The organism is Flintibacter muris (genome assembly GCF_943192995.1).
Classification (GTDB): Bacteria; Bacillota; Clostridia; order Oscillospirales; family Oscillospiraceae; genus Lawsonibacter; species Lawsonibacter muris.
Genome location: NZ_CALPCP010000026.1, coordinates 1 through 49,360, shown reverse-complemented (window position 1 = coordinate 49,360; position 49,360 = coordinate 1). Strand labels below are relative to the sequence as shown.

The 49,360-nt window shown below is 58.3% G+C and carries 38 protein-coding genes; 20 read left to right on the top strand and 18 right to left on the bottom strand.

Features of this window, described 5'->3' with window-relative positions; all coding sequences use genetic code 11:
- Nucleotides 1-5,094, top strand: a 5,094-nt coding sequence (locus tag NFS22_RS16655; protein ID WP_251318831.1) for a hypothetical protein, incomplete at its 5' end; no start/stop codon positions are given.
- 58 nt (nt 5,095-5,152) lie between these two features.
- Here NFS22_RS16655 and NFS22_RS16650 read toward each other — a convergent pair.
- From NFS22_RS16650 to NFS22_RS16640, 3 genes are all read right to left on the bottom strand, one after another.
- Nucleotides 5,153-5,683, bottom strand: a complete 531-nt coding sequence (locus NFS22_RS16650; protein WP_251318830.1) for a hypothetical protein — start codon at nt 5,681-5,683, stop codon at nt 5,153-5,155.
- Nucleotides 5,684-6,456: 773 nt separating this feature from the next.
- On the bottom strand, nt 6,457-7,899 hold the full coding sequence (proS, locus tag NFS22_RS16645) for a proline--tRNA ligase (RefSeq protein WP_251318829.1): 1,443 nt from the start codon (nt 7,897-7,899) through the stop codon (nt 6,457-6,459).
- Between the two features lie 124 nt (nt 7,900-8,023).
- A complete protein-coding gene (locus NFS22_RS16640; RefSeq protein WP_251318828.1) occupies nt 8,024-8,710 on the bottom strand; it encodes a hypothetical protein in 687 nt (228 codons plus the stop codon).
- Nucleotides 8,711-9,051: 341 nt separating this feature from the next.
- Between NFS22_RS16640 and NFS22_RS16635 the strand changes: the two genes are divergently transcribed.
- The 7 genes from NFS22_RS16635 to NFS22_RS16605 all read left to right on the top strand — a co-directional run bounded on the left by NFS22_RS16635 (nt 9,052) and on the right by NFS22_RS16605 (nt 16,708).
- A complete protein-coding gene (locus NFS22_RS16635) occupies nt 9,052-9,561 on the top strand; it encodes a transcription repressor NadR (RefSeq protein ID WP_251318827.1) in 510 nt (169 codons plus the stop codon).
- 77 nt (nt 9,562-9,638) lie between these two features.
- Entirely contained in the window at nt 9,639-10,862 is a 1,224-nt protein-coding gene (gene hemW / locus NFS22_RS16630) for a radical SAM family heme chaperone HemW (RefSeq protein ID WP_251318826.1), read from the top strand.
- Between the two features lie 256 nt (nt 10,863-11,118).
- On the top strand, nt 11,119-12,414 hold the full coding sequence (locus NFS22_RS16625) for a UDP-N-acetylglucosamine 1-carboxyvinyltransferase (protein ID WP_251318825.1): 1,296 nt from the start codon (nt 11,119-11,121) through the stop codon (nt 12,412-12,414).
- A 70-nt stretch (nt 12,415-12,484) separates the two neighbouring features.
- Nucleotides 12,485-13,297 (top strand): MBL fold metallo-hydrolase, encoded by an 813-nt coding sequence (locus tag NFS22_RS16620; protein WP_251318834.1) that lies wholly within the window; start codon nt 12,485-12,487, stop codon nt 13,295-13,297.
- On the top strand, nt 13,291-13,773 hold the full coding sequence (gene rlmH, locus NFS22_RS16615) for a 23S rRNA (pseudouridine(1915)-N(3))-methyltransferase RlmH (RefSeq protein WP_251318824.1): 483 nt from the start codon (nt 13,291-13,293) through the stop codon (nt 13,771-13,773). Before NFS22_RS16620 ends, rlmH begins: the two co-directional genes overlap by 7 nt.
- 298 nt (nt 13,774-14,071) lie before the next feature.
- Nucleotides 14,072-15,127, top strand: coding sequence for a type II toxin-antitoxin system RelB/DinJ family antitoxin (locus tag NFS22_RS23875; protein ID WP_338147990.1), 1,056 nt, complete (start codon nt 14,072-14,074; stop codon nt 15,125-15,127).
- A 72-nt stretch (nt 15,128-15,199) separates the two neighbouring features.
- Nucleotides 15,200-16,708, top strand: a complete 1,509-nt coding sequence (locus NFS22_RS16605; RefSeq protein ID WP_251318823.1) for a flotillin family protein — start codon at nt 15,200-15,202, stop codon at nt 16,706-16,708.
- Nucleotides 16,709-16,893: 185 nt separating this feature from the next.
- On the opposite strand, the gene NFS22_RS16600 is transcribed toward NFS22_RS16605, so the two are convergent.
- Nucleotides 16,894-18,543 (bottom strand): sigma-54 interaction domain-containing protein, encoded by a 1,650-nt coding sequence (locus NFS22_RS16600; protein ID WP_251318822.1) that lies wholly within the window; start codon nt 18,541-18,543, stop codon nt 16,894-16,896.
- 312 nt (nt 18,544-18,855) lie between these two features.
- Here NFS22_RS16600 and NFS22_RS16595 point away from each other — a divergent pair, with 312 nt between their 5' ends.
- From NFS22_RS16595 to NFS22_RS16580, 4 genes are all read left to right on the top strand, one after another.
- Nucleotides 18,856-20,433, top strand: coding sequence for a BCCT family transporter (locus NFS22_RS16595; RefSeq protein ID WP_251318821.1), 1,578 nt, complete (start codon nt 18,856-18,858; stop codon nt 20,431-20,433).
- A 14-nt stretch (nt 20,434-20,447) separates the two neighbouring features.
- Nucleotides 20,448-21,980: an HAL/PAL/TAL family ammonia-lyase gene (locus tag NFS22_RS16590; RefSeq protein ID WP_338147989.1), complete on the top strand. Its 1,533-nt coding sequence runs from the start codon at nt 20,448-20,450 to the stop codon at nt 21,978-21,980.
- A 1-nt stretch (nt 21,981) separates the two neighbouring features.
- A complete protein-coding gene (locus tag NFS22_RS16585; RefSeq protein WP_251318820.1) occupies nt 21,982-22,236 on the top strand; it encodes a hypothetical protein in 255 nt (84 codons plus the stop codon).
- Between the two features lie 362 nt (nt 22,237-22,598).
- Nucleotides 22,599-27,491 (top strand): S-layer homology domain-containing protein, encoded by a 4,893-nt coding sequence (locus NFS22_RS16580; protein WP_251318819.1) that lies wholly within the window; start codon nt 22,599-22,601, stop codon nt 27,489-27,491.
- Between the two features lie 56 nt (nt 27,492-27,547).
- Here the strand turns inward: NFS22_RS16580 and NFS22_RS16575 are convergent, their stop codons facing one another.
- The 7 genes from NFS22_RS16575 to NFS22_RS16545 form a co-directional block, all read right to left on the bottom strand.
- Complete coding sequence (locus tag NFS22_RS16575; RefSeq protein ID WP_251318818.1) at nt 27,548-28,030, bottom strand: hypothetical protein; 483 nt, start codon at nt 28,028-28,030, stop codon at nt 27,548-27,550.
- Between the two features lie 436 nt (nt 28,031-28,466).
- A complete protein-coding gene (locus tag NFS22_RS16570; protein WP_251318817.1) occupies nt 28,467-29,408 on the bottom strand; it encodes a transketolase family protein in 942 nt (313 codons plus the stop codon).
- A 1-nt stretch (nt 29,409) separates the two neighbouring features.
- Complete coding sequence (locus tag NFS22_RS16565; RefSeq protein WP_251318816.1) at nt 29,410-30,255, bottom strand: transketolase; 846 nt, start codon at nt 30,253-30,255, stop codon at nt 29,410-29,412.
- Nucleotides 30,256-30,451: 196 nt separating this feature from the next.
- Nucleotides 30,452-31,681, bottom strand: coding sequence for a sensor histidine kinase (locus NFS22_RS16560; RefSeq protein WP_251318815.1), 1,230 nt, complete (start codon nt 31,679-31,681; stop codon nt 30,452-30,454).
- On the bottom strand, nt 31,678-32,352 hold the full coding sequence (locus tag NFS22_RS16555; RefSeq protein ID WP_251318814.1) for a response regulator transcription factor: 675 nt from the start codon (nt 32,350-32,352) through the stop codon (nt 31,678-31,680). Before NFS22_RS16555 ends, NFS22_RS16560 begins: the two co-directional genes overlap by 4 nt.
- 190 nt (nt 32,353-32,542) lie before the next feature.
- The gene (locus NFS22_RS16550; protein ID WP_251318813.1) at nt 32,543-33,208 is read right to left on the bottom strand and encodes a DUF4956 domain-containing protein; all 666 of its coding nucleotides are present in this window, start codon (nt 33,206-33,208) and stop codon (nt 32,543-32,545) included.
- Nucleotides 33,201-33,941, bottom strand: a complete 741-nt coding sequence (locus tag NFS22_RS16545) for a polyphosphate polymerase domain-containing protein (protein ID WP_251318812.1) — start codon at nt 33,939-33,941, stop codon at nt 33,201-33,203. The genes NFS22_RS16550 and NFS22_RS16545 overlap by 8 nt, the downstream gene beginning before the upstream one ends.
- Before the next feature lie 319 nt (nt 33,942-34,260).
- Here NFS22_RS16545 and NFS22_RS16540 point away from each other — a divergent pair, with 319 nt between their 5' ends.
- A complete protein-coding gene (locus tag NFS22_RS16540; protein ID WP_251318811.1) occupies nt 34,261-36,237 on the top strand; it encodes a carbohydrate-binding domain-containing protein in 1,977 nt (658 codons plus the stop codon).
- An 82-nt stretch (nt 36,238-36,319) separates the two neighbouring features.
- On the opposite strand, the gene cysS is transcribed toward NFS22_RS16540, so the two are convergent.
- The 6 genes from cysS to NFS22_RS16510 all read right to left on the bottom strand — a co-directional run bounded on the left by cysS (nt 36,320) and on the right by NFS22_RS16510 (nt 41,316).
- Nucleotides 36,320-37,765, bottom strand: a complete 1,446-nt coding sequence (gene cysS, locus NFS22_RS16535; RefSeq protein WP_251318810.1) for a cysteine--tRNA ligase — start codon at nt 37,763-37,765, stop codon at nt 36,320-36,322.
- A gap of 30 nt (nt 37,766-37,795) precedes the next feature.
- Nucleotides 37,796-38,458 (bottom strand): SMI1/KNR4 family protein, encoded by a 663-nt coding sequence (locus NFS22_RS16530; protein ID WP_251318809.1) that lies wholly within the window; start codon nt 38,456-38,458, stop codon nt 37,796-37,798.
- Nucleotides 38,459-38,508: 50 nt separating this feature from the next.
- Nucleotides 38,509-38,718 (bottom strand): helix-turn-helix domain-containing protein, encoded by a 210-nt coding sequence (locus NFS22_RS16525; protein ID WP_251318808.1) that lies wholly within the window; start codon nt 38,716-38,718, stop codon nt 38,509-38,511.
- A gap of 238 nt (nt 38,719-38,956) precedes the next feature.
- Entirely contained in the window at nt 38,957-39,607 is a 651-nt protein-coding gene (cysE, locus tag NFS22_RS16520; RefSeq protein ID WP_251318832.1) for a serine O-acetyltransferase, read from the bottom strand.
- Between the two features lie 302 nt (nt 39,608-39,909).
- Nucleotides 39,910-40,086: a response regulator transcription factor gene (locus NFS22_RS16515; protein WP_251318807.1), complete on the bottom strand. Its 177-nt coding sequence runs from the start codon at nt 40,084-40,086 to the stop codon at nt 39,910-39,912.
- A gap of 549 nt (nt 40,087-40,635) precedes the next feature.
- On the bottom strand, nt 40,636-41,316 hold the full coding sequence (locus tag NFS22_RS16510; protein ID WP_251318806.1) for a FadR/GntR family transcriptional regulator: 681 nt from the start codon (nt 41,314-41,316) through the stop codon (nt 40,636-40,638).
- Nucleotides 41,317-41,426: 110 nt separating this feature from the next.
- On the opposite strand from NFS22_RS16510, the gene ilvD reads away from it, so the two are divergent.
- The 6 genes from ilvD to NFS22_RS16480 all read left to right on the top strand — a co-directional run bounded on the left by ilvD (nt 41,427) and on the right by NFS22_RS16480 (nt 47,070).
- The gene (gene ilvD / locus NFS22_RS16505) at nt 41,427-43,088 is read left to right on the top strand and encodes a dihydroxy-acid dehydratase (RefSeq protein WP_251318805.1); all 1,662 of its coding nucleotides are present in this window, start codon (nt 41,427-41,429) and stop codon (nt 43,086-43,088) included.
- Nucleotides 43,089-43,287: 199 nt separating this feature from the next.
- Nucleotides 43,288-43,491, top strand: coding sequence for a helix-turn-helix transcriptional regulator (locus NFS22_RS16500; RefSeq protein WP_251318804.1), 204 nt, complete (start codon nt 43,288-43,290; stop codon nt 43,489-43,491).
- Entirely contained in the window at nt 43,488-43,904 is a 417-nt protein-coding gene (locus tag NFS22_RS16495; RefSeq protein ID WP_251318803.1) for a hypothetical protein, read from the top strand. The genes NFS22_RS16500 and NFS22_RS16495 overlap by 4 nt, the downstream gene beginning before the upstream one ends.
- Before the next feature lie 14 nt (nt 43,905-43,918).
- Nucleotides 43,919-44,383, top strand: a complete 465-nt coding sequence (locus tag NFS22_RS16490) for a hypothetical protein (protein WP_251318802.1) — start codon at nt 43,919-43,921, stop codon at nt 44,381-44,383.
- Nucleotides 44,380-45,270 (top strand): RluA family pseudouridine synthase, encoded by an 891-nt coding sequence (locus tag NFS22_RS16485; RefSeq protein ID WP_251318801.1) that lies wholly within the window; start codon nt 44,380-44,382, stop codon nt 45,268-45,270. The genes NFS22_RS16490 and NFS22_RS16485 overlap by 4 nt, the downstream gene beginning before the upstream one ends.
- 84 nt (nt 45,271-45,354) lie before the next feature.
- The gene (locus NFS22_RS16480; RefSeq protein WP_251318800.1) at nt 45,355-47,070 is read left to right on the top strand and encodes a phospho-sugar mutase; all 1,716 of its coding nucleotides are present in this window, start codon (nt 45,355-45,357) and stop codon (nt 47,068-47,070) included.
- Nucleotides 47,071-47,148: 78 nt separating this feature from the next.
- On the opposite strand, the gene NFS22_RS16475 is transcribed toward NFS22_RS16480, so the two are convergent.
- Nucleotides 47,149-48,090: a D-2-hydroxyacid dehydrogenase gene (locus NFS22_RS16475; protein WP_251318799.1), complete on the bottom strand. Its 942-nt coding sequence runs from the start codon at nt 48,088-48,090 to the stop codon at nt 47,149-47,151.
- 175 nt (nt 48,091-48,265) lie between these two features.
- Here NFS22_RS16475 and NFS22_RS16470 point away from each other — a divergent pair, with 175 nt between their 5' ends.
- Nucleotides 48,266-49,198, top strand: coding sequence for a LysR family transcriptional regulator (locus tag NFS22_RS16470; RefSeq protein WP_251318798.1), 933 nt, complete (start codon nt 48,266-48,268; stop codon nt 49,196-49,198).
- Nucleotides 49,199-49,360 lie beyond the last annotated feature (162 nt).

Sequence of the window (49,360 nt, the reverse complement as noted above, 5' to 3'; positions counted from 1 at the left end):
GCCTCCATGCTGATGCGTGCCCTGGGCTACTTCAAGTACCAGAGCGACTACGCCAACGGCTTTGAGGTCTCCACCGTTCTCCAGGGCAACAACATCGGCATCTTTGACGGTGTTGGTTCCAGCGCTACCGAGCCCATGACCCGTAATCAGGTGGCTCAGATGGTGCTGAACGCCCTGCAGAGCGGCATGGTGCAGCCTGACGGCAACACCACCAATTTTGTGGATGCCAACGGCAACCTGATTGGCACTGTGGGTAGAGTCAACTATGTCTATGTCACCAGCAACCAGACATTTGCCCAGGCCATCAGCTCCGTCAACGCCACTTCCATGGGCTCCGCCAACAACGCCCCCATCGTGGAGCTGGGCGAGCAGCTGTATGACGGCAAGCTGAAGCTGAATGAAAACGCTCTGGACGCCTTTGGCCGTCCCTCCCGCAAGTGGGAGTTCAACGGCAAGGAGATCGGCACCTATGTGAAGAAGGAGCTGATCCGCGCGGAGTACACCGCCAAGGTCACCGGCCGCGCCCTGCATGACCTGCTGGGCACTGCCACCCTGCGCGACTACGACCTGGACGTGTATATTGACGGTGTGGAAGATCCCACCATCAACCCTGCCCTGTTCAACGCCACCGCTCTGGTCCGCACCAACGATGTGAAGGTTGGCGAGACCGGCAACGGCGTGCTGACCCAGGTCTTTGTGGACCCGGATGACGGCCCCGGCCGCATCACCATCGCCATCATCAACACCTACCTGGCTATCGCCGACGAGGACTTTGATGAACGCACCGATGATGTGAACATCACTGTTTACGGCATTGTTGAGGTCGGCTCCACCAAGGAGTATATCAAGAGCGCCAACAACAAGAACAACACCAGTGTTGGCGAGAGCGACGACTTCAAGCTGGAGCTGGAGGACTTCCCCCGGATCGCTGAGGTCAAGGACGGCGACTCCTTCCTGGTGACCGTGGCTCAGGGCGAGGTCCAGACCATGGCCGATCCTGAGATCCTGGCCGGTTCTAAGATCACCACCTTCCAGCGCGGCGGCTATGTGGTCACCGGCGGCACCCAGTATGACTTTGCCTCCGCCGCTGAGTATGACTGCGACACCCTGTATATGTACACCGAGCAGGGCGGCGGCCTGGTCAACCTGAAGGACATCACCTACAACATCTATCTGGACAAGTACGGCTACGCCATCGGTGTTGTGGAGGTTGAGCGGGTGAACAATTACCTGTTCATCACCGGCGTTGACACCAACACCAACAACCGCTACGCGGCTCAGGCTGACGCCACCGCCATCTTCCTGGATGGCACCATGGCCGACATCAAGGTGGACATGACCGATCTGGACACTGCCACCGAGAATGCCCTGACAACTGGCGAGCACGCTGTCCGCGGTTACTCCCAGGTTAACAAGTGGTTTACCTACACCGTGGACGAAAAGGACGTGTACGAGGTAGTCGTTGTGAAGAACGGCGACGACATGACCAGCAATGACCGCGCCGGCCAGTATGTCACCCGCGACAAGGCTGACGACGCCGCCAACGGCGTGGACGAGATTGGCCCCAAGAGCATCGCCCTGCGCGGCGCTTCCACTAACAACACCTCCTGGTACAGCGTCTACGGCAACGACGAATCTATCTACATTACCGCTGAGCTGAAGAAGATCAACGACGCCAGCGACGCGCCTGTGGGCGTTATCGGCGGCGTGGACAGCGTTGTCACCGACGTGGACAAGGCCAGCGTGGACATCTGGACCCGCGCCAAGGCTCAGACCGAGACCAAGCTGACTGTGGGCACCACCAAGCCTGGCAACAGCGCTACCGATACGGATCCCGGCGACTGGGTCACTTATGGCGCCTACACCCTGTACGACAAGGACGCCTACATCATCGGCTGCGTGGTCGTGGGTGAGGACTCCGGCGCTGTGACCAACCTGGTTTACACCCACAAGGATGCTATCGAGAGCGAGACCGACAACAACGCCGCTGAGACCCGTTCCGGCGTGAAGGGCACCTACACCTGGACCCGCAAGGTCATCTCCAACGGCGAAGAGGTCCTGCTGACTGAGGTGGGCTCCGGCCTGTCCAAGCTGAAGCAGATGCAGCCCAACACCTGGTATGAGGTGAAGTACAACGCCAAGGGCGAGGTCAAGTCCGTCGCTGAGGCCTGGACCACCAAGGGTCTGGTTGAGGCTGACAAGAAGAACATCGACCGCTATGTCACCGATATCGAGCTGCTGGATCAGGCCATGAACGAGAACACCACCGTCCTTTACGAGATCGGCCAGTACAACGAAGGCGTGGCCGCGAACGTGGGTAAGGACAACGTGGCTCCCACCATGCTGAAGATCAATCCTCATGTTGAGAACCACACCTTCTACGTGAAGGATGACACCAGCGCCGGTCTGCACCAGGGCTTCCGCGTTGCTGACAACGTGAAGACCGTCTTCATCCAGACCAACAATAACGACACTACCACTACCTATCACAACGGTTACGCCCGTCTGGAGAAGGTTGTCAACCAGCTCCACGAGAAGGACGAGAAGAACAACTTCCCCGGCGAGTCCAATGTGTACCACTACGAGGTCAGCGCCGTGATGGAGAATCACAAGGCCGTTGTCATCGTCATCCGTGACCTGAACGGCGCCGGCGCCAACGTGACCAATCCCACTGGCGCCAAGACCGTCACCTTCAACCGCGCTGACTACGATCCCAGCACCACCGAGTTCTATGTGAACGACAGCAAGGTTGAGAACTTCACCGGCGGCCTCACCGCCTCCTTCCGCGTGCCTGAGGGCAGCACTCTGACCATCATCCGCAAGAGTGACAACAACAAGTTCCCCGCTGACGTGCGCAACGGGTATGTCTACGCCAACGCCGCGGGCACTGTGGTGGGCTTCGTGAACCTGGCCGGAAACTCTCTGACCATCTACAACGTGGACCGCGACTTCACCCTGACCGGCCTGCTGGCCAAGACCCGCACCGCTACCCCCGTCAAGGGTGACGACGCCCCCAGCAACATCAGCGTTGACACCCCCAAGTCCATCCCCGCTAACAACCAGGTCTCCTTCACCCTCACTGACGGCACCAGGACCCGCGCCGCTGACCCCGTCACCTTCGTGAAGGGCAACAAGTATGACGTCACCTACTCCTTCGACGGCGGCACTACCAAGACCACCGGCACCTTCACCTGCACCGAGGACGGCAAGCTGGTTGTCACCGTCACCGTGCCCACCGGCACTGAGAATGTGACCGTCACCCTGGGTGCCGTGGTGAACAACGGCGGTTCCGTTACTCCTCCCGCCGGCTCCGTCAAGGTGACTGTGACCAAGACCGGCGACGCTGTGAATGACGTCACCGTGACTGCCCCCGCTACCCTGGAGAAGGGCAAGTCCGCCAAGGTCACTGTTACCACCAAGAACGACGCTACCTACACCATCAGCATTGATGGCGAGGAGCAGACCGTGACCGCCAACGGTGAGTACACCATCACCGCCGCCGAGGCCGACATCACCATCAGCGTTGTGACCAAGGCTGGCAGCACTGTGGAGCCTCCTGTTTCCACCGATCTGCCCCCCGCTGCCTACAACGTGTCTGCTGGAACCTTCACTCCCCAGCATTATGTTGGAGATACAGCCCCCACCCTGGAGACCATTGCAGCTTATCTTGCCAAGGAGCTTGGCGGTGAGGCGAAGGTAACCAGCACTACTGGTGGTGGGCAGATTACGGTCGCCAAGAATGGCACCAACCTTGTTCTGAGCGGCCAGACCGCTGCGGAGATGATCCGGGTGTTCTATAACGACACTCAGGTTGGAGCTGTGCAGAAGAGCACTGGCGGAACTGTTTCCACCACTATCGCTAAGGACTCTGTCCTGGTCTCTGGTAATAACAAAAATGTTCAGGGTTCTACAGCGGTTAAGGTTGTCACTGCCAATACCATTCCTGTTTCCAGCAGCAATGAGGACGTGTATCTGTATGACGGGATTGAAGTCGCGATCACAAGCGCCAGTGTTACGATCGGCGTTCAGAATCTGGCCGGAGACGGCTCTACTGGAGCCCTTACTGGTAGTCAGGCCGTCCGTGCAGGCGCTACCCTCTATGTAACAGGAACTGCCACAACTCCCTCCAAGGCGGGCTATCGCCAGCTCACCATCAAGGATCACGATGATCTGGCCACTGCTCCTGTGCTGGCCACCGCTAAGGCGGGGTCTTATGGTCCCCTCACAGTTGGCGATGCTATCAAGGGCAAGGATGGAAAGATCACCCTGGAAGAGAAGTCTGCACTCTACAAGGTCACCCTGGGCGGCAAGACTGAATATGCGGCTAGTAGCACTGCTGTGAAGTTTGCTGGCCTACCCATGGATGCCGAGTACACTGGTATCTATGGCGGTGATGCGGCAACGACTAAGACCTTTGATACCCTGAATTACACTGTTTCCGCTGGCGATGCCGACAAGACCGGTGAGTTCGACATTACATTTGTCCGGGGCTATCAGTTCAATGTGGCCGCCGCTACTGCTGCCGCTGCAGTTGTGACTGATGATCCGGATGCACCGAAGGCTATCACTGCTGGTCAGTACATTCCTGCCGGTGCGAAGGTTGAGCTCACCGCCAAGAATAAGTATGCTCTGCTTAAGAGTGATGTTCTTGGACTTACCTTTAAGGAAGTCGATGGGGACGGAAAGTGTGTTTACACCTTTACCATGCCCGCCGCTGACGTGGCCGCCGATGATGTTGAGGAAGGGCTCAAGGTTGCTGTGACAGTTGCCACCAACGGCGCTAACGGCCTGGCTGCATCTGCTGGTACTGGTACCGCGACGGTTGCTATTGCTGTAACTGGTGTTGACCCCGTGGCAAAAGCTTCCGACATCAAGTTTGCGTGGAAGAATGATGCCGATGGTACTTTCGACAGCACCAAGCCCGAGCACCTGGCAGATTTTGCTGCACCTACAGAGGAAACCGTCACTGGCGGCAAGAGCTTCACTTATACTCTGAGCGCTGATAACACTGCGGTTGCTGCGGGTAGCTACTACCTTGAGATCACCGTTGGTGAGGTGTCTCAGGTTGTTGAGGTAGAGGCTACCGATTCGTAACCGACTCCTTTGATTGACCAAATTTTCCCCGGGCCCGCAAGGGCCCGGGGCCTTTTCATCAGGATAGGTCGAAAAGTGCGATCACGTAGTAGGTACGGTTTGCCGCGTTGCAGATGGCGTTGGTCTTGTCAAACTGGCCTGATAAAAATGTAAAGGTGACCGAGTTACCCGACCAGGCGGCGGCGATATTGGCGGACGAGCCGCCCGCGCCGTGGGACAGAACGCTGGAGTTTCCCTGAACTGTGAACATCTGTGCGCCGTACCCGGTGACGAAAACCGCCGCCGGCCTGCGGGAAAAGGTGATGGTGTTGGATTCCCCGCCGGTACCGGTGTAGGTGGACAGGGAAATTTGACAGTTGCCCTTCCGGTTCAGGGTGCTGGCCTGCCCGGATACCGTGGCCGACAGGCTGTTCAGCGCCGCCGCAGACGCCTTTCCGCTCACCGCAGCGCTGAGGCTGTCCACCCTCTGATCCACCCCCTTGATCGCACCGTCGATCTTGACGTTGTCCTCGTTGAAGTCAGTGCGCCGCACAGCGTCATCTTCCTCCCACTGGCAAAGCCGGTAGTTGGCTGTGTGTTTGCTGGACATAGAAAATTCCTCCTTAACATGTAAAAGTAATTGAGCCCGAAAAAAGGCTCCTTTCGCAAAGGAGCTGTCAGCCGCAGGCTGACTGAGGATTGTGTTCGCCAAAGGCGAACATACGAAGTAAACAAGATTTATGCAATTCTCATTTGCTGCGCACATTTCGTCTGCGACGAAATACAATCCTCCGTCACGGCTCCGCCGTGCCACCTCCTTTGCGAAAGGAGGCTTTTCGCTGCAGCAGGACGGTGGGCCCTCTATAAAACACAGAAAATGCCCCAAAGTGGGACGTTTGCATACATTTAATGGAAATGATGGCGCACTGCGCCCTTTTTTCTGGCTGCGGTCACAGGCGGTCTTTGGCGTATGGGTAAAATCGTCCGCAAATGTTAACAAAAAGTTCATTTGTTTGTCATGATTTAGCCGCATTCATCTTTTATGATGATACCGTAGTCAAGTGAATGAAATGTATCTCCTTTCTCTCTCCTTTACAAACACACAAGCAGAGCGCCCCGGCCAAAAGCCGGGGCGTTTTGCTTGGTCTGTGGAAAAGAATCCTCAAAAAGTGAGGCGGCACAGCGAAGCCGTGACGCAGGGAGTACAAAAGGTGGAGTTTACAAAAAGTTCACGGCGGCGTCATGAAATCGCCGTATTTGTATTTTATGATAACACCGTAGCAAGGCTACAACATGTATCTCCCATTTCTCCCTCTCCTTTTACAACACACACAGGCAGAACGCCCCGGCCATTGGCTGGGGCGTTCTGTCATTTGTTTTGGATCAGTAGGCCACGCCCCAGAGGATGGAGTGTTTGGCGCTCTTGCCGCAGCAGACACACACGTCGGACACCTGATCCTGCTCCAGGGGCATACAGCGGGAGGTGACCCCGGCCTTCTCCTTCATGGCCAGCTCGCAGTCCAGCTCGCCGCACCACATGGTTTTGGCAAATCCGCCCTCGGTCTCCATAAACTCCTTGACCTCCTCCAGGGTCATACACACCCGGGTGTGGTCCTCCAGATTCTGCTTGGCCCGGTTGTACAGGCCCGCGTGGACCTCGTCCAGCAGGCGCTTGATGGTGTCCTCCAGCTGCTCCAGAGGGACAAAGACCTTCTCCCCGGAATCCCGGCGGCAGACACAGCACTGGTTCTTTTCCATGTCCTTGGGGCCGATCTCCACCCGGAGGGGGACCCCCTTCATCTCATATTCGGAGGCTTTCCAGCCCATGGACTGGTCGGAGCTGTCCATCTTCGCCCGGACGCCCGCCTTTTTCAGCCGCTCCAGCAGGGCGGAGGCGGCGTCCAGCACGCCCTCCTTGTGCTGGGCCACGGGGATGACCATGGCCTGGATGGGGGCGATGCGGGGGGGCAGCACCAGGCCGTTGTTGTCGCCGTGGGTCATGATGATGCCGCCGATCATCCGGGTGGACACCCCCCAGCTGGTCTGGTGGGGGTGGTGGAGCTGGTTGTCCTTGCCGGTGAAGGTGATGTCAAAGGCACGGGCGAAGCCGTCACCGAAGTAGTGGCTGGTGCCCGACTGGAGGGCCTTGTGGTCGTGCATCATGCACTCCACGGTGTAGGTCTCCTCCGCGCCGTTGAACTTCTCCTTGTCGGTCTTCCGGCCCTTGACCACCGGCATGGCCAGCACGTTCTCCAGAAAGTCAGCGTAGACGTTGAGCATCTGCATAGTCTCTTCCCGGGCCTCCTCAGGGGTGGCGTGCATGGTGTGGCCCTCCTGCCACAAAAACTCCCGGTGGCGCAGGAAGGGGCGGGAGGTCTTCTCCCACCGCAGTACGGAACACCACTGGTTATACAGCTTGGGCAGGTCCCGGTGGGAGTGGATAATATTTTTATAGTGCTCGCAGAACAGGGTCTCAGAGGTGGGACGAATGCAGTATTTCTCCTCCAGCTTCTCACTGCCACCCAGGGTGACCCAGGCGCACTCGGGGGCGAAGCCCTCCACGTGGTCCTTCTCCTTCTGGAGCAGGGACTCGGGGATGAGCATGGGCAGGTACACGTTCTCGTGGCCCAGCTCCTTGAATCTCTTGTCCAGCTCGTGCTGGATGTTCTCCCAGATGGCGTAGCCATAGGGGCGGTAGATGAACATGCCCTTGATGGAGGAGTAGTCAATAAGCTCCGCCTTTTTGCACACGTCGGTGTACCACTGGGCGAAGTCTACCTCCATATCGGTGATCTGTTCCACCTGTTTTTTGTTTTCCTTGGCCATATCGTCTCAGTCCTTTATATAAAATGGTGTATCTTTCAAGCCCCTCTATTCTATAAATTTACAGGGAGAAAGTCAAGAGAAAACAGCGCGTTCCCGCCTGAAAGGGGCGGGAACGCGTCTGGTTTTATTCGGCGTAGTAGCCGCCGTAGTCCAGCATGACCTCGTCTACCTTCTGCATCCCGGCTTCCACCAGGGAGTAGTAGCCTTCGTCATCCTTTTTCAGCTGGAGCATGATGACCTGATCCTTGCCATAGGTAACGCCGTCCAGCCGGTCCTCCAGCATGTCCAGAATCAGCGGCCCGTAGATGGCGTCCACCGCCTCATACTCCTCCTCGGTCTCAGCCGTGTCAAAGCCGGCCTGTTCCAGGGCGTCAAAGAAGTCCTCATCCTTCAAAAGGTCATACAGGGCCAGGGGGGAGACGGTGACCTCCACCACGAAATCCCCGTCCTTGGTCTTGCTGCCTGTGCCCACGGTGTACTTGGATTTGGCATAGATCTTCTCCATCACCTCTTCCGCCTGCGCCACAATTTCGTCGGTGGGGTAATCGATCTCCAAATAGTCCAGCAGATAGTACGCAACCTCATCCGATACGTTGCTCTCGTGCATCTGTTTGGCATCCGCCTCGGTCATGTCCTCCACCAGGTCAATGTACGCTTTGTCATAGGTGCCCAGATAGGCGGCGTCCAAATGGCCCTTGACGTAGGTTTCGGCGTCCTTTTCCGTCAAACCGCTGCCGCAGGCGGTCAGGCCCGCCAGCAGACAGCCGGCCAGGGCTCCGGCGGCCAGCCGCTTCCACACTGTCTTATTCATCCTGTTCAATCTCCTTTTCAAAATTCTTTTATAGCAAGCTTCAAACTTGCTGATACCGGAGCAGGGCCTGCCTGTGACAGGCGGCCACAGGCCGTTCCCGCATATGACAGCAAGTCTGATGGCTGCTACAGCTTGCCCGTTCCAAGAGGAAAGGGCTGACAATACAAATAATACACAATGGACGGAAAAAGTCAAGCTTGCTCTCAGCACCGTGGTGTGTTAAACTATAGCAAACATCAAAATTACTGGCACCGGCGCTGTAGGGGCGGCCTGCGGCCGCCCCTACAAATGGCCGCAATTCTGATGATCGCTATAAACAGCAAAGGCAGGGAGGGGATTGGATGGACAGTGAGGCGCGCAGAAAGGCGCTGGCAGAGCGGCTGAGGCAAGCGGAGGGGCCGCTGAGCGCCGCCGCTCTGGCCCGGGAGCTGTCGGTGAGCCGACAAATCATTGTGGGCGACGTGGCCCTGCTCCGGGCGGGAGGTCTGGACATCACCGCCACCCCTCGGGGCTATCTCCTGCCCCGGCCCCCCGCCGGGGTGAAGTGCACCTTTGCCTGCCGCCACCGGGCGGAGCAGATGGGGGAGGAGCTCAACGCCATTGTGGACCAGGGGTGTACCGTGCTGGACGTGATTGTGGAGCACCCCATCTACGGCCAGCTTACCGGGCCTCTGCGGCTGTCCAACCGGTATGATGTGGCCCAGTTTGTCGCCCGCTGTGAGGAGGAGTCTGCCGCCCCCCTGTCTCAGCTCACCGAGGGGGTCCACCTGCATACCGTTCTCTGTCCCGACCAAGGGGCCGCAGACCGGGTGTGGGAGGTGCTGGAAAAACTGGACCTTTTGTACCGTTAAAGGTAGTTTTTTGTCAAAAAATCCCTCTGTGCAGACGGAGGGATTTTTGCTATAATATGGGAGAGGGGGACTGAGGCATGTTCGGGAAACCAAAAGCCGCCGGCGGCAAGCTGGGAATCTACATTCATATTCCATTCTGCCGCAGCAAGTGCGACTACTGCGATTTCTATTCCCTGGCCGGGCAGGAGGATAAGATGGACAGCTATCAGAAGGCTCTGCTGGCCCATCTGAAAGAGACCGCCTTTGCCGCCCGGGACTGTTCGATAGACACCATTTACTTTGGCGGCGGCACCCCAAGCTGCTATGGAGAAAAGCGCCTGCGGGGGCTGCTGGCCGCCATCAAAAAGTACTATCAGGTAAGTAAAGACGGGGAAATTACCCTGGAGGCCAACCCGGACAGCGTAGACTTCAAGTCTTTGAAGCTCCTGCGCAGGGCAGGCTTCAACCGGATATCCATCGGCCTTCAGTCCGCCCGCCAGCGGGAGCTTGACGCTGTCCACCGCCCCCACACGGTGGAGCAGGGGGACGAGGCCGTGGCTGCCGCCCGGAAGGCCGGCTTTGCCAACCTGTCCCTGGACCTGATCTACGGCCTGCCCGGCCAGACCATATCCAGCTGGCAGGACACCGTAGAGCATGCGCTGGCCTTGGAGCCGGACCATCTGTCCTGCTACGGCTTAAAGGTGGAGGAGGGCACCCCCCTGGCCGCCCGGGTGGCCCAAGGGGAGCGGCTGCTCAACGACGACGCCCAGGCCACCCTCTACCTGTGGACGGTCAGTCGGCTGGCCAAGGCGGGCTACGGCCAGTATGAGATCTCCAACTTTGCCAAGCCAGGCTTTGCGTCCCGGCACAACCTGCGCTACTGGCTGACCCAGCCCTATATCGGCTTTGGCCCCGGGGCCCACTCCGACTTCGGGGGCCGGCGGTACTCCTGGCTCCGGGACCTGGACGGCTACATCAAAGGGGTGCTGGAGGGGGGCAAACTGCTGGACACCGAGGACCTGATCCCCCAGGAGGAGAGGGGCAGTGAATATCTGATGCTCCGCCTGCGCACCGCCAAAGGCATTGAGGAGTGGGAGTACCGGGGAACCTACTTTATGGACTTTGGCCCCATCGAGGAGCGGCTGCGGCTGTTTGAGGGACAGGGCTGGGCGGAAAAGACGGCGGAGGGCCGCTGGCACTTTACTCCCAAGGGCTTTTTGGTGTCCAACCAGCTGATTGCCGACCTGCTGGAGCGCCAGGAGCACGCCCGGCTTTCCGACCTGCTCCCCAGGGCTCAGGCCCGGTTTCAGGGACGAAAATAATTACAAAATTTGACAGGAAAATTTTGAGTATCGGACAGGGTCAGGACTGTTTTTCTGGCCTTGTCCGTCTTTTTTAACAATTAGTTCACACCTGCGCAATTTTTGTTGCAACCTGGACATAATAGTGCTATAATGTATTCGGTTTGTTGTGCCCTCCCAAGCTGTGGGGGCGGCGACTATGATATTGATTTTACATATGGCGCACGCGCCGTATATTCTTATAGACTCCAAGACATGGAAAAGAGGGTGCAGGTTTTTGACCAAGTATCTGATTCACGGGGGGAACTCCCTCCACGGAACCATTCACATCAGCGGTGCTAAAAACGCCGCTGTCGCCATCATTCCCGCCGCTTTGCTGGTAGACGGGGTCTGCCGCATTGAGAATGTTCCCCAGATCAGCGACGTCACGCTGATCCTTCAAATCCTTCGCGAACTGGGCGCCGACGTGCGCATGATTAACCGCACTACCATTGAGGTGGACTGTTCCCATATCCGCAACCGTCAGGTTCCCTATGAGCTGGCCCGGAGAATCCGTGCCAGCTACTATCTGGTGGGGGCACTGCTCAGCCGGTTCGGCTGGGCGGAGGTCCCCCTGCCTGGCGGCTGTGACCTGGGCGGACGGCCTGTGGACCAGCACATCAAGGGCTTTGTGGCCATGGGGGCGGACGTGGAGGTCCGCAACGGCCTGATCGACGCCCGGGTGCCCAACGGCGCCCGTCTGTCCGGGGGGCAGGTGTATCTGGATATCGTATCTGTAGGGGCCACCATGAACATCATGCTGGCCGCCACCCTGGCCAAGGGGCTGACCGTTATCGAAAACGCCGCCAAAGAGCCCCACATTGTGGACCTGGCTAACTTCCTCAACTCCATGGGGGCCGATATCCGGGGGGCTGGTACCGACGTAATCAAAATCCACGGGGTGTCCCGCCTGCGGGGGGGCTCCTACTCCATTATCCCTGACCAGATTGAGGCGGGCACCTATATGGCCGCCGTGGCCGCCGCCGGGGGAGATGTGCTCATTCAGAACGTAATTCCCAAGCATCTGGACTGCATCACCGCCAAGCTGGTGGAGATGGGGGTGGATGTGGATGAGTTGGATGACGCCGTCCGTCTGCGCCGCACCGGGCCTATGGGCCGGGTAAACGTGAAGACCATGCCCTATCCCGGCTTTCCCACCGACATGCAGCCCCAGATTGCCGCCGCTTTGTGCATAGCCCAGGGCACCAGCGTTCTCACCGAGGGGGTCTGGGACAACCGCTACCGCTATGTGGACGAGTTCCGCCGCATGGGCGCCCGTATCCAGGTGGACGGCAAGGTGGCGGTCATTGAGGGGGTGGACCACCTGACGGGTGCGCCTGTCCACGCCTGCGACCTGCGGGCCGGGGCCGCCATGGTCATTGCCGGCCTGGCCGCCCAGGGGGTTACCGAAATTGACGGCATCCACCACATTGAGCGGGGTTATGAGACTATTGTGGAGAAGCTGGCCTCTGTGGGGGCGGACATCCGAATTGTCCACATGCCAGGCGAGGAGGACCAGTCCCAGGTGGGCTGATTTTTATGAGACAGACGGACGGGCGGCCGGCGGGCCGCCCGTTTTCCAGTTGAGAGGAGAAGGCGATTTGATGACCTTTACCACCCTGGCCAGCAGCTCGCTGGGCAACGCTGCGCTGGTTTCCTGCGGAGATACCCACATCTTGCTGGATGCGGGCATCTCCGCCAAACGAATTTCAAACGGGCTTCAGGCGCTGGGAATTGCTCCGGCGCAGCTGTCCGCCGTGCTGATTACCCATACGCACAGCGACCATGTGACCGGCCTGCGGGTGCTGGCCAAAAAGGCGGGAGCCCCCATCTACGCCACCCCTCCTGCCTGTCGGGAGTGGTATGGGAAGAACCGGTGCGACCAGGTCCAGGAGCTGTTCCAGCCCCAGGAGGCGGGAACAGGGGTGCAGATCGGTTCGCTGTGGGTGGAGTCCTTCCCCACCCCCCACGACGCACCGGGCAGTGTGGGCTACTCTATCGCTGGGGAAAAGGGCCGCATGGTGCTGTGTACCGACCTTGGCCATGTCACCCGGGAGGTCCTCCAGGTGGTGGAGGGCTGCGACCTGCTGGTGTGCGAGACCAACCACGACGAGGATTGGGTCCGGTCCGGGCCCTATCCCTACTACTTAAAACAGCGCATTCTAGGGGACTACGGCCACCTGTCCAACGAGGCGGGAGCGGAGCTGGCCGCCTTCGCGGTGGAGTCCGGCACCAAAACCGTTGTGCTGGCCCACCTGTCCCAAACCAACAATACCCCTGTCCGGGCCTATGAGACAGTGTGCCTCCGGCTGCTGGCCATGGACTGCGACCTGGAGCAGGATATCTCCCTGTCCGTGGCCCCCGCTGAGGAGCCGGGCCCCACCCTCTCCCTGGGAAAGGCGGCGGCGGCATGCTGAGCGTCTATCTGATCTGCGTGGGCAAGCTGAAAGAAAAGTTTTATAAGGAGGCCTGCGCCGAGTATGTAAAACGGCTGGCCGCCTACTGTAAGCTGACTTTGATTGAAATTCCAGAGGTCAAGCTGCCCCAAAAGCCCACCCTGGGAGAGATTGCCAACGCTCTGGAGAAGGAGGGGGAGGCCATCCGGGCCAAGATACCCCCCGGCTCCCGGGTGGCCGCCCTGTGTATTGAGGGCCGTATGCGCTCCAGCGAGGAACTGTCCCAGCTGTTCCCTGTTCCAGGGCGCAGTTCGGACAAGCACATGGTCTTTCTCATCGGCGGCAGCTACGGCCTGCATCCCTCCGTCAAGGCGGAGGCCCAGGAGCGGCTGTCCATGTCGCCTATGACCTTCCCCCACCACCTGGCCCGCGTAATGCTGCTGGAGCAGATTTACCGGGCCTTTAAAATCAACGAAGGCTCCTCATACCACAAGTAAATCAATCCCGGCCGCCCCTGCAAGTGGCGGCAATTCTGACGATTACTATAGGCTCCCTCTTTGAGGGGGCTGTCGCCGCCATAGGCGGTGACTGGGGGAGTAAAAGGGCAATTTTTATAACTTTTTGGGTAAAACTCTCTCCGTCACGACTTTGCCGTGCCACCTCCCTCAAAAAGGGAGGCTTTTTTTGACTTTTTGTATGTTGTTACAGAAAATCCACCCGTCATTTGTAAAGAAATAGTATTGCATTTTGCTTTACAAATGTTATAATAAAGATGTGCTGAGGGGAGTGACTTTCATGGCACAGGTTATGGTCAACTTTCGTATCGACGAAGATGTGAAGAAAATGATGGAACAGGTTTGCCGGGAGATGGGGCTGAGCATGACAACTGCCTTTACCATTTTCGCGAAAAAAGTGGGAAAAGAGAAGCGGATTCCCTTTGAAATCACGGCGGAGCCCGCTGTTTCAGTGTCCCATCGGCCCCGCAGCAGGGCGGACATGGAGCAGATGGAAGAGGCGTCTGAGTTCCGGCGCAGGCAGGGGCGGCTGGAGCTGCTGTGCAAAGAAATCCGCCAGTCGCTGACGGCCATTCATACCGCGATTCCCTCCTCAATTACAGGGCTTTCCATGGAGCGCATACGCCTGCTGTGCGGCGATGAGCTCAAGGACAAGGCCGCGGGGGCGGCCAGCGCCTCCAGGGCGCTGTTCTCCGGAAAAAACACCGACACACTGAGAAAAAAGGACCTGAGCATCCTGGACGAGTATATAGACAGCCTGTCATCCATTGGGGAGGAGCTTTTGGAGCTGGAGCACACCCTGATTCCCCTGATGAAGGGGTGGCAAGGGGAAGACACCGGCGGTTTTGCCCCTTTTGAGCAGAGGCTTGCGGCGGTATCCCAAAAATTTGACGGACTGACCGGTACCATGCAGCGCTTTTTGTGCTCCACCGCCAGCGGCAGCGGGGGGCGCGCTGTGTGGGCGCGGATTCAGCAGGCCTCCAAATCGGTGGAGACGGCCTATGTGCTGGCCGCATTGGAAAATCTGGAGGCCCTGATAATCCGGTCTTACGATCTGCTGGAGGACCAGACCAGGGAGCGCCTGGAGTCCGACTATCTGCAAACGCTGGAGCTTACGCTGTGGGAGCTGGGCCAAACGGAACAGGAGAAGGGCGATGTGGACCGGAAGGCCGCCCTCTGCCTGCGCGCCGTCAATGTACTGTCCCAGGTGATCTCCGACGGCAGGCGGGCCAGGCAGGAGTGGGCCGGGCGGAGCCTGGAGGCGGAGGTGGCGGCCCTGGAGCGGCTGGCCGCCATGCGAGGAGATGTGGCCGGCGGGCTGAGGCCGGACGCCTAAAAATCCCAGGCTGTTGGTTCAGCTTGTTTATATAGAGACAAAACTGTGTTCAATTTGAAAGGAGGAATCCCCATGCTTGATATCATTTTGTCCGCCCTGCCTGTAATCGTCATTGTGCTGGTTGTGGCCGTCATCCTCTTGCTCGGCTATGTCAAGGCTCCGCCCGACCAGGCCTACATCATTTCCGGTATGAAAAAAGAGAGCAAAGTGCTCATTGGCCGGGCCGGAATCCGCGTTCCCTTCCTGGAGCGCATGGATCGGCTGTACCTGGGGCAGATGACGGTGGATATTAAGACGGAACAGTCCGTCCCCACCAGTGACTTTATCAATGTAAATGTAGACGCCGTCGCCAAGGTCCGCATATCCCCCCACGCGGAAGGAATCAAGCTGGCGGCCAAAAACTTTCTGAACAAGCGCCCGGATGAGATCACCCGTGACCTTCAGGACTCCCTCCAGGGCAACATGCGCGAGATTATCGGCACGCTGTCCCTCAAGGAGATCAATACAGACCGTGACTCCTTCTCCGACCAGGTGATGCAGAAGGCCAGCAAGGACATGGATAAGCTGGGCATTGAGATTCTCTCCTGCAACATCCAGAATGTCACCGACGAGAACGGGCTGATTAAAGACCTGGGCGCCGACAATACCAGCCTGATTAAAAAGAACGCGGCCATTGCCAAGGCCCAGGCTGACCGGGATATCGCCATTGCCCAGGCGGAGGCGGAGCGGGAGTCCAACGAGGCCCGGGTCCAGGCGGACACCCAGATCGCCCAGAAGCAGACCGAGCTGGAGATCAAGCGGGCCGAGCTGAAAATTATGGCCGACGGCAAAAAGGCCGAGGCGGACGCCGCCTATGAGATCCAGAGCCAGGAGCAGCGCAAGAGCATTGAAACCGCCACCGTCAACGCGGAGATTGCCAAGACCCAGCGCCAGGCTGAGCTGAAGCAGTACGAGGTAGAGGTGGAAAAGCAGAAGCTGGAGGCCGAGATTCGGGCCAAGGCGGACGCCGAGCGCTACCGCCAGCAGCAGGAGGCGGAGGCCGCCCTGTTTAAGCGCCAGAAGGACGCCGAGGCGGCACGCTATGAGCAGGAGCAGAAGGCCGAAGCGGAAATGAAAATCGCCGAGTCCCAGAAGTACGCCCGGGAGCAGGAGGCGGAAGGCATTGCCGCCGTGGGCCGGGCAGAGGCGGAGGCGATTCGCGCCAAGGCCCTGGCTGAGGCCGAGGGTATCGACAAGAAGGCCGAGGCCATGAAGAAGTACGGCGAGGCCGCTGTCATTGAAATGGTCATGCAGGCCCTGCCTGAGATTGCCAAGAACGTGGCCGAGCCCCTGTCCAAGGTGGACAAAATCACCATGTATGGTGACGGCAACAGCGCCAAGCTGCTGGAGGATATCATCACCGGGACCTCCCAGGTTACCGAGGGCATTACCCAAGGCATGGGTATTGACATCAAGTCCCTGGTGGCCGGTATGCTGGGCGGCAAGCTGGCCGGGGGTGAGGACAAGACGATTATTATCCAAAACCCCGCCCCCCAGGATCAGTCCGGAAGCTCCCCCGCCGGTCCGGACAAGAAAAATTAAAGAGCTCTGTTCCAATAGTCAAACGTCCCCGGATTTCAATGAAATCCGGGGACGTTTCAGTATGTCGAGCTTCTTATACTAATCGATGTAATCGTTTGATTGGGCCGTATTCTGCGGCCCGGCGGCATGAAACGCCTCGATAAAAAGATTTCAAATCTTTTTATCGAGAAACAGTATTATCCTCCTCAGAAAATCAAGCCGTACTTTCGAATCCGATACTGTAAGCTTTGCCGGAGAATCCCCAGCATCTGAGCCGTTTGGGAGATGTTATAGCCGCAGTGATCCAGGGCCTGGGCGATAATCTGCCGCTCGTATTGGTCCATCAGCCCCTGGAGGGTCTCACGGGAAAAATCCACAGGTCGGGCGGGTGCGGGGGCGGCCTGATTTTTCAGCAGGTAGGGAGGCAGGTGCCGCGTCTCCATTACGCCGGCGTCGGCCACGTTCTGGGCGTAATCCAGCACATGGAACAGCTCCCGCACATTGCCCGGCCAGTGGTAGCCGCGCAGCAGGGTGCGGACCTCCGGCGTCACCTCTGTGATGCCGCGGACAAATTGATAGGCGGTAGCATCCAGGTGGTAGCGAATCAGCTCATCCAGGTCCTCCAGGTGCTCCCGGAGGGGCGGAAGCTCAATCATCACGGTGGACAGCCGGTAGAACAGGTCCCGGCGGAATGTGTTTTCTGAGATGCCCTTAAAGGGGTCCTCGTTGCAGGAGGAGATAATGCGCACATCCAGCTTCAGGTCCTTATGTCCGCCCACCCGGCGGAAGGTCTTCTCCTGGATGACCCGCAGAATCTTGGACTGCATAGCCAAACTCATGGAGTTCAGCTCATCCAAAAACAATGTGCCGCCGCTGGCCTCCTCAAAGTAGCCCGCCTTGTCCTCACTGCCGGTAAAGCTGCCCTTCTGAGTGCCGAAGAGCAGACTCTCGATCAGGGTATCTGGAATGGCGGCGCAGTTGATAGCCAAAAACTTCCCGCTCCGCCGGCGGCTGGCCCGGTGGATGCTCTGAGCAAAAATTTCTTTGCCCGTCCCGGTCTCCCCCACCAGAAGGATGGGGCTGTCCTGGGGGGCCACCCGCTTGGCCAGCGCCACCGCCTCCCGCAGCTTGGCGCAGCTGCCAATCACATTGTCAAAGGTGTAGCCGGAGAAGCTGATCTTGGGCGGCTTGTTCCGAAAGGAGCTGATGGCCCGCCGGGTGGCCTCCATCTTTTTGATGTTCTTTTCCACGATTTCCGCAGTCTGCTCAAAAACCACCGCTCCCAGCAGCTCCCCCTCCCGAAAGATGGGGTAGGAGGTGTTGGCCGAGGCGATAGGGGCCATGCTAAAGTTATTGGTTCGAAAACTGTCCACCCGGTCAATCACTGGAGCCTGGGTCTGGAGGACGGTCATAATGGTGCTGATGCTCTCATCCAGGTTGTACATGTCCAAAAGGTGCCGCCCCTCCACGTTGACTCCGCTGGGGATGTGGGAGATGCCCCGGCTGGCCTTGTTAAAGTAGACAGCGCAGGCGTTTTTGTCATAGATCTGTACGCCGTCTCCAATCTGGTCCAGGGCGCGAGCCAGAAGGTAGGGCCGGTTATCCTCCCGCTTGAGGAGCAGATAGCTCCCGTCCGCCGGGGCAGGCAGAATTAAAAAGGTAAACGCCGCCTCTTCCCATACAAGCCGCCCGCTGTCCTCCCCTTCGGGCAGGGCAAAGGCGGTACCGGCCAGCAGCCGGTCAGCAACCCAGCGCTCAAAGAGATCCCGGTAGAGGGTCTCGGTCTCTTGGCTCCCCCAGGCTACCGATTGAAACCTTCTGTCCCGGTCCAGAGTAAACAGGATATCGTAAAGCATGGCACTCTCTCCTTTTTCGATTACCGCAAGTGTATCTGAAATTTGTTCTTTCGTCAAGATGCTGTGCAAAATATTTTTGCTATACGCAATAATGCTTTGCATATAAGAACTGGGCAATCCATCAAATCCGAAAAAGTACTGTCTGCTTTTTTGGATGTTTTGCATAATTTGAATTTTAAGGAATTGTGCAGAAAATACAAAATTTTTGGTATTTATACCCTGTTTCATCCGTTGGCCTGAAATTTGCTTATTTAATATAGCAAAATGAAGAAAGGAGAGTATGCGGTTTACAGGCCGCATACGGAGAGAAACATGAAACACGAAAACAAGCCCATCCGATGGGATGTATTCATCCCCTGCTTTGTGGTCATCGGAGGCGCAGCCCTGCTGGGCATCATCAACAACACATGGCTGACCAGCGTCACATACGCCATTTTTGGCTGGTCCCTGAGCAATTTTGGCTGGCTGTATCAAATTGTGGCCATGGTGACTCTGCTTCTGGCAGCTCTGCTGCTGTTCACCAAGGTGGGTAAGATCCGCTTCGGCGGCCCGGAGGCCAAGGCTAAGCACTCCTTTGGCTCCTGGTTCGCCATGACCCTCACCGGCGGCATCGCCACCGGCCTGATTACCTACGGCGTCAACGAGGTGCTGATCTATTACGGCAACATCTACGGCGAGCTGGACGGCTACGGAATCACCCCCCTGACCCAGGAAGCGGAGCTGTTCGCCATGGGCCGCTGCTTCTACAACTGGACCTTCATCCCCTACGCTATGTACGCCCTGTCCGGGGTGCTCATCGCCTATATGTACTTTAACCGCAAGAAAGAGCTGTCCGTGGCCGCCTCCCTCACCCCAATCTTTGGTGAGAAGGTGACCCAGGGTATCTGGGTGGTGCTGGTGGATGTGCTGTCCGTGCTGGCCATCGCTCTGGGTCTGGCCTCCTCCCTGGGTGCCGGCCTGGCCCTTATCGGCTCCGGCCTCTACTCCGCCTATGGCGTGGCCCAGGGCCCCATCGTGTGGGTCGCCCTCACCGCAATCATCACCATCACCTTTACCATCGCCTCGGTCACCGGTATCGACAAGGGCATCAAGTGGCTGGCCGGACTGACCTCTAAGATTTTCTATGTTCTGCTCATCCTTCTGTTCATTATCGGTCCCACCGTTTACATTCTGAACATGGCCAATGTGGGCCTGGGATACTGGATGGACCGGTTCTGGATGTGGGGCTTTGACCCCTCCACCGTGGGCGGCTCCGCCCTGGTCACCTGGTGGACCATGTACGACTGGGCCATCTGGATCGCCTACGCCCCCCTGATGGGCATCTTCTTTGCCATCATCGCCTACGGCCGCACCATCCGCCAGTTCCTGATTGTCAACTGGATTCTCCCCGCCTCCTTTGGCTATGTGTGGTTTGCCGTGTGGGGCAGCACCGCCCTCCACTGGCAGAAATCCGGCCAGGCTGACGTCATCTCCGCCATTGTGGACGGAGGTGCCACCGCCGGTATCTGGGAGTTCCTCAAGCACGTCCCTCTTGGCATGATTTTCATTCCGGTCATAATCGTCGCTCTGATTGCCGCCTTCTCCACCACGGCGGACACCATGTCCACCACCATTGCCGCCCTGTGTACCAAGGGGGCCCGCCACGACGAGGAGCCCGCTATCTGGCAGAAGATTGCCTGGGGCGTGTCCATCGGCGTGATTGCCTGCATCATGGTGGCCTTTGGCGGAGGCGCCCAGGGCGTGGACGGCGTAAAGTATCTGGCGGCCTGCGGCGGCTTTGTGGTACTGATTGTCTTTATCTTCCAGGTAGCCGCCGCCTTTAAGGTATTTTTCTTCGATCCGGAGACAAAAAAAGACATTGTTGACAGCGTGGATCAAATTGAGGCATAACTGAGGTGTTGAGCATGGAAGCAATGGAAAAACTGGTTTTAGGCGAACCCATTACCCTGGAGGACTTCGTCTCTGTGGCCCGGTTTGGACGAAAGGTGGAGTTTGCTCCGGAATACATAGCCCGGGTGGACCGCTCCCGGGCGCTGGTGGAGCGCTGGGTGGAGGAAGAGCGGGTGATGTACGGCGTGACCACCGGCTTCGGCGCCCTGTGTACCCAGGCCATCAGCAAGGAGGAGACCGCTCAGCTCCAGGAGAACATTATTCTGTCCCACTCTGTGTCGGTGGGAGAACCCCTCAGCATTGAGCGGGTGCGGGGCATCATGCTCATGGTGCTGCAAAACCTGGGCCAGGGGTACAGCGGCGTGCGGATGAAGGTGCTGGAGCGGTACCGGGATTTCCTCAACGCCGGCCTGACCCCCTGGGCCCCCGGGGACGGCAGTGTGGGCTACCTCTCCCCCGAGGCCCACATGGCCCTGGTACTGCTGGGCAAGGGCAAGGCCTATCTGGGTGAGGAGCTGCTGCCTGGGGAGGAGGCCCTGAAACAGGTGGGGCTGGAGCCCATGGTCCTCAGCTCCAAGGAGGGACTGGCCCTGGTGTCCGGCACCACCTCTGCCACCGCCATGGCGGCCCTGGCTCTGTGGGATATGCTCCAGGCGGCCAAGTCCGCCGACATTGTGGGGGCTATGTCCCTGGAGGCCATGAAGGGGGTTATCAACGCCTTTGACCCCCGGGTCATGGCGGTGCGTCCCCATCCCGATCAGCTGAACGCCTCGGAGAATGTCAGGAGAATGCTAAAGGGCTCTGGCATTATGGAGAAGTACCGGGGCAGCCGGGTGCAGGATGCCCTGTCTCTGCGGTGTATCCCACAGCTCCACGGCGCGGCCCGGAAAACACTGGAAGACGCGAAAAAGACCATTGAGATTGAGATGAACTCCTGCTGCGACAACCCCATCATCTGGCCTCAGCAGGGAAATGAGGATGTGATCTCCGCCTGCAACGCCGATTCCGCCTATGTGGGCATGGAGATGGACAGCGCCTGCATTGCCGCCGTGGGTCTGGCCAAGATGTCCGAGCGGCGCAACAACCGCATTGTGGACGGCTCCCTGTCCGGCTATCCCTACTTCTGCATCAAAAATCCGGGCCTGAACTCCGGACTGATGATCCCCCAGTACGCCCAGGCCGGCCTTTTAAACGAAATGCGTATGCTGGCTACCCCCTCTACAATCGACAACACCCCCACCTGCGGCAACCAGGAGGACTACGTGGCTATGGGCTACAACGCCTGCAAAAAGGCCGGCCCCATGGCCGAGAAGCTGGAGTACATGCTGGCCATTGAACTGCTCAGCGTCTATCAGGTACAGCAGTTTGTGGACCCAGATGTGAGCCGGGCCCCCGCCACAGCGGCTGTCCTGGCTGAAATCGGCAAGCACGTCCCGGTGATGGAGAAGGATATATTCCTCTACCCCTATATCGAGTATCTGAAAGACTTTATCCACACTGGAGCGCTGATCCAGGTGGCGGAAAACGTGACAGGAGCGCTGAGCTGATATGAAAAAAGAAGTCATCAGAGTAGAGATCGACCTGAAAAAGATTTTTTTGACACCCCCCAATATCCGACGGGAGAAAATCACTCTGCTGGTGATGATGGTAGTTCTCTTCGTCATGTTTTTTGGCCCTATCTGCTCTACAGACATCCACCCGGTCAAGGCGGTGCTGCTGGCCTGTCTGCCTGCCTTGTCTGTCTCGTGGGGATGGATTGTCCTGCTGCGCTCCCTGTTCCGGAAATCTGAATTCTGCAAATAAATTTTAGTTGCCCATCTACCAAATGTCTACCTCAAAACCCGCCAATCCCTTGCGGCGCAGGGATTGGCGGGTTTTCCATTTTCTAGGTCATCTACCAGGTGTCTACCGGTTTGCACTTTTTCATATCAAATTATGTGATTTTTTTAGATTTTCTCCCACTTTTGCAATCTTTAACGCCATGCAAGAGGCGTGACACGGCGGTGGTAGGGCGGGAACGTTAAAAAACCTCTGATTTTTTGGTCAAAACGTAGAATTTTCCGGCAAAAAGGTTGGACTTACGGGGTCTACCAAAGATCGGACGAGGATGCGTTTGACCAGACCGGCCCCTCTCAGGCCGAAAAAAATTAAAGGAGGAAATCCGAATGAGAAACCTGAAGCGGGCCCTCAGCCTCACTCTGGCCTCTGTCATGCTCCTGGGCATGATGGTTGTCGGTTCCAGCGCGGCTGCGGGCTACGACGATGTCAGCGAAACTGACAACGTCGAAGCGATCGAGGTTCTGCAGACCATCGAAGTCATGGTCGGCGACGAGCGGGGCTTTGGCCCTGAGCGTTCCGTCAACCGTGCTGAGATGGCGGTTGTCATGGGCAAGCTGCTGAACCTGGATTACAACTATTATAGTGCTACCTGCCCCTTTGACGACGTGTACGACTGGGCCCGGGGCTGGGTCGGCGCCTGCGCCGCCAACGGCATTGTGTCCGGCCGCGGCGACGGCGTGTACGATCCCGGCGCCACTGTGACCGCCGTGGAGGCCGCCTCCATGCTGATGCGTGCCCTGGGCTACTTCAAGTACCAGAGCGACTACGCCAACGGCTTTGAGGTCTCCACCGTCCTCCAGGGCAACAACATCGGCATCTTTGACGGTGTTGGCTCCAGCGCTACCGAGCCCATGACCCGTAATCAGGTGGCTCAGATGGTGCTGAACGCCCTCCAGAGCGGCATGGTCCAGGCCGACGGCAACACCCTGAATTACTTTGACAATAACGGTAACGTGATTGCCACCAGCGGCAAGGTCAACTATGTCTATGTCACCAGCAATAAGCCCTTTGCCAAGGCTATCAGCGGTGTCGCCGCCTCCTCCATGGGCTCTGTCAACGACGATCCCATCGTGGAGCTGGGCGAGCAGCTGTACAACGGCGACCTGAAGCTCTATGGCGAGGGCGGCAATATTGCTGACCGCGTGTGGGATGTCTTCGGCCGTCCTGCCCGCCGCTGGGAGTACAAGGGCCAGGAGATCGGCACCTACGTGAAGAATGAGCTGCTGAAAGAGAGCTACACCGCCAAGGTGACCGGCCAGACCCTGTACGATCTGCTGGGCAAGAGCACCATTGATACCTACAACTTCAGAATCACCATTGATGGTGTGAAGGCTGTGGATGATATTTACGGTGCCGACGCCAACGCTGCGACCATCCTGACCACCGCAATGTTCAGCCAGAACGATATGTACCGCACCAACAAGGACGCTGTGGGCCGCACCGGCAACGGCGTGCTGACCCAGGTCTATGTTGACACCGACTTTACCAAGAGCAATAACAACACCAACGACTATTGGGTTTACATCTCCATCATCAACACCTACCTGGCCAAGGCCACTGAGGATTATGACACCAAGAATGATGATGTGAACCTGCGGGTATGGCGTCTGGACAAGATCAGTGATAAGTACGTGAAGTCCACCGTTAAGAACGATACCGCCACTGACAAGACCAGTGACTACGAGGATATCGACGCCGCGGGCGAGGACTTTGCCCTGGTCAAGGACGTGAAGAAGGACGACCTGTACAAGGTCACCGTGGCTGACGGCGAAATCCAGACCATTGAGGCCCCCGAGATTCTCAGCGCTGTCACCGTGGACGCCTTCAAGCTGTTTGACCACGTGACCACCGGCGGCCAGCAGTATGACCACGCCACCACCGCCCGTTACGACGTGGAGGCCATTGAGAACTGGACCAGCATCAACGACGCTCTGAACCTGAAGGAGCTGACCTACAACGTCATTCTGGACGATTACGGCTACCTGATCGGTCTGGAGCGCAACGAGGACCCCGACCAGTACGTGTTCCTGACCGGCATTGAGGCCGGCGCCAGCAACCTGTACGCCAAGCAGGTGGACGCCAATGTTATCCACATGGACGGCACCATGGAGACCATCAAGGTTGACATGACCAAGAGCACCTGGGGCAACCCCGGCTCTGCTGACCAGAGCTTCGGTAGCAACCTGACCACGAATATGTCCCAGATGAACACCTGGTGCGCCTACACCGTGAGCAACAGCGGTGTGTACACCCTGCGCCGCGTGCCTGTGGCCACCACGACCAACCTCACTGGCGGCAACATCAAGGCCGGCCAGTTTGCTCAGGACGTGGCCATCCACAACGACGGCCCCACTGACTACGACAAGTCCATCAACACCAAGCGCGTGTCCCTGATTGCCGCTTATAATGATGTCACCAGCACCCGGCAGTATGTCTACGGCAACGACGACACCGTTTACCTGACCGTCTCCCTGGAGAAGGTGGCTGTGGACGACAAGACTGATAAGACCACCTATGACAAGACAACCGGCACCAGAGTTCCCGAGAACGTCGCCGAGAAGCGCTGGATTGTGGACGACGTGGATTCCGTTGTCACCGGCGTGAAGAACGCCAACCTGGTGGCTGAGGACAAGGGCATGATCAAGGACGGGTTCGGCTATCCCGAGTCTGAGATTTACACCCTGTACAACAAGGACGGCATTGTGATTGCCGCCGTGGTCATCGGCGAGGATGACGGCGCCAGCAGCAGCTACGCCTACATCCACAGCGGCGACCTGGAGGAGGAGTCCTATGCCCACAGCTCCGCCACCAAGTCCGGCGACGGCGAGTGGACCTGGACCCGCAAGGCCATTGTCAACGGCCAGATCGTCACCCTGAAGGAAGTCGGCGACAATCCCCAGTACCTGCACCCCCTGGATTCTCTCCATCCCAAGGGAATGCAGCAGGGCCTGTGGTATGAGGTCCGGTACGACGCCAACGGCAATGTCCGCCGCGCCGACGTGGTTGTCAACGGCTCCGAGGTCAAGTATCCCAACCTGGTCAGCAACGTTGAGAGCGCTGTCAACAGCAACAGCGACACCGTCGTGCTCAAGGACATCACCACCATCGACGGCCTGAGCTACAAGAACGGTACTCTGTACACCAACGTCTCCGCTACCCGCGGCTTCTCCGTCGATCCCGACGTGAAGACCGTTCTGATCCTGGCTGGCAAGGAGAACTCCGGCAGCTACGGCCCCAGCAACGTCGAGATTTTTGACTCCGTCGCTGACGGCTACACCGGTTACGCCGGCCTGGAGCGCGCCCTGCGCGAGATGAATGATGACGACGGCGGCTACGTTGCCTACGAGGACGTTGCGAGCGAGCTCAACGAGGTTGAGATTGCTGCTGTCCTGGAGAGCGGCCGCGCTACCACCATCATCATCAACGACAAGACCCCCGCCCCCGATAACCGGCCCGACACCGGCAAGCCCATTGATCCTGTCGGCAAGAACGTGATCTACAACATCAACGACTATCGCAATGTGACCTTCTACAAGGGCTCCACCCTGGTCACCGCTGACGACATCTCCGCTTACGGCGTCGGCACCCAGAAGTTCACTGTTGCCAAGGATGTTGTTGTCTCCCTGTACGCCGCCGCTGGAACCTTCGGCTCCAAGGCCGCTGCTGTTAAAGTCGGTGGTATCACCTTCACCGTGAACGCCAACGGCGACACCGCTTCCTTCACCATGCCCAACGACAATGTCACCCTGCCCAGCCCCGCCGATATCAGGGCTGAGGTTAATAAGGAAGACGACAACAATCCCGGCGGCGGCACCGATGCGATTGACGCCGCGCTTAAGGGCAAGGTAAAGGTTGTAAAGGCCACTGATAGCACTGTGCTGAGCACTTACACCGTTACCGACGCGCACGTTATTACTGCCACCGACGATGTTGCCGCAGGTAGTAAGTACGCTGGCTTGGCTGTTGGCGACCTGTATCTGGGCTTCACCGTTCCCAGTGGCAAGGCTATCACCGCCGCTGATAATGTAACGATTGTTACCGCTGCGGGTGAGTATGCTGTAACAGCAAAGGCCAATTTCGGCACCAGTGGCGCTGTCAAGGGTGCTGTGGCGAAAGCCAATGTTCCCGCTGGCGAAATCACTGAGATTCGCATTCCTGTTACCGAGGATGCCACTGCCACTACCTATCCCGTTACTGTAAACGTGCCCGAGGGTTACACTCCGATGCTCGGCGGCAGCAATACTCCTGCCACAGTGGCTGGCAATAACAGTACTGCACTGAAACTGGTGTTCAAAGCCAGTGATGCGGCGACCCTGAGTGGTGTCAGCGAGGTTACCTTGGATTGGTCTGTCACTGGTCTGGGCGCAACTGAGATTAAAACCACAAATGTTACCGGTACTGTAAGCAACGGTGTAGTCACTGTATCTGCACTGGCAGGTACCAACATGGCTGCGACTGACAATGTGGTTGTGACCGTTTCCAACGTCAAGGGCAGCAAGGTTGCTGGCAAGCTGGATCTGGCTGATGACGTTAAGACCTACATCACCAATGCTGCTGGAACCGATGCAGGCATCACTGCTACCGCTGGTCTGACTAAGGACGCTGAGGTAGACCTCCAGGCTACAAAAGCTAAGGAGTTCGCTCTGGCGGGCAACATCAAGAGCGTTGTTGTCACCTACGAGTTGACTGGTGTGACTGCTAAGAGCGGCAATGAAGCTGCAGTTACTGGTACTGGAACCATTGACGCCACCTCCAAGGAGCTGACTCTTTACAAGACTGGTACGACTGATACTGCAGCTGCAGGCAAGGCCACCTTCACTGTTGACGGAGACGAGGCAGTTGTCCTGAAGATTACCGGTGTAACCGAAATCGTCTTCGACAAGGCCAAGTTCTCCACCATTGCTGTGCCTATCGGTGGCCAGGCCATTACCACCACTGCCGCTGGTGCTAACATCACTCTGGTCCAGAAGGCTGGCAAGTGGGTCAACAAGGACGCTGTAACTCTGTCCTTCACTCCCGCTTCTGCCTTCACCGCTGGCAAGACTGCCAAGATGACCTTCGATTCTGGTGCTACCTACACTGGCGTGGAGACGAAGCTGACCACCACCGCCACTGCGGCTAACACCGACGCCATTACCATCAGTTTGGATGCTGAGACTTTGGAGTTCACCGACTTTGTGAATGCAATCAGCATTCTGCCCCGTGATGTGACCCCTTAAGTTTCTATCCGAGCAAATCTGCACCCCCGGGCTTTAGCCCGGGGGTACCTTTTGTGTTAGGACATGTCGAAGAAGGAGATCACTTCATAGGCATATCCGGGCCGGTTCATTGCGGCGGTATAGTCGTTGCCGGTGAAGGAGATTTTGCTGCCGCTCCAGGTGACGCGCAGGTTAGCGGCGGCGGCGCCGTTAGAGGATATGTAGAAAGAGACGTTGGAGTTTTCCGTGAAGAATGCGACCGCCTGCAAGCCGATAATGATGACAAGCTTGGGCACAGCGTCGAAAGAGAGCTCCTTGGTTGTGGAGCCGTCTCCGGTGTAGGCGGAGGTCTGGATTTGACAGTTTCCCCGCCGTGCCACCGCCGCGTTCAGCGCCGCCACCGCCGCCGCTCTTGCGCTGGCCTCCGCCGCCCTGGCGTCCGCCGCCGCCTTGAGCGCCGCGTCGATTTTGGCGTTGTCCTCGTTGAAGTCAACCCGCCGTACGGCGTCATTTTCCTCCCACTGATTGAGACGGTAATTTTTCGTGTAGTTGCTAGACATAAAAAATCCCCCTTAACATGTAAAAGTAATTGAGCCCGAAAAAAGGCTCCTTTCGCAAAGGAGCTGTCAGCCGCAGGCTGACTGAGGATTGTATTTTGCGAAGCAAAATGTATGAAATAAACAAGATTTATGCAATTCTCATTTGCTGCGCACATTTCGTCTGCGACGAAATACAATCCACCGGCACGGCGGAGCCGTGACGGTGGGCCCTCTATAAAACACAGAAAAACGCCCCAAAGTGGGACGTTTGCATACATTTAATGGAAATGAGGGCGCACTGCGCCCTTTTTTCAAGATTCAGGGTTTACGAAATTTCAGCCAGCCTCTGATTTTTACAGAAAATAAAAAGCCCTGGGTGAATGGCAATCATCCACCCAGGGCTGTACAATATTGGTGCTGTTCCGGACCCGGCTGTGCTGCGTTTGTCGCGCTGTTTTTACCCGCAGAAGTCCTTGGCGGCCTCCACAATGTGCTCCGCCGACAGGCCGAACTGTTTGAGCAGGGCGGCGGCGGGGCCGGAGTGGCCGAACTCGTCGTTGACGCCGATGCGGCGTACGGGGGTGGGGCACTTCTCGGCCAGCAGGGAGCACACTGCCTCCCCCAGGCCGCCGATGACGGAGTGCTCCTCGCAGGTAATAATTTTTCCGCACTCCCTGGCGGCCTTGAGGACCAGTTCCTCGTCCAGGGGCTTGATGGTACACAGGTTGATGACCCGGGCGGAGATGCCCGCCTCAGCCAGAGCCTTGCCCGCCTCGATAGCCTCGTTGACCATCAGGCCGTTGGCAATGATGGCTATGTCGGACCCCTCCTGGAGGACCTCGCCCTTGCCAATCTCAAACTTGAAGGTGGCCTCGTCATGGAAAACGGGGACGGCCAGGCGGCCAAAGCGGAGGTAGACGGGCCCCTCATACTCATAGGCGGCCTTGACAGCGGCTCGGGCCTCCACGTCGTCAGCGGGGGACATGACCACCATGCCGGGGATGGAGCGCATGAGAGCAAAGTCCTCACAGCACTGGTGGGAGGCTCCGTCCTCGCCCACCGAAATGCCGCCATGGGTGGCGCCGATTTTCACGTTCAGGTGGGGGTAGCCAATGGAGTTGCGCACCTGTTCAAAGGCCCGTCCGGCGGCAAACATGGCAAAGGAGGAGGCAAAGGGCACCAGCCCCATGGTGGACGCTCCGGCGGCCACGGCGATCATGTTGCCTTCGGCGATGCCGCAGTTGTAGTGGCGGTTGGGGAAGGCCTTTTTAAAGGTGCCCGTCTTGGTGGCGCCGGCCAGGTCGGCGTCGAAGACGATCAGGTTGTCGTGTTCCCTGCCCAGCTCAGCCAGGGCCGCGCCGTAGCTGTCCCGGGTTGCGATCTTTTTCACGTCTGCCATCTTACATCGCCTCCACTTCCGCCAGCTGAGCCTTCAGCTCATCCATGGCAATTTTGTATTCCTCGTCGTTGGGGGCCTTGCCGTGCCAGCCGGCCTGGTTTTCCATGTAGCTGACCCCCTTGCCCTTGGTGGTCTTCATCACAATGGCGGTGGGGACCTCTTTGGTCTCCCGGGCCTGGGCAAAGGCGGCCTCGATCTGCTCAAAGTCGTGGCCGTCGATCTCAACCACGTTCCAGCCGAAAGACTTCAGCTTGTCGGGGATGGGATAGGGGCTCATAACCTGGTCCACGGGGCCGTCGATCTGGAGTCCGTTGTTGTCAATGACGGCGCACAGGTTGTCCAAACCGTAGTGACGGGCCAGCATAAAGGCCTCCCACACCTGGCCCTCCTGAATCTCGCCGTCGCCCAGCAGGGCGTAGACACGGCAGGACTTACCGGTGTGCTTGGCGGCCAGAGCCATACCGGCGGCGCAGGAGATGCCCTGGCCCAGAGAGCCGGTGGACATGTCCACGCCGGGTACAGTGTTCATGTTGGGGTGGCCCTGAAGGTAGCTGTCGATATGCCGCAGGGTGGGAAGGTCGTCCACGGGGAAGAAGCCCCGCTCCGCCAAAGCGGCGTACAGGCCAGGGGCGGTGTGGCCCTTGGACAGGACAAAGCGGTCTCTGTCCTCCCACTTGGGGTTCTTGGGATCGACATTCATCTCCTTAAAGTAGAGATAGGTAAACACGTCGGCGGCGGACAGGCTTCCGCCGGGATGACCGGCCTTGGCCCCATGGGTCCCCTCGATGACGCCCATGCGCACCTTGCAGGCCGTAGCCATCAGCTGCTTTTTCTCACTGGCTGTCATAATGCTCTCCTTTTATATGAAAATTTTCATCGGTTTCGCTGTCTCCTATTATAAAGCAGCCAGCAGGAAAAAACAAGTAGAACAGGTGCAAAACGGTTGGCTTTTATAGCAATCTTCAAAATTGCTGACACCGGAGCCACAGGCCGCCCCCACATATGCAGCAAAAGTGTGCTGACTATATCAGACCCTTACCTTGTCACTCATGCAGTACCACCACAAATTGAATTACGCCCTCCTCCGGGCACTCCGCCCGGAGGGAGCCGTGGTGTGCCTCCACAATACTCTGGGCGATGGACAGGCCGACGCCAAAGCCTCCTGTCTGCTTGGAGCGGGAACGGTCCGGCCTGTAAAAGCGGTCAAAGAGCTTGTCCAGCTGCGTTGTGTCCAGCCCGGCGCAGGGATTGGAGGTGCTGAGCACAACACTTTTTTTACCGCCCTCCAAACGCAGGCGGATACCGCCGCCGCTGTCCGCGTACTTGACCGCGTTGTCCAGCAAAATGGACACCAGCTGCCGTATGGCGTACTCGTCCCCACGGCTGGACAGACCGGGAGCGACGTCGATCTCCAGCGTGTGTCCCTTGGCGGCGGCAAAATCCTGGAAGGAGTCCGCCGTTTCCGCCACCACGCCGCTGATATCAAACCGGACAAAGCGCAGGGGCGGTTTCTCCTCATCCAGCCGGGCCAGCGTCACCATATCGTTCACCAGCCGGGTCATATGCTCGGTCTGCGCCTGGGCTTTGTCGATCCATTTCTGGGGGCCCACCTCCATCTCCAGCACCTTCAGGCTGGTGGCGATAACTGTCAGCGGCGTTTTCAGCTCGTGACTGGCGTCGGTGATAAACCGTTTTTGCTTCTCCACGCTTTTCACAGTGGGCTCGATGGCTTTTTTAGAAAACAGCCAGATGAGAATATAGACCAGAACCACACAGATGGCCGCCACCAGAAGAGAGATCAGCGCAAAGGTGCGGATGGAGTGCAGTTCCCGCTGGCAGTCCAGAAAGATCGCCATATACCGGTCTTCTCCAACGCAGGTTACATAATATTTGTAGTTCCCCGTATAGCCCATACCCTCACCACGGCTCAGGGCAATGGACAAAAAGCGGTCCGTGTCCTCCTCCTTCACGGCGGCGATATGCCTCATATCCGTGCGGTCCAGATCGCCGTCCCCGGCGTAGTACAAAACAAAATACCGGGTGGAGTAGGGGGTCTCGGGGGTAAACTGCCCCCTGGGGGGCTTTTCCGGCCTACCGCCGGGAAATTGGGGGATCATGCCCTGGTTTTCGTAAATCATTTGCAGGGTATTGCTGAGTGTCTGGTCTGTGGACAGATAGTTGAACACATTGATGGATGCTGTCATCAGAAGCACCACCAGGGTGACGGAGAGCATGGCGATCATAATGAATTTCCGGCGCAGTCGATTAATCATCCGGCGTCCTCCAGGGAGTACCCCAAACCCCGGCTGGCGCGGATGGTGACGGCGGAACCGGCGGCGCTCAGCTTCTTGCGCAGGTTGGAGATGTGGACCCAGACCACGTTGATCTCCGCCTCTGTATCCCAGCCCCACACTCGCTCCATAATCCGCTCTGCGGAGAGAATCACCTGGGGGGAGCGCATAAACAGCTCCATCACCTGGAACTCCCTGCCGCTGAGCCGCTCGGACCGCTCCCTGCACCGGAGGGTGCTGCTGCCGCAGTCCAGCTCCAGGTCACCAAAGCGGAGCACCGGGGGCTTATAATCCCCCGCCCGCCGCAGCATGGCCCGCACCCGGGCCAGCAGCTCGTCCGGGGCAAAGGGCTTGGGCAGATAGTCGTCCGCACCGGCGTTGAAGCCGGTCACCCGGTCATCCTTTTCCCCCCTGGCTGTGAGCAGCATGACGGGCGTGGACACCCCGGCATCCCGCAGCCGTGTCAGCACCGCCAGGCCGTCCAGCTTGGGCATCATAATGTCCAGGATAATGGCGTCATACTCCCCTGTTGAGGCGTAGTCCAAAGCGGCGGCGCCGTCGTGGACAGTGTCCACGGCGTATTGGTTTTTGGTCAAAAAGGCGGCCAGCACCTCCGCCAGGTCCAGCTCATCCTCCGCGACTAAAAGGCGCAAGGCAGTCCCCTCCGTTTCATAAACACATTATAGGGCAGACACCGGAGAACCGCAACTGTTTTCCAGCGTCTGCCCCTGTATTTTATAGCAATCGTCAGAATTGCTCTCACTTGCAGGGGCGGTGTCAGCAATTTTGAAGCTTGCTGTAATTCTTAACAAAACGATGTAATCGTTTTATCAGGAAGCCGTATTAAAGCGCCTCCCGGGAGGCGGTTCTGCCGCAGACAATATTCAAATTCCCGTTTCGACAGCGCAGCTCGTCCAGAAACTCCTTAGGAACCCCGCTGGCCTTTAGCACCACCCGGTAGTCCAGCTCATACAAAGTTCCCATGTTGCTGGTTTTTACCCTCTCCAGCCGGGCGGAGCAAACATACCGCTGAAACAGGTCGTCAAACAGGCCCTCATAGTCCAGATTCTCTGGAATGGTAATCTTCAATTCCCGTTCGTTCTCGTCCCCGCAGCCAAAGCGCAGCCGGGAGAGCACCAGGACAAAGGCGGCCATCACCATGAAGAACAGGGCCGCCAGAATTACATAGCCCATGCCGTTGGCCAGACCGATGGCCATAGCCAGAAAGATCATGCCGATCTCCTTGGCCGTGCCGGGGGTGGAGCGGAACCGCACCAGGCCAAAGGCCCCCGCCACTGCAACGCCAGTGCCAATGTTGCCGTTGACCAGCATGATGATGACCTGCACCACAGAAGGGAGCATGGCCAGGGTAATGACAAAGCTCTGGGTATAGCTGCTCTTATACATGCACAGCAGGGCAATTCCCAGCCCCAGCAGCAGGGAGGCCGCGGTACAGGCAAAAAAACCATAAAGCGTGATCTCTGTTCCGGTCATGATGGAATCAAGCACAGGCGCGCACCTCCCTCCCGGTGTTCCCGGGCCTGCCGCCGCCCAGGATGTTCTGGCGGTAGCAGGTTCCATACTTGGAAAAAGAGGTGGGGAAGACGCCGGTTTCGCTGAGCAGATGGGCCAGCCAGGCGGGGGCGGTGCCGGGAATCTTAATCTCCATCAAAATCTGGTCGGAGGGGAGAAGGGGCTCCCCGTAGTCCCCGGCGCGCAGGTCCAGATTCCGGTCCCGCCACCGCAGGTTTGTATCGAAGGTGACCCGCAGCTCCGGGTCCTCTATCCCGGCAAAGGCCGTCCGGTCGTAGGCGATAAACACCTTGGGCTTGGGGTGGTAAATACCCATAAACCAATCGATCTCGCGGCAGATCTGATCCTCCTGCTGGGGGATAACCCCGTTGTGGATGTAGGATACCGCGTCAGCGGCCTTCATGACCGTACGGCGCTTATAGACCACGCTGTCAAATTTTTTCTTGAGCTCCACAAACACCCCGTCCTGGCTGCCCGGGACGCCGTAGCTGCGCATCCGCAGCTTTTCTTTGTAGACGGGCTTTTCCAGAGAGGCCCGAATCAGCTGAAAATCGTCTGTGTCATAATAGATGTTGCAGATGGTATAGCGGCCAAACTCGTCGGCCCCCATCCGGTCCTTGATTCCCGCCAGCATCTGTGTAAGCTGATATGGCGTCAGCATATACTTTTTCTCATAGCGCTTGAAACAAAACTGTATTTTACCGGCCATGAAGAAACCTCCTTGTTGAATTCTGTGAACAGCATAGAGGCTTTTCCTAAAGTGAAGCTAAAGAAGTGAAACAGGAAGGTGAATATTTTGTAAACTTGGAAGAAGCGCCCCTGGCTTTTAAGTTCTCTTTAGGTTTGACGGGTATAAACTATACAAGCTTCAAAATTGCCGGCACCGGAGTTGCAGAGGCGGCCTGCGGCCGCCCGCAGAACCAAACGGGTATACCTGTAGCAGGCGGTCGAAGGCCGCCCTGCAGATGGAAGCGAATCTGATCATTGTTATAGATCACCCGCAAGACAACAACAAGGAGGCTTTCTTTATGAAGTATATCACAAAACGGATGGCGGCAGCGCTCTGCGCCGCCGCCATCCTGGGGACGCTGGCCGCCTGCGGAAAGGACGGCGGCACCGCGGCGGGGAGCGGCGCGTACACCCCCCTGTCTCTTTTAAATTCCACCTCAGCTTCCCCGCGTTCGCCTGCGGTTCTGGATTTAACGGGCGCCACCGTCATCACCCTCTCCGGCAGCGGAGCCAGTGTGGATGGGAAGGGCGCGGAAGCGAAGGGGAGCGTGGTCACCATCACCGCCGCCGGCATCTACGCGGTCAGCGGCTGTCTGGAGGATGGCCGCATTATCGTCAACGCCCCCAAGGAAGAGGTGACCGTGGCGCTGAACGGAGCGGATATCACCTGCTCCTATGGCAGTCCGCTGTACATCTATAAGGCCGGTACGGCCACGGTGCACCTTATGGAGGGGACAGAAAATACCCTGACGGACGGCGCTGTCTACAGCTTTGATGACGAATACTCCTCTGCGGCGGACGAGGAGCCCAACGCCTGCCTGTACAGCAAGGCGGATCTTTTGATCCAGGGAGCGGGGGCGCTGACGGTCCTGGCCAACTGCGACAATGGAATCACCAGCAAGGACACCCTGCAAATTTACGACGGCTCCCTCTGGGTCCAGGCCGCCAACAACGGCATCAACGGCAAGGACTCCCACACCATTGACAGCGCCGCCATTGCCGTCACCTGCGGGGGGGATGCCATCCGCTCTACCAACGACACAGACGAGACACTGGGCTGGGTCAGCGTGTCCAACTCCACCCTGAACCTGACCGCGGGGGAGGACGGTATCCAGGCGGAGACCGCTCTGACCATGGCCGGCGGCAGCTATACTGTCGTCTCCGGCGGCGGCAGCGGTGTGCAGCCCTCTGATGACAGCAGCGCCAAGGGCCTCAAGGCGGGAACTGTCCTGTCCCTGACCGGCGGAACCTATACGCTGGACTGCTCAGATGACGCGATCCACTCCAATGGAGATGTGACGGTCTCCGGCGGCACCTATACCATTTCCACCGGCGACGACGCAATCCACGCCGACGAGGCCCTCACTGTATCTGCCGGTGAGATCGATATTCTGACCTCCTATGAGGGACTGGAGGGCACTACCGTCTCGGTCTCCGGCGGGACAATCTACATTGTGTCCTCCGACGACGGCGTAAACGCGGCGGGAGGCGCGGATGGCAGCGGTTTTGGAGGTTTTGGCCATGGAAATGCCTTTGGCGGCGGCAATTCGGATTCCTGCATTGATATTTCCGGAGGATATCTGGTGGTGACGGCGGGCGGCGACGGTCTGGACTCCAACGGAAACGCCGTGATGTCCGGCGGCACCGTGATTGTGTCCAGCACCGGTCAGGGCGACGGCGCGCTGGACTACGACGGCTCCTTTACCCTGTCCGGCGGCACCCTGCTGGCTGTTGGCAGCGGGGCTATGGCCCAGGCCCCCAGTCAGGCCAGCCAGTACACCGTCTCCTTGGGCTTTGACAGTGCCCTCCCTGCGGGAACCTTCGTGAGCCTGGAGCGGGAGGGGCAGAGCCTCGCCTTTGCCCTGCCAATCAGCGGAAGCCACATTGTCTTTTCCTCACCTGAGCTGGAGGGGGAGGCTGTCTATACACTCTCCTATGGAGGGGAGTACAGCGGCCAGACGGTGGACGGCCTCTGCTCCGGGGGAACCTATTCCGGCGGCACAGAGGCGGCTAAGCTGACTCTTTCGGACTATATCACCACGTATGGCCGTGCAGGCATGGGAGGTATGGGCGGACGGCCCGGCGGAATGAAGGGCGGTATGCCGGGAGAAGACCGCGGCGAACCGCCGGCGGAGGGCTTCAATCCGGAGATGCGTCCTGGCGGCGAGGGCCGTGAAAACGGCGGCATGCGGAATCACAGCGGACAGGACGGCATCCCCGAGGGGGAGGGCGACGGCCGGGGAACACCGCCAGAAGACGGCTTTGCAAACACTTGACAGCCAATTACAGCAAATGTTAAAAATCCTGACAAACGGATTGGCCAGCGGGCCGCCGCCCCCGGCGGCCCGCTGGCCTCTATTATACCCTCTTCCAGATCGCCCCGCCGGGCAGGTCGGTAACCTCAATGCCCTGGGCCTTGAGCTCGTCCCGGATGCGGTCGGCCTCGGCAAAATTCTTGGCCTTTTTGGCCTCATACCGCTGGAGGACCAGGGCGTCTACGGCGGGGTCGCCCTCGCCGGTGACGGTGTACCCCCCCTGAGAGGCGGTTTTCTGCTTCTTTTGCTCCTCCCGGACCTTGGCGGCCTTGTCCAGCAGGGACAGGGACAGCACCTGGTCAAAGCTGTCCAGAACGGCCAGCCGGGTGGCGCCGTTGGTCTTGGCCTTGAGGGCGTCGTACAGGGCGGTGACGGCCAGGGCGGTGTTCAGGTCGTTGCCCACCTGTTTTTGGAACTTGTCCTTATACTCGGCCACAACCGCCTCGTCCACCGGACCGTCCGCCGGGTCCTGGGCGGCAACTTTGGCAATAAGCTTCTGAAAGGCCACCGTGGCGTTGTCCAGGTTTTCCCAGGAGAAGACCAGCCCCTTGCGGTAGTGGCTCTGAAGGCAGAAGAAGCGGTAGACCAGGGGGTCATACCCCTTTTCTTCCAGCAAAGAGACGGTGAGAAACTCCCCCTTGGACTTGGACATCTTGCCGGAGTTGGTGTTCAGGTGGTGGACGTGGAACCACTGTTTGCACCAGGGGTGGCCAATATAGCTCTCACTTTGGGCAATTTCGTTAGTGTGGTGGGGGAAGGCGTTGTCAATGCCGCCGCAGTGGAGGTCCAGATACTCGCCGTTGTATTTCAGCGAAATGCCGGAGCACTCAATATGCCAGCCGGGGTAGCCCACCCCCCAGGGGGAGTCCCATTTCAGGGCCTGGTCCTCAAATTTGGACTTGGTGAACCAGAGGACAAAGTCGTTTTTATTCCGCTTGTTCTGGTCCTCCTCCACGCCCTCCCGGACGCCCACCGCCAGGTCCTCCTCGTCGTGGTCGTTGAAGACGTAATACCGCTCCAGTTTGGAGGTGTCAAAGTACACGTTGCCCCCGGCCACATAGGCGTAGCCCTTGTCCAGCAGGCCCTCCACCAGCTTGATAAACTCGTCGATCAGCCCGGTGGCAGGCTGGACCACGTCGGGGGTTTTGATGTTCAGCTTGCGGCAGTCGTCAAAAAAGGCGTCGGTGTAGTACTGGGCGATCTCCATCACCGTCTTGTGCTCCCGCTTGGCCCCCTTGAGCATCTTGTCCTCACCGGTGTCCGCGTCAGAGCTGAGGTGGCCTACGTCGGTAATGTTCATCACCCGGTTTACGTCGTAGCCGTCGTAACGCAGGAACTTTTCCAGCACGTCCTCCATGATGTAGGAGCGCAGGTTGCCGATGTGGGCGAAGTGGTACACCGTGGGACCGCAGGTGTACATCTCCACATGGCCGGGGGTGTGAGTGGTGAATTCTTCCTTCTTGTGGGTTGCGGAATTGTATAATTGCATGGTATTTTCCTCCATTTTGTAATGTTATCTTTAAATCGGCTCCCCCAGCCCCTCCATGACCTCCATCAGGGCGGCGTAACTCTCCTCTGTCGCCCCGCCGTAGAAGCATTGGTATTGGCCGCCTACATCCATCACCACCACCAGGTTGTCCGGGCGGTTACTGTAAAAGGCAAGCTCATATTCCATCCAGTTTCTCAGCGTGACAGGGCGCTGAGTCAATTTCGTCCGGACGGTTTCCAATTCCTCGTCGGTCAGCCAGTAAAAGAAATAATCCTTTGGGCTATATTCCAGCCGCCAGACGGCCTCGTAAGTCAGGGCGGCCTCCAAAAACTCGCTGACGGTGGGGGCGGACAACTCCCAGGGGTCGTCGTCCTCCATCTGGGTGTACACCGGCGGGTCAGGGAGAGCCAGGTCCTCCCGGCGGATGCCTGACCGGCAGACACCTTGATTTTCACAGAACAGGAACAGATGGTCCGATTCGGTAAGCCAGCCCCATTTTTGATAGTCCTCCGGCAAAAGCCAGGTGTCTTGGCACTGGTTCAACTCTTTAGTACGGCCAAAGGTGCGCCAGAAGTCCTCCACCACAGCGGGGAGGGCGCCGAACCGCTCCTTCATGGCGGCAATTTCCTCGTCGGTACAGCCCTGGGGCCGGTCCACACCGTAGAGGTCGCGGACAAGTGTTTGCAGATCCATCTTGCAAGCTCCTCCTTAGTAGGGGCGGCCTGTGGCCGCCCGTATACAATTTAGTTTTCGTCTGACCGTCCCGCCAGATAATCCAGAGAGACACCAAAAAAATCAGCGATTCTGGAGGCGGCAGAAAGCGTTGGTTCAGATTCTGCGTATTCATATTTTTGGTAGGCACGCAGAGAAACTTGGATTTCTTTCGCCGCAAAAGTCTGTGAAACACCTTTGCTTTTTCGTAGAGAAACGAGACGTTTAGAAAAAGCAGACATTTAATCATTCCTCGTATATGCTGCCGAAAATCTGATTCCCCATTTCCAGAAAGAAACTGCCACACAGACACGGGCTGCTTGCCACAAGGCAGGTCAACTGACCGACCAACTGAAAGCCCTAAGCCCAGAAGCGAAGCGATGGATGGATGCGCGAAAGACAGAACAGCTGACGATCAACGGCAACCGGGAGCGGGCTGCCCTTCTTGCGGGGATTTCCATCGGTTTGGAGTTGGGGCGGTTATAAAGGTGCGTTTTTCGATTTCTTCTCCTCCAAATATTTTTCATCCAGCAGCTTTTCCACCAGCTCCAGCCGGGCGTTGAGGGCGTTGAGTTTTTCCAGGGTGGGGTTGTTTACGCTGGTCTGGTCCACGTCGTCAGCGTAGTGGGTGGCCCGGCCGGCGATGCGGACGATCTGGGCGGGGATACCCACGGCGGTGGCGTCCTCCGGGACCTCGGAGAGCACCACGGCGTTGGCGGCAATGCGGGCGTTGTCCCCCACCTTAAAGGGGCCCAGCACCTTGGCCCCGCAGGAGATGAGCACGTTGTTGCCAATGGTGGGGTGGCGCTTGCCCTGGTCCTTGCCGGTGCCCCCCAGGGTGACCCCGTGGTAGATGAGCACATCGTCCCCCACCTCGGCGGTCTCGCCAATGACAATGCCCATACCGTGGTCAATCACAAACCGCCGGCCGATTTTCGCGCCCGGGTGAATCTCAATCCCGGTCCAGAACCGGGACCACTGGGACACCCACCGGGCCAGGAACTTCCATTTGTGACAGTATAGCCAGTGGGCCAGCCGGTGATACAGGGTGGCGTGGACCCCCTGATACAGCAGAAAAATCTCCAGCTTGGACCGGGCCGCCGGGTCCCGGCGCTGGTAGGCCTCCAGCATCTCATTCAGGGCTTTGAACAATAGTATTCCCTCCTTGGGGGAGGCAAACAAAAAAACCTCCTACGCCCGCATGGGCATAAGAGGCGATTGCTCGCGGTTCCACTCTTATTTTTCGCTCAACTGGCCGCTATCGGGGCCAAACCGGACGGCATTACCCGCCGCGCTCCCGGACGCACTTCACACCCCTCCGCTCCAGGCCCCCTTTCAGCCGGTGAAGGGCCCTCTCTGCTGACCGGATAAGACGCTACTTTTCCGTTCCTTGCGCTGATAGTATAATATATTAACATTTTGACGGTTTGGTGTCAAGAGAATTGATTGCTTGACATAAAAAATTCCTCCTTAAAATGGCTGGCTCTGCCGGCGCGGCGCAGGACCGCCTTGATTCGGGCCAGCAGCACCAGGATATTGTAAGACTTGGTGATGTAGTCGTCGTCCTCCAGACTCAGAGCCCGCAGCTCATCGGCCGGACGTCCCGGCAAACAGGCGTCCTTTTCAGCACGAAAAGGGGAGGGCATCTCCAACGTGGAGACGCCCTCCTAACGGTCACTAACCAGCCAGCCTTCCCCTTGGAAAATAAGATCATCCAGATCAGCTCCGCCAGAAACAGGGGTTTCAGCGGGCAGGGGCAGTAAAATCTTGTTGTCGTTCATGCAGACTCCTCCATTTATAAATTGTGACTATTACAAGCCAGTATATGCGGCACTGAATGCAATATGTTCATATTCTGATAGAGCTTTGAAAAAATACTGCATCTGGACAAGCGTAGTCTACCAAATGTCTACCTCAAAACCCGCCAATCCCTTGCGGCGCAGGGATTGGCGGGTTTTCCATTTTCCAGGTCATCTACCAGGCGTCTACCGGTCTGTACTTTTTTATATCAAATCAGGTGATTTTCTCGGATTTTATACCGCTTTTGCAATATTCTATGCCATGCAAGAGGCGTGACACAAGTCTGTTTTTTGGTGGTGTTTAAAAAGTCCAGAAAAATTTGGTTAAAACGGAGAACTTATCGACACAAACGGCAAATATCAGCCCATATCCAGTCCCATCTCATCCATGGCGTGGCGCATGTGGACGGCCATGGCGTGGCGTGTTCCGTCGGGGTCGCGTTTGGAGAAAAATTCCATCAATAGAGCGTGGTCCTGGAGGGTATACTGGGCCAGCTGGCCGTCTTGGTCGCTGGAGACGATCGCTGTTTCCACCGCCTGGCTGATGACGGGCAGCAGACGGGTCATAAACTCGTTATGGGTGGCGCGGACGATGGCGGCGTGAAAATCACGGTCGGCCTGGGTGCGGTCTTTTCCCGCCTGGATGCAGGCGGCCACCCGTTCTCCCTGGGCCAAAATATCTTCCAGCTCCTCCGGGCTAGCCCGGAGGCAGGCCAGGGCAGCCATTTCCGGCTCAAAGACAGCCCGCAGCTCGAAGAGGTCCCGCAGCTGTCCTCTCACCTGGTCCAGGGAGGAGAATCCAAAATCGTTAATCTCATTTACCCGCTGGGAGACGAAGGTGCCCCGGCCCCGGCGGACCTCCAGCACACCCTGGGTCACCAGCTCCCGGATGGCCTCTCGCAAAGTGGCGCGGCTAATCCCCATCTCCTGGGACAGCTCCAGCTCATTGGGCAGCTTCTCCCCGGGGGACAGCTTCTTTTCCGCCGCAATCAGGCTGTACAGCCGCCGGGCGGTCTGCTGGGACAGGCTTTGTTTTTCCATAAAGAACACCTCAAATTTTCCTTGACTTCCATACTCCCATGATATATTATATTGTCATACAATTCAAGAGTTATCAGACAACTTTTGAGAAAAATTTGGAGGTCCTGTTTATGCGCTCTGATGTGGTAAAAAAAGGTATCCCCGCCGCGCCCAACCGTTCCCTGCTCTACGCCCTGGGCTACACCAGGGAGGAGCTGGAGAGGCCCCTGATCGGCGTGGTCTGCTCCTATAATGAGATTGTCCCCGGCCACATGAATCTGGACAAAATCGCTGAGGCCGTCAAGGCCGGTATCCGGGCTGCCGGGGGAACCCCGGTGGAGTTCCCCGCCATTGCTGTGTGCGACGGCATTGCCATGGGACATGTGGGCATGAAGTACTCTCTGGTCACCCGGGACCTGATTGCCGACTCCACCGAGGCCATGGCCATGGCCCACCAGTTTGACGGCCTGGTGATGATCCCCAACTGCGACAAAAACGTCCCTGGCCTGCTCATGGCGGCGGCACGGGTAAACGTCCCGACTATCTTTGTCTCCGGCGGGCCCATGCTGGCCGGGACACTGAATGATGGCCGGCGCACCTGCCTGTCCCACATGTTTGAGGCGGTAGGCTCCTACTACGCTGGAAAGCTGGACGAGGCCGGGGTGGAGGAGTATGAGAACAACGCCTGCCCCACCTGCGGTTCCTGCTCCGGGATGTACACCGCCAACTCCATGAACTGCCTCACCGAGGCCATTGGCATGGGACTGCAAGGCAACGGCACCATCCCCGCTGTCCACTCCGCCCGGCTGCGGCTGGCCAAGCACGCCGGTATGAAGATTATGGAACTGGTGGAAAAGGATATCCGCCCCCGGGACATTATGACGCAAGCCGCCTTCCACAACGCCGAGACCATTGATATGGCCCTGGGCTGTTCCACTAACACCATGCTCCATCTGCCCGCCATTGCCCACGAGTGCGGCATTGAACTCAGCTTTGACATGGCTAACGAGATTTCTGACCGGACCCCCAACCTGTGCCATTTGGCTCCCGCCGGTGACACCTACATGGAGGATCTGGAGCGGGCCGGCGGCGTGTACGCTGTGATGGCCGAGCTGGCCAAGGCGGGACTGATCGACACCACTCTGCCCACCTGCACCGGTAAGAGCGTGGCTGAAAATCTGGAGGGTGTGGTCAACCGCAACCCCGAGATTATCCGCCCCATTGACAACCCCTACTCCAAAACCGGCGGTATCGCTGTCCTCAAGGGCAACCTGGCCCCTGACGGCTGTGTGGTGAAGCAGTCCGCCGTGGCCCCCGAGATGATGCGGCACGAGGGTCCCGCCCGGGTCTTTAACAGCGAAGAGGAGGCCATTGAGGCCATTTATGCCAACAAAATTGTGGCGGGTGACGTGGTGGTCATCCGCTACGAGGGCCCCAAGGGGGGCCCCGGCATGCGGGAAATGCTCAACCCCACCTCCGCCATTGCCGGCATGGGGCTGGACAAGGATGTAGCCCTCATTACCGACGGCCGCTTTTCCGGCGCCACCCGGGGAGCCTCCATTGGCCACGTCTCCCCCGAGGCGGCCTCAGGCGGCAATATCGGCCTGGTGGAGGAGGGCGACCTCATCACCATTGATATTCCCGCCCACACCATCACCCTCAAGGTAGACGACGCCACCCTGGCCGCCCGCCGCGCCAAGTGGGTCTGTCCCGAACCCAAGATCAAAACCGGCTATCTGGCCCGGTATGCCAAGCTGGTGTCCTCCGCCGACAAGGGCGCGATTTGGGGATAACCTATTCTGCAGGGACGGCCTTTGGCCGCCCCTGCAGATGGCAGAAAATCTGATGATTCCTGTAATTTGAAGTCCGCCTTCCGGCGGACTTCTTTTTTTGAAAAAGATATAAAGTTTACTTGACACAAAATGTAAAGCGTGCTATACTACCAGGTAGTAAAGCGAACTTTACATTTTTGAGTGCGAAGGAAGTGGTCCGGTGACCAACAAAATTTCCGCCCTGCGCAAGGAGCGGCGCATCTCCCAGGCCGAGCTGGCCGACGCGGTGGACGTCACCCGGCAGACCATCATCTCCCTGGAGAGCGGCCGGTACAACGCCTCATTGCTGCTGGCCCACAAGATTGCGAAGTATTTCGGCATGACCATTGAGGAAGTATTTCTGTTTGAGGAGGAGATTCCATGAAAGACTGTTTGAAAAAAGCGGCCCCCTATGTGATGCTCGCGGCGGCCTGGGCTCTGATTCTGGCCACGTTCCTGCTGGGGGAGCGGATCAAGGAGCAGCTCAGCCTTTTGCTGTTTACCCTGGGCGGTGTGCTGATGGGCTTTGGTGTGGTGGGAATTGCCCTGAGCCTCATCCGGATGTCCCCAGAGGAGCAAAAGGAGTATGAGCGGAGCGAACACGATGAACGGAACGTGGCCATCCGAGAAAAGGCGGCCATGTCCTCCTGGTACTGGACGCTGTACATGCTGTGGGCGGTGTTTATGGTCATCCAGATTTTCGTAGGCGGGCTGTGGGGCGTGGCCGTGTCCGTCGTGATCGTGCTCCACTGTACCTTCTATATGATCAACATTCACCGCTGGAACAAGAAGATGTAAGGAGGACTCCGAATATGCTGGTAAAACAACTTTTGACAGGCGGCGGGGACTATAAAAAATCCTTAAAACAGCGCCGCTGGGCAGCGATAGGAATGTTAGTCATTGGACTGGTGGGCTTCGTGTGCTATTTTCTGCTGGTGCCGGACAGCCATCTGTCCGAGCATGCCCAGGGGTTCTACCTGGGGGCGGCCAGCGGCATCACCGCCGGGGCTTTGATTCTTTTTATCCGCACGCAATATCTGCTCACCCATCCCCAGGCCCAGCGGAAGGCCAAAATCAAAGAGACGGACGAGCGGGAGATGCACATCATGCGCACCGCTGCGCAACTAGCGGGGGGACTCACCATTTTCGGGGTGGTGCTGTCCCTGTTCATCGTCCTGCCCCTGAGCATGGAGGCATACTACGCCCTGACGGGGGTCGTATTCTTCTACGCCGCCGTCTTTTTCCTTTCCAGCCTGTGGCTGTCCAGAAAGCTGTGAGCCGGCGGCTGGCGCTGACCGTCACGCCGGAGCTGGCGGGTACCAAGGTGGATACCTTACTGAAGCGCCATTTGCAGCTGTCCGGGACGGTGGTGCGCCGCATCAAATGGCTGGAGGACGGCATCCTGGTGGATGGGGTCCGGGTGAACACCCGGTTCTGCCCGGAGGCGGGGCAGGTGCTGTCGGTGCGGCTGTCCGACCCGGTCCGAAACAGCGGCATCGTCCCTGCGCCGGGACCGCTGGATATTGTCTGCGAGGACGAGGACCTGATCGTTCTGAATAAGGCGGCGGGGGTGTCCGTCCACCCCGGACCGGGGCATTTTGACGATACTTTAGGTAATTTTTTGGTGTATTATTACGAAACGTCGGGGCAGGAGGCGGATTTTCATCCCGTCCACCGGCTGGACCGGGGGACCAGCGGGCTGATTGTGTCCGCCAAGCACCCCCACGCCCAGGAGATATTGAAAAATCAGCTCCACACCGAGGACTTCCGCCGGGTCTACCTGGCGGTGTGCGAGGGGGTCCCGGCCCCTCCCGCCGGGGTGATTGACGCCCCGCTGGGCCCCAGGCCCGGCTCCCTCATGGAGCAGATGGTCCGCCCCGACGGCAAGAGCGCCCGCACCAGGTACAGGGTGCTGCGCCGCTGGGGGGACCGGGCGCTGGTATCCCTGGAGCTGGAGACGGGCCGCACCCACCAGATCCGGGTCCACATGGCCCACACCGGCCACCCGCTGGCGGGAGATTTCCTCTATGGCACCGAAAATCAGGAGCTGATTGGCCGTCCGGCACTCCACTCGGGGTATCTCTCCTTCCTCCATCCCATTACAAAAGCGAAGCTGGAATTTTCGCTTCCGCTGCCGGAGGATATGGCCCGGCTGAAACTGTAAATTCTCACAAAAAGCTCTGGTAATCTTGTCCCCCCTGTGGTACAATGGTAGATGTAAAATTTCAGCCACTGGAGGTATGTCAATATGTCCTATCGCGATACTTACGAGGCCTGGCTGGCCAGTCCTGTCCTCTCCGGCGAGGAAAAGGCCGAGCTGGAGACCATCAAGAACGACGAGAAAGAGATCGAATCCCGCTTCTTCGACCAGCTGTCCTTCGGCACCGCCGGCCTGCGGGGCACCATGGGAATGGGCACCTACCGCATGAATATCTACACCGTCCGCCACGCCACCCAGGCCTTTGCCCAGGTAATTCTGGCTGAGGGTCCCGAGGCGGTAAAGCGGGGGGTTGCCGTGTGCTACGACTGCCGGAATAACTCCCCGGAGTTTGCCCAGGCGGCGGCCAGTGTGCTGGCCTGCAACGGCATCCCGGTGCGGCTGTTTGAGTCCCTGCGCCCCACCCCCGAGCTGTCCTTCGCCATCCGGGAGTATGGCTGCATCGCTGGTATCAACGTCACTGCCAGCCACAATCCCAAGGAGTATAACGGCTACAAGGTCTATTGGGAGGACGGCGCCCAGCTGCCCCCTCAGCACGCCGACGAGGTGGCCAAGATCATGAAGGAGCTGGACGTGCTCACCGGGCCCAAGCTGGGGTGTGCCGCTCCCGCCCCCATCACCATGATGGGCGAGGAGACGGATGAGAAGTTCCTGGCCAATGCCATGTCCCAAGTCAATGACAAGGCGGCGGTGGAGAAGGTGGCCGGCACCTTCAAGATGGTCTACACCCCCTTCCACGGCACCGGCCACAAGCTCATCCCCGAGGCCCTGAAGCGGCTGGGTATGAAGCACGTGATCTGTGTCCCTGAGCAGATGGTCATTGACGGCAACTTCCCCACCGTGGTCTCCCCCAATCCGGAGAACCCCGAGGGCTTTGAGCTGGCAGTGAAACTGGCCAAGGAGAACGGTGCCGACTTCATTCTGGGCTCCGACCCCGACGCCGACCGGGTGGGCATCATGGTCAACACCGGAAACGGCGAGTTCAAGGTGCTCACCGGCAACCAGACCGGTGTGCTGCTGCTGGACTACCTGATTGGCGCCATGAAGCGGGTGGGCAAGCTGCCTGAAAAGCCTGTCGCCCTGAAAACCATTGTCACTACCGAGATGGCCCGCAAGGTGGCTGAGGTAAACGGCCTGCAATGCTTTGATACCTTCACCGGCTTTAAGTTCCTGGCCCAGAAGAAGGACCAGCTGGAGGGCTCCGGCGCGGGCAATGTGATTATGTCCTACGAGGAGAGCTACGGCTACATGCTGGGCTCCTTTGTCCGGGATAAGGACGCTGTCACCGCCTCGGTGGCCCTGTCCGAGATGGCCGCATGGTACGCCGGTCAGGGCATGACCCTGTACGACGCCCTGCTGTCCCTGTACAAGAAATATGGCTACTACAGCGAGCGGACCATGAACCTGGTCATGCCCGGCCTGGATGGCCTGAAGAAGATGGCTGAGCTGATGGCCAACCTGCGGGAGAAGCCCCCGGTGGAGATCGCCGGCGTGGCCGTGAAGGAGCAGAAGGACTACAAGGATGGCAGTGTGGTGTCTGTGGCCGATGGAAACAAGTCCACTATGGAGCTGTCCGGCTCCAACGTCCTGCGCTACGAGATGGCCGACGGCACCAGCCTGATTGTCCGTCCCTCCGGCACCGAGCCCAAGGTCAAGGTGTACATCCTGGCCAACGGCGCCACCAAGGAGGAGTGTGACGCCAAGGTGGAACAGTACGCCGCCTGGGCCGAGACTTTGAAAGGCTGACAAAAAAGCCTCCCGCTTTGAGGGAGACTTTTCAAGAAAAAGAGCCCGCTTTCACATGGAAGCGGGCTCTTTTTGCTGTTATTTCAGATCCAGGGCCTCTTTTACCTTGTTGATAATGTGAGCTCCGATATCCCGGGAGGCGTCCAGGGTCTGGGCGCCCAGGTGGGGGGTGACGATAAAGTTGTCACACTCAAACAGGGGGGAATCGAAGCCGGCATCCTCGGTGAGGCCGCCGCCGGCCAGCTCGTTCTCCATAACGTCGGAGGCGTAGCCGCCAATCTTTCCGGCTTTCAGGGCCTCGTACATATCCTTTTCGTTGACGATACCGCCACGGGCCATGTTCAGCACCACGGCGTCGTCCTTCATCCCGGCGATAGACTTGGCGTTAAACAGGTCCTTGGTCTCGGGGGTGAGGGGCATGTGGATGGTGACAAAGTCAGACACCTTCAATACCTCTTCAATGGACATGCTCTTGGCGTGCTGCTGCTCAAAGACCTCGGCGGGGAGGTAGGGGTCATAGGCCACCACATCCATCAGGAAGGCCCGGGCCAGCTCGCCCACACGCTGGCCAATGCGGCCAAAGCCCAGTACGCCCAGAGTCTTGCCCCGCAGCTCGCGGCCCACAAACTTGTACTTATCCCAGTTCTTGTTGATCTTTACGTCGTTGCAGGCGGGGATGGTGTGGCGGGACATATCCAGCATCTTGGAAATAGTCAGCTCAGCCACGGCGTTGCCGTTGAGGCCGGGGGCGTTGAAGACCTGCACGCCGTTGGCCTTGGCGGTGTCCATGTCAATGTGGTTCAGACCCACGGAGCATACGCCGATTACCTTCAGCTTCTTGGCGGCATCCAGGATGTCCTTGTTGATGGCGGGGTCCACACGCATAATCAGGACCTCGTAGTCGCCAATCATGCCGGCAAGCTCCTCCTGAGTGGGGAGAATCTTGGTATCAACCTCCATATACTTGCCCAGTTCCTCAGAGATGGCGGGGGAGACGACGTCGATGATAAGACATTTCATAAGCCAACATTCCTTCCTGATTCATTATTTTGGGCCGCGGCCCAGATTATACCGTTTTCTATTGCCTATTATGCCATATTTTTATCGATTTGGGAAGTACATTTTTGTCGAGGGTTGCCACAGTTAAACAACTGTGGTATAATGACCTATACACCAAAAAAGGCGGGGTATTTTTGTGAATTTTCAACATTTAAAGTACTTTCTTATGGTGGCAGAGGAGCTGAACATCACCAGGGCAGCTGAACGGCTGTACATCTCCCAGCAGTCGCTGTCCAACCACATTGGCAACCTGGAACGGGAGCTGGATGTGAAGCTGTTCACCCGTTCACCCAAGCTGTCGCTGACCTATGCGGGGGGGCTGCTGGTGGACACGGCCTCCCAGATTCTGGATCTGCACAGCCAGTATCTGTCCAAGGTGGGGGACATCAACAAGCAGTACCTGGGGGTGCTGCGGGTGGGCATCTCCCACACCTGCGGACTGGCGCTGCTGCCCAATGTCCTGCCCAAATTCCGGGCGGAGTTTCCCCAGGTGGAGTTCTCCCTGTTTGAGGGCAACTCCACCCAGCTGGAGGATGAGCTGTCCCACGGGCGGGCGGACCTGATTATCTGTTTTCAGCCCATCATCATGGAGGGGGTGGCCACCATCCCGCTGACGGAACAGCGGCTGGTGATGGTGGTGCCCAGAACCTTTACCGACCGCCTGTTTGGCACGCAGTCGGAGGAGATACGCCGCCAGTTTGCCGAGGGGGCGGATATCCGGGCCTTTGAACATCTGCCCTTTGTGCTGATTAAACGGGGCAACCGCACCCGGAACATTGTGGATCAGTATTTCAGCCGGTACTATGTCAAGCCCCAGCTGATTCTGGAGACGGAAAACACGGTCACTACCCTGGCTATGGCCCAGGCGGGTGTGGGAATTACCATCTGCCCGGAGCTGTTCCTGCGGGCTATCCCCGCCCCCACTGCGGAGTCGGCGGGCGTGGACTTCTTTCCCCTGACCGATCCCTCCACATTCAGCAAGCTGGTGGCGGGTTACCGGAAAAGCCGCTACCTGTCCCATTTCGGACAGCGGTTTATTGAAATTACAAAGGATATCCTGGAACCGTAGGCCCGCCAAACGGCGGGCTCTTTTTTAAAAAAGGGCGCAATGCGCCCTCATTTCCATTAAATGTATGCAAACGTCCCACTTTGGGCAATGTCAATAAGTTAAGCAAGCAATAGACAACCGGAAGCGTGAATTGTTAAAAAAAGGGGGGCAACAAAGGAGGAC

Excerpts from the sequence above, each read along its gene's own strand:
- cysE (WP_251318832.1), bottom strand. The coding sequence starts at position 39,607 with ATGCTGGAGGCCTACCAGCGCCGGGACCCGGCGGCCCGGTCCAAGCTG.
- cysS (WP_251318810.1), bottom strand. The coding sequence starts at position 37,765 with ATGCAATTATACAATTCCGCAACCCACAAGAAGGAAGAATTCACCACT.
- NFS22_RS16575 (WP_251318818.1), bottom strand. The coding sequence starts at position 28,030 with ATGTCTAGCAACTACACGAAAAATTACCGTCTCAATCAGTGGGAGGAA.
- ilvD (WP_251318805.1), top strand. The coding sequence starts at position 41,427 with ATGCGCTCTGATGTGGTAAAAAAAGGTATCCCCGCCGCGCCCAACCGT.
- NFS22_RS16560 (WP_251318815.1), bottom strand. The coding sequence starts at position 31,681 with ATGATTAATCGACTGCGCCGGAAATTCATTATGATCGCCATGCTCTCC.
- NFS22_RS16525 (WP_251318808.1), bottom strand. The coding sequence starts at position 38,718 with ATGTCTGCTTTTTCTAAACGTCTCGTTTCTCTACGAAAAAGCAAAGGT.
- NFS22_RS16590 (WP_338147989.1), top strand. The coding sequence starts at position 20,448 with ATGGAAGCAATGGAAAAACTGGTTTTAGGCGAACCCATTACCCTGGAG.
- NFS22_RS16605 (WP_251318823.1), top strand. The coding sequence starts at position 15,200 with ATGCTTGATATCATTTTGTCCGCCCTGCCTGTAATCGTCATTGTGCTG.
- rlmH (WP_251318824.1), top strand. The coding sequence starts at position 13,291 with ATGCTGAGCGTCTATCTGATCTGCGTGGGCAAGCTGAAAGAAAAGTTT.
- NFS22_RS16565 (WP_251318816.1), bottom strand. The coding sequence starts at position 30,255 with ATGACAGCCAGTGAGAAAAAGCAGCTGATGGCTACGGCCTGCAAGGTG.
- NFS22_RS16480 (WP_251318800.1), top strand. The coding sequence starts at position 45,355 with ATGTCCTATCGCGATACTTACGAGGCCTGGCTGGCCAGTCCTGTCCTC.
- NFS22_RS16495 (WP_251318803.1), top strand. The coding sequence starts at position 43,488 with ATGAAAGACTGTTTGAAAAAAGCGGCCCCCTATGTGATGCTCGCGGCG.
- NFS22_RS23875 (WP_338147990.1), top strand. The coding sequence starts at position 14,072 with ATGGCACAGGTTATGGTCAACTTTCGTATCGACGAAGATGTGAAGAAA.
- NFS22_RS16510 (WP_251318806.1), bottom strand. The coding sequence starts at position 41,316 with ATGGAAAAACAAAGCCTGTCCCAGCAGACCGCCCGGCGGCTGTACAGC.
- NFS22_RS16640 (WP_251318828.1), bottom strand. The coding sequence starts at position 8,710 with ATGAATAAGACAGTGTGGAAGCGGCTGGCCGCCGGAGCCCTGGCCGGC.
- NFS22_RS16635 (WP_251318827.1), top strand. The coding sequence starts at position 9,052 with ATGGACAGTGAGGCGCGCAGAAAGGCGCTGGCAGAGCGGCTGAGGCAA.
- NFS22_RS16650 (WP_251318830.1), bottom strand. The coding sequence starts at position 5,683 with ATGTCCAGCAAACACACAGCCAACTACCGGCTTTGCCAGTGGGAGGAA.
- NFS22_RS16490 (WP_251318802.1), top strand. The coding sequence starts at position 43,919 with ATGCTGGTAAAACAACTTTTGACAGGCGGCGGGGACTATAAAAAATCC.
- NFS22_RS16540 (WP_251318811.1), top strand. The coding sequence starts at position 34,261 with ATGAAGTATATCACAAAACGGATGGCGGCAGCGCTCTGCGCCGCCGCC.
- NFS22_RS16530 (WP_251318809.1), bottom strand. The coding sequence starts at position 38,458 with ATGGATCTGCAAACACTTGTCCGCGACCTCTACGGTGTGGACCGGCCC.
- NFS22_RS16580 (WP_251318819.1), top strand. The coding sequence starts at position 22,599 with ATGAGAAACCTGAAGCGGGCCCTCAGCCTCACTCTGGCCTCTGTCATG.
- NFS22_RS16600 (WP_251318822.1), bottom strand. The coding sequence starts at position 18,543 with ATGCTTTACGATATCCTGTTTACTCTGGACCGGGACAGAAGGTTTCAA.
- hemW (WP_251318826.1), top strand. The coding sequence starts at position 9,639 with ATGTTCGGGAAACCAAAAGCCGCCGGCGGCAAGCTGGGAATCTACATT.
- NFS22_RS16585 (WP_251318820.1), top strand. The coding sequence starts at position 21,982 with ATGAAAAAAGAAGTCATCAGAGTAGAGATCGACCTGAAAAAGATTTTT.
- NFS22_RS16570 (WP_251318817.1), bottom strand. The coding sequence starts at position 29,408 with ATGGCAGACGTGAAAAAGATCGCAACCCGGGACAGCTACGGCGCGGCC.
- NFS22_RS16595 (WP_251318821.1), top strand. The coding sequence starts at position 18,856 with ATGAAACACGAAAACAAGCCCATCCGATGGGATGTATTCATCCCCTGC.
- NFS22_RS16545 (WP_251318812.1), bottom strand. The coding sequence starts at position 33,941 with ATGGCCGGTAAAATACAGTTTTGTTTCAAGCGCTATGAGAAAAAGTAT.
- NFS22_RS16475 (WP_251318799.1), bottom strand. The coding sequence starts at position 48,090 with ATGAAATGTCTTATCATCGACGTCGTCTCCCCCGCCATCTCTGAGGAA.
- proS (WP_251318829.1), bottom strand. The coding sequence starts at position 7,899 with ATGGCCAAGGAAAACAAAAAACAGGTGGAACAGATCACCGATATGGAG.
- NFS22_RS16620 (WP_251318834.1), top strand. The coding sequence starts at position 12,485 with ATGACCTTTACCACCCTGGCCAGCAGCTCGCTGGGCAACGCTGCGCTG.